We start from the raw sequence: 56,606 nt of genomic DNA, 5'->3' as shown, positions 1-56,606 counted from the left end.
GGCTTTATTTGCCGATCATCTTCATGCTCGTGTGCCTGATCTTTCGCGGCGTTTCATTCGAGCTGCGTGGCAAGGCGAACCGGACGAAAAACCTCTGGAGTCTCGCCTTCATATGCGGGTCCGCCGGCGCCGCATTTTTCCAGGGGGTAATCCTCGGCTCCTACCTGCAGGGCATTCCCGTGAAAGACGGCGTTTTCTCTGGGGACCCGTTCTTCTGGGTGTCCCCCTTCAGCTTCCTCACCGGCATGGGCCTCATGGTCACCTATGCGCTGCAGGGCGCCACCTACCTCGTCATGAAGACGGAGGGCGATCTGCAGGACAGCCTGTTCGGCATCGTTTGGCCCATGACGCTCGCGTTGCTGGCGTTCATCGTCGCCGTGAGCATCTGGACGCCGCTCACGGACGCCGAAGTCGCCGCGCGATGGTTCAGTTCCTCATTCCGCTATAGCCTTTACCCGGTCCCGATTCTCGTTGCGGTGACGGCGGTCGCCATGTATCGCGCGGTCAAGAGACGCTCCGATTTCGCGCCGTTCGTGCTCTGCAACGTTCTGATTCTTCTCGGCTACCTTGGCCTGCTGATCAGCATTTGGCCGTATGCCATTCCCCGTTCCGTGACGCTGTGGCAAGCCGCTTCACCGCGGTCGAGCCAGGTATTTGCGCTCGTCGGCGCCGTGATCATCATCCCGATCATTGTCGTGTATACGACGGCGGGCTACTGGGTATTTCGCGGCAAAGTCCAGCAAGGCAGCCAGTAACATTGACGGAGGAGAGAACCATGTCGGATACCCCGCACGAAGAGCAGCCCACCCTCGGCAAGCGTATGACGTGGTTCGCCATACTCTGGCTGCTCGGCTTCGTCTTTACCGTTCTGCTCGCCATGCCCTTTCATTTTCTTGTCGTGGCGCTGCAGCGTTGATGGCGGCTGAACGTTCGATCACTTCAGATGCTGTGACTTGATCACCGACCGGAACCACCGCGGGTGGTGCTTTCTCGCCCACCCCGGCGTGACATAGCCGTGAAGCATCGCACCCAGCGTGCCGTCGATCCAGATTCCGGCGTAGACGTGCACCATGATCGCAAGGATCAGGACGAACGCAACGATCGAATGCACCAGCGCGGCGAAGCGAAGAACGTCAATGGCGAAGTATGCAGAGAAATAGCGACGCCAGATGACGATGCCAGATAGCAGTAGCGCGATCATGCAAGGCAACAGCGTCCAGAACAGCATTTTCTGGCCGCCGTTGTACCGAGCCACCTCGGGAAGACCTTCGTCGCGATTCTGGAGAATCTGCAAGATGCGAAGAAGCCATTGAATGTCACTGAGTTCGATGAGGTTGTGGCGCCAGTAGCGAATCGCAAGGCAAGAGAACGCCGAGAACATCACGAGGCCGATGAACGGATGCAGGATTCTCATCCACTGGCCGCCGCCGAACAGCGCCGAAAGCCAGAACATGGCCGGATGAAACAGCGCAAGCCCCGACAACGCGAGCAAGATGAAACTCAGTGCCGTGATCCAGTGAATGGTCCGTTCGTTGGCGTTATAACGCTCGATCAGGAGATCGGGCCTGCGATTAGTGCTGTTCATCTTTTGCCTCCTGGCTGGCCTCTATATCAGCGCGCGCCGCTTCCTCATCGGACTCGTGCACCCGGTTCGGCCCGATCCGGACGTAGTGAAAAAAGGTCGTCAGAAGCGTGAGAAACAGCACCGCCAGCGCCAGCGGCTTGGCAATGCTCTTCCACACCATGACGAGCGGATTGATTCGCGGCCGGTCGGGCAGACCGTGATAGAGAGAGGGCTGATCCGCGTGATGGAGGACATACATGACGTGCGTGCCGCCAACACCGGCCGGATCATAGAGCCCTGCATTCTCGAAACCGCGCCGCTTCAAATCGACGATTCGATCGGCGGCTTGCGCCTTCATGTCTTCCTTGGTGCCGAACATGATCGCCCCGGTCGGGCAGGTCTTCGAGCAGGCGGGCTCCTGACCCACGGCAACACGATCCGAGCAGAGCGTGCACTTGTACATGCGGTGGTCGGTCTTCGAAAGCCTCGGAATATTGAACGGACATCCGGCTATGCAGTAGCCACAACCAATGCAATTCTCTTCATGAAAGTCGACGATGCCATTCGTGTACTGCACGATGGCGCCCGGCGACGGGCAGGCCTTGAGACAGCCGGGATCCTCGCAATGCATGCAGCCATCCTTGCGGATGAGCCACTCCAGATCGCCCTTGGGATTCACGTATTCCGTGAATCGCATGACGGTCCACGAGTGCTCCGATAGATCACGCGGGTTGTCATACACCCCGACGTTCTCGCCAATCTCGTCTCTCAGGTCGTTCCACTCCATGCAGGCGGTCTGACATGCCTTGCACCCGATGCATTTCGAAACGTCGATCAGCTTGGCCACCGTGCCGGTAACAGGAACCCGGTCGCCCGGCGGTGGCACGGTCGTGGCGGACAGCCGCCTGATATCCAGTGATTGCAGGGACACGTTTGCACCTCACACCTTTTCGACCTTGACGAGGAAAGACTTGAATTCCGGCGTCTGCGTATTGGCGTCGCCGACCGATGGGGTCAGCGTATTGGCGAGATAGCCGGGTTTGGCGAGCCCCTTATAGCCCCAATGCAGCGGCACGCCTACCGTGTGAACCTTTTTGCCATCCACCATGAGCGGCCGGATGCGCTTCGTCACGAGGGCGACCGCAACGATGTAACCGCGCTTCGACGACACCTTCACGCTGTCGCCCGAAACGATCCGCAGCTCATCGGCGAGTTCATCGCCGATCTCGACGAATTGCGCCGGCTGGATGATGGCGTTCAGGCGCGCATGCTTGGTCCAGAAGTGGAAATGCTCGGTCAATCGATACGTCGTGGCCGTATACGGAAATTCGGCGGCTGTGCCGAAATCCCTTCTGTCACGCGCGAATACGCGCGCAACCGGATTGTTCGTCACGTCGGGATGATCCGGATGAAGCGGATTGAAACCAATGGGCGTTTCGAACGGCTCGTAGTGCTCGGGGAACGGCCCTTCGTTCATCTGCCGCCGTGCGAAAAAGCGCGCCACGCCTTCCGGGTTCATGATGAAAGGCCCCATGCCAAGCGAGGGCGCTTCGTCTTCCTTGTAGTCGGCAATATCCGCGCCGGTCCATTGGCGCCCATTCCATTTGAGGATCGTGCGGCTCGGATCGAAGGGTTGTCCATTCAGGTCGCAGGAAGCCCGGTTATAGAGGATTCGTCGATTCTCGGGCCACGCCCACGCCCAGCCAAGCGACTGCCCGATACCGGTGGGATCGCTATTGTCGCGGCGGGCCATCATGTTTCCCGCCTCCGTCCACGCGCCGCAAAAGATCCAGCATCCGCTCGCGGTACTGCCATCGTCGCGAAGCTGCGAAAAGCCCGAGAGTTGCTGGCCGGCTTTCACGGCCATCGCGCCGGCGTTGTGCGGATCGCCGAGGTCCGCCAGCGCCGAGCCGTTGTACTCTTTGGCCAGTTCCTCGGGCGTGGGGCTTTGCGGGTCCGCGTAGGGCCAGTTGAGCTTCAGTATCGGGTCGGCGTACGCCCCGCCTTGCTTGCGATACAGCTCCCGCATCCGGATGAAGAGGTTCGACATGATCTCGGCATCGCCGAGGGCGTCGCCGGGCGGCTCGGCGCCCTTCCAATGCCATTGAAGGACGCGCGAAGAACTGACCACCGAGCCGTTCTCTTCCGCGAAGCAGGTGGTAGGCAGCCGAAACACCTCCGTCTGGATCTTCGCCGGATCGGCCTTGTGAAAGTCGCCAAAGTCCTTCCAGTATTCGGACGTTTCCGTGGCGAGCGGGTCCATGATGACGAGCCACTTGAGCTTGCACAGCCCCTCGAAGACCTTGGCCTTGTTCGGCGCCGAAGCAATCATGTTGAAACCCTGGCAGACATACCCCGTCATCTTTCCCTGGCTCATCGACTCGACGTTTTGAATCAGGTCATAGGTTTTATCCGGCTTCGGCAGATAGTCGTAGGCCCAGTTGTTCTCTTTCGTCGCCGCATCGCCCCACCAGGACTTCATCATGCTCACGAAAAAGGCCCGGTAATTCTGGTAGTAGCTCAATTGATTGGGACGCAGAGGCTTCAGTGCATGGCGCTCGATATACGCCTCGTAGTCCTGTTCGTCTTCCCACGGCAACACCATGTAACCGGGCAACATCTCGCTCAATAGCCCGAGGTCGGTCAAACCCTGGATATTGGAGTGGCCGCGCAAGGCGTTCACGCCGCCGCCCGAGATGCCTATGTTGCCCAGCAGCAGCTGAACCATGGCGCCTGTGCGAATGATCTGTGAGCCGATCGAGTGATGTGTCCAGCCGAGCGCGTAGAGAAGCGTCCCTGCACGATTGGGCGCCGCGGTACTGGCGAGAATTTCGCATACGTGCAAGAACTTCTCCTGCGGGGTGCCGCAGATTTTTTCCACCATTTGCGGCGTGTACCGCGAGAAGTGTCCTTTCATCAATTGATAGACGCACCGTGGATGCGACAACGTCGCGTCGGTCTTCACGAATCCGGTTTCATCGAGTTCATATTCCCAAGTGCTCTTGTCATACGATCGCTTGCCGGCGTCGTAGCCCGAATAGAGCCCGTTATCGAAAGCGAAGTCCTCCCTGACGATGAAGCCGAAGTCGGTGTAGTGCTTCACATACTCGTGCTGGATCTTGTCGTTCGTCAGCAGGTAGTTGATGACGCCGCCCAGAAAAGCGATATCGGTTCCGGTGCGGATCGGCGCATAGTAGTCCGCCACCGAAGCGGTGCGTGTAAAGCGTGGATCGACCACCACGAGCTGTGCGCCGCGATGCGCCTTCGCTTCGACCACCCATTTGAATCCGCATGGATGCGCCTCGGCCGCATTGCCGCCCATGACCAGAATGACATCGGCATTGCGGATATCCACCCAGTGATTCGTCATCGAACCGCGGCCGAACGTCGGGGCAAGACCTGCCACCGTCGGGCCGTGTCAGACACGCGCCTGATTGTCGAATGCGAGCATTCCCAGGCTGCGCACGACCTTATGGGTGAGATAGCCGGCCTCGTTGCTCGCGGCCGAGGCGGCGAGAAATCCTGTGGTGGTCCAACGGTTGACGACTCTTCCCTCGTCCGTTCGATGAATGAAATTCGCGTCGCGGTCGGCTTTCATCAGCGCGGCGATACGATCGAACGCTTCGTTCCAGGAGATGGGCACCCACTTGTCCGATCCCGCCGCGCGGTATTCGGGCAGTTTGAGCCGCGCTTCGCTGTGCACGATGTCGAGCAGACTGGCGCCCTTCGGACATAGCGTGCCGCGATTCACAGGGTGGTCGGGGTCGCCTTCGATATGAATGATGCTGCCCTTGGCGTTTTTGGCGTCGTCGCCGAGCGCGTACATCAGGATCCCGCAGCCTACCGAACAGTACGTGCAGGTGTTTCTCACCTCCGTGGTGCGCATGAGCTTGTATTGGCGCACCTCCGCCAGCGCGGTGGCGGGCGAAAACCCGGTGAGTGCGAGACTCGAACTCGCCAATGTGGTTGCAGTGAGCTTGAGGAACTGGCGCCGGGTCAGGTTATCCATGGACTCCCCCGAGGATCTGCTCGTGCCCGCACGAAGGCACGACACAAGTCATTGTTCCCGATACCCGTCCCCGCGTATTTTCTGAACGCACGCTTTTTTTATTTCGGTGCTTTCCTATACCTTCGTTTAATACTGCGGGGGTTCCTCGGGGCGCCGGCCCATACCCCCGTAGACTACCCGCGCCGGCCGCCACGCGATATCGTGCTGACAGGTTCCCGCACGGACACGGAGGAGAGATCCATGAACGCGCCACTTCTCATCGGCCAGTATGCGAGGTCATCGGAAACCATATCGTGTGAACCGGATCGCAGCCTCGTGCTTCCCGAAGTGCTGCGCTGGACGAGTGCAACGCCCAAGGCATGGGGCACGCGCATCGACAGCCAGTGCATTCTCGTCGCGCTTTGCCTGAACCAGTCGCTCCTGACGCTGGCGATAGACGGCGTGTCATTTCATGACGGCGTCGTCGATCGAGGCGCGGTGCTCGTGATACCCGCCGGTTCCCAGATCGATGCGCGTTTCGCGACGCCGAGCGACTTCCTGCATCTTCATGTTCCGCCATACTGGCTCACCGAGTGGCTGGACAACGACGAGGTGCCGGAAATCGATTCCGTTTTGTCCGAGCCGCAGCATCTTCGCGATCCGGTGGTCTTCAAGCTGACCGGCACGCTGTTGCGCGCGATTCACGGCAAAACCTCCACGAGCACGTTTTACGCGGACGGCATCATGTTGTCCATTCTCGCGCGCCTGCTCGAAATCATGGTCCTGCGCGCCACGATCAAACCCGCTCGCGCGCCCTCCGTCTCGCCGCTCGAGGCGTGGCGCGTGAAGATGGCAATCGATTTCATCGACCAGCGTATCGACCAGAGCATGACGTCGGCCGAACTGGGCGCGGCGGTCGGTCTGTCGCCCATGCACTTTGCGGCGCGCTTTCGCGCCGCGACGGGCACCTCGCCGCATACGTTCATCCTTCGCAGACGCATCGAACACGCCCAAACGCTGCTCGCCACCACGAAGTCGACGGTCGCCGATATTGCCTTTAGCGTGGGATTCCGTACGCAGGCGCACTTCACCACCGTGTTTCGACGCCACGTCGACGATACGCCGCATCGCTGGCGCGGCAAGCACGGGGCGACGGTGCGCCTGGGAGCGCGTGACCTTGCCAACGTGGCATGTCGCGCCACGCCCGACACGCTGACGCGCTGACGCGCTACACGTGGCTTCTGTGCGGACCGTCCAGCTTCGCTTGCGCTGCCTGGAGGTCCACCGTCTCGAACCCCTCGGTGAATTGCTCATAGACGGAAACCAGCACAGTTTGGGCGTGATGCGTCTTGCCAAACCTGTGGCTCAGTCGAGCGAGGCTGGTTGCCGCGCGCAGCGCCCAGGACAGTGCGCCTTGCTGACAGGAAAGCTCGATTGCCTGCTGATACAGGCTCTCAGACAGGCCCAGCATATCGAGCGCGTCGTTCTCTTCGAGTATTTCTCCCTTGATGCGCAACAGTTCCGGCATGCACCACAACTCGTCGTGCGCGTTCGCCCATTCCAGTGCTTCCTCGACGACCGCGCGCGCTTCCACGTTGCGCCCAAACGCGCGCAGCCCGCGCGCGTAGACCCCCGCGTACATCGCATAGCGCAGACCGATATGCTCGCGCCTGTACTGCTCCAGCCCGGCACGCAGTATCGGCAGACCGGACGGCTCGCCGCACTCGATCAGCACGGCGCCGTGCAGGCAACATGGCATCGCTTCGAAAATGACGAGCCCATGCTTTGCGAGGTGGTCCTGCAAACGCTTGAGATGGGCTCGCGCCGCGACCAGATCCCCCACCTGCAGGGCGATCGGCACCGATGCAAGCGCGAGCACATAGCCGAGCGTCAACGGATGGCCGCTGGCCTGCGCGTCGCTTCTTGCTTCGTGTTCCAGCCGCAGCGCCTGATCGGCCAGCCCCTGAATCCACAACACGTTGGACAGGATGGTTCTGGAGCCGTTGCGCCAGTCGACGTGGACCGGCGAGAGTTGCGGCCGCTGGAGCGGCGCGAGATGGCGGCTCAGCACGCGCTCGAGATGTTCGCGCGTTTCCGCCTGCTTGCCCATGTGATGCCAGGTGAACGCAGTGAGCCTGTCGCCATCCGAAAGCGCGACGGCGTTGCCCGATGCCTGTGCCACGAAGCGGAAATTTTCGAGCAGTGCGTCGGCTGCGCAGTTCTTGCCGGCATAAACCAGCGCGCAACAGCCCGCAAACAATGCGCGCAACTGATATTCCTTGTCATCGAGCGCTCGCGCAATCGTCAATGCCGTTCTCCACGCGGCGTCGACCTCGGGAATCACGCCGCACGTGTACATGGCCGCTGCAGCCAGCGCCGTATGAAGCTTCATGCGATAGCGCTCGAATGCGGGCGAGCCGCCATCGATGCCCAACAACGCCTGCTGCACGCGCTTGCGGCATTCCTCGAGCGACGACAGGCGCAGCCACGCCGGGATGGCCGCTACCGTGAGCGCCGCGCCAAGCTCGGCCTCCGCCCGTGCCGCAAACGCCCAGTCGAGCGCCGCGCGCCCGTCGTCGATCGCGCGCAAATGCCCCTCCACCCAGCGGCGTTCCGGCTGCGTGCTCCATTGATCCTCGGCGCGTGCGTACATGTCGAGAAAATGTCCGGCGTGACGGCGCGCGACGGTGTCCAGTTCGCCCGCGTCGGCAAGCTTGCGGCGCGCATAGTCGCGCGTCGAATCGAGCAGCCGGTAGTGCACGGTTTCGCCGCGTACGTCCGCGGTGACCATCGACTTCGCCACGAGGCTCGCGATCGCATCGATCGCATCGCGGCTGGAAATGCCGTCTCCGGCCGCCACCGCTTCGGCCGAACGCAGCACGAAGCTGCCCGCGAATATCCCGACGCGGCGCAAGACGACACGCTCGACCGCGGGCAGCAATTGATGACTCCAGTCCAGCATCGCGGCCAGCGTCCGGTGCCGCTCGGGGGCCGTGCGCCGCCCCTGCCCGAGCGCGAAAAAGCGGTCGTCGAGCAGGCCCAGCAATTCGCGCACGCCGAATGCATCGAGACGCGTGGCCGCGAGTTCGATCGCGAGCGCGATGCCGTCGAGCCGCCGGCAAATTTCGCCGACCACGGGCGCGTCGTCGTCGTCGAGTTCGAAGTCGCCGCGCCTCGCGCTCGCACGCTCCATGAACAGTTGCACCGCCGGATAGCGCAGCGCGACGTCTGCGGTCAGCCCCTCAGTGGCAAGCGGGCTGGCTAGCGGCTCGAGGCGGCACACGTGCTCGCCGGCCGCCGCCAGCGGCTCGCGGCTGGTGGCGAGCACCAGCACCCGCGGCGAGGCGCAAACGATACGCTCGACGATGGCGCAGGCGGCTTCGATGACGTGCTCGCAACTGTCGAGCACGACGAGCTGTGGGCGCTCGCGCAGCGCGAAATAGCTCGCCAGCGCCGAGGCGACGTCGTTCGAATGCACGGCCAAGCCCAACGCCGCCGCGACGACATTGGGCACGAGATGCGCGTCGGCAATCGTCGAGAGGTCGACGAACCAGACCTCGTGCTCGCCCGCTTCGGCCATTTGCCGCGCGAGCGCCAACGCCACCGTCGTCTTGCCGATTCCGCCCGGACCCGCAACGGTCACGAGCCGCGCGTCGAGCAAGGATTTAAGCAGCGCCTGAATGTCGGACGCGCGCCCGAGCGGGCGCACCAGTGCCAGCGGAACAGGGTTGCCGAGGCGAGGCTCTGCGCCGCCATGCGCCTCATCCGGCGCGGGCAATACCCGTTCCACCGGTGCGACGAAGCGATAGCCGCGGCCCACCACCGTGGTTAGATAACGCTGATCGTGCGGGCCTTCGCCTAGCGCCTTTCGCAACGCGGCGATTTGCACCTTGAGGTTGCCTTCCTCGACCACGGTGTTCGGCCAGGCCCGCGCCATCAATTCCTGCTTCGTGACCAGTTCGCCGCCACGCTCCACGAGCGCAACGAGAATCTCCAGCGCGCGGTTGCCCACCCGCACCGCATTGCCGCCATTGAACAGCATCCGCTGCGCGGGTATGAGCTGGAAAGCGCCGAACAGAAAGGCTTCGCCCGCGGCATCTGGATGATTGGCCACCACGCTTCACCTGATATCTGGCTGACACCGGCCAATATACCAGCATGGTCACACGACCCGCCGGATCGCCTCCCGCGCGCGCGATTGCCGCTCGGGCAGGACGCCGTGGATTTGCGGCACCACGCCCGCGCCCTCGCCGACCGCGGCCGACACGCGCTTGGTCGATCCCGAGCGCACGTCGCCGATCGCGAACACGCCGCTTACGCTCGTTTCCAGGGTGTGGCCGCCTTCGTCGCGCGCGCCATGCACCTCTGTGCCCGTCAGCACGAAGCCTTTGGCATCGGTCTCGATGCGGCACCCGTCGAGCCATTGGGTGTTCGGCTGTGCGCCGGTGAAGAGAAAGAGATGCCGTACGCTGAATGAAAGTTCACCTTGCGCGCCTTCGCACCTGACACCGGCGAGCCCACCATCGTCCTCGGCGAGGGAGGTCACTTGCGTGTCGGTATGGAGCGTCACGTTGGGTAGCCGGGCGATCCGGTCGATCAGGTACTGCGACATATGCTCCGCAAGACTGTGATCGCGCACGATGAGGTGCACATGCCGGGCATGAGACGCCAGATACACCACACCCTGTCCGGAAGAGTTGCCGCCGCCCACGACCACGACTTCCAGCCCCTGACACAGTTTCGCCTCGACCGGCGACGATCCGAAGAACACGCCCCGGCCCGTCAAGCGCTCGAGGCCTTCGATGTCCGGTTTCGCGTAGACGGCGCCACAGGCAATCACTATGGTATGCGAGGCAATGCGCTTGCCGCCGTCGAGCCCCACCGCGAGCGGGACGCCATCGCAACAAAGCGAAGTGACGCGCGTCGGAATCGAAATATGGACGCCGAACTTCTGTACCTGCATGAAGGCCCGTCCGGTCAACGCCTCTCCGGAAATGCCGGCCGGAAAGCCCAGATAGTTCTCGATCCGGGCACTCGTGCCGGCCTGCCCGCCGGGGCCCCAGCTGTCGAACATCGCCACCGACAAACCCTCGGAAGCCGCGTACACGGCCGCCGCCAGCCCGGCGGGCCCGGCACCGACGATGAGCACGTCGTAGACATGCCCGGGGTCGAAATCGGGCAGCCAGCCAAGACGCGTCGCAAGCTCGCTCTCATCCGGTGCGCGCAGCACCGTGCCGTCCGGACAGACGACGACCGGGAAATCGGCCTCGGTTGCCGAGAGGCGTTGCAGCAGCGACACGGTTTCGGGATCTTCGCGCGCGTCGATCAGCGAATACGGATACGAGTTTCGTCTGAGCAGATCCTGCAGCGCGATCAGGCGGGCGTCGGTCGATTCGCCGATCAGCACGGGGCCGCTGCCGCGCTCGATCAAGCTGACGCGCCGTAGAATCAGCGCGCGCATGATCTTCTCGCCCAGTTCGGCCTCCATGACAAGCAGCCTGCGTAGATCCTCCGACTGAATCACGATGGCGGTCGTGTTTTCGATGACGACGCCGTCGCCAAGGCACGGATGATCGAACAGCTGCGCGATCTCCCCCATGAACTGACGCGGACGATACTCGAAGGTGCGATGGACACGGCCCAGCGCATCGCGCCGGATCACACGCACATGCCCTTCGAGCATGACGACGAGGCCGGGAGCCGGGTGTCCCATCGAGAACATCAGTTCGCCGGCCCGCCACTGCATCACCGTGCCGAACGCGCGCGCCCTTTCGATTTCGCGCTCCGGCAGCAGCGGAAACATCTGCTCCTGCGGGCTCGACAGCACCGAGATCGGCGCATCGGTATCCGTCGAGCGGGTCATTTCCGGTTGGTCGTTTTCCATCGATGCCTCAATTCGCCATGAGCGTTCAGAAGGCGAGCGCGGCGAGCGCCGCCTCGGCAACCTCGATGTCCTGCTCGACGGTTCCCGCACTCGTGCCCACTGCGCCAATGACGTTCCCTTTGAAAACGATCGGAATGCCTCCGCCGAAGATCACCACCTTGCCGGCGTTGGATTCCTGTATGCCGTAGAGCGGCTTTCCCGACTGGGCGAGCGTCGCCAGATCGGCGGTCGCCGTGTCGAAGATCCGGGCGGTCGCTGCCTTGTCGATCGCAAGATCGATGCTGCCGATCAGCGCGCCGTCCTGACGAAGAAACGCGATCAGATGTCCGCCCGCGTCGACCACCGCGATGTTGTACGCGATGCCAAGGCTCGTGGCTCGCGCCTCGGCGGCGCCAACCATCTTCTTCGCATCGTCCAGCGTGAGGCTATCGTAGGATCGTGGCATGTCGCCCCTCGAATATCCGTACCGTGTCGTGTGACGCACTGCTAACGATAATCAAACAGGCTGATTCGCGCCGGATCCCCTGCGAGTGCGCAAAAGACCTTGCAAGGGGACAACGCCGATGCCGTGTTGCGCGACTCAAAACGTCAGGTCATGCAGCTCGCGGACCCTGTCGATCAGCCACTGAAAGAACGACTCTTCCGACTGGGCGGCGGGCTTTGACGTGCCCATCCGGTCGAGGGTCTGTTGACGGCGTGAAAGCAGTCCGCACATCGACTGGACGATGTGCGGGTAGTTCTTGAAGAGGGGCGTCAGCGCGTCTTTCTTGGCGCGATAGATCACGCCATTCGTGAGAGCCGTGACCGTCACGCGTGCCGCGAGGCCTGCAAGCAAGCCGTCTTCGCCACACGTTTCGCCCGGGCCGAACCGCGCCACCTCGATCTGTTCCGCGCCTTTGCTGGTCACCGCAGAGAGCACGCCGGAATCGACGATCATGAGCGCGTCGGACACGCTGCCCGATGTGATCAGCACCTCGCCCGCTTCGTAGGCGTGGCAGGACAGCGCCTGTGCGAGTCGCGCGAGTTCTTCGAGCGGCAAGGCGGCGAACAGTTGAACGCGGCGCAGCACGTCGATGCGCCCATCGCCCGAGCCCGCCGTCGGGTCGCGCGGGCGGGAATCGCCGGGGGCTCTGAGGTCGACCCCGGCCGCAGCGAGATGCCGATAGCAAAGATCGTAAAGCTCGTTGGACACCGCGGCTTTCTTGCCCATGTCGTCGACAAAGGCGGTCACTTCGTACGAGAGCGACTGGACGCTCGCCCCCTTCACGAGCACCGACGGCGCGGGGTCGGCGAGCACCGCGCGCACGCCCTCGAGCGCGAGACGTAGCGCATCGAGTACGACACCGGGCCGCGCCTCGGGCGTGATTTCGAGCGTGATGGTCAGGCCGTGCAGCGCCGCGGGGCGGCTGCTGTTGGTGATCTTCGCCTTCGCGGCCACGGCGTTCGGCACGATGATGACGTCGCCCTGCCCGGTCAGCAAATGCGTTGCGCGCCAGTTCATCTCCAGCACCTTGCCTTCCACGCCGTCGATGGAAACCCAGTTGCCGACTTCATATGGCTCGGTGGTATTGATCACGATGCCCGCAAAGACGTCGCTGAGCGTACTCTGGATCGCGAGGCCCAGAACGATCGCGAGCGCGCCAGACGTGGCAACGAGACCACGCACCGGCAGTTCGAGAACGAAGGCCAGCGAGGCGACCACGGCGGCAAGAAACGCGACCGCGCCGAATACGTCTTCGAAGAGCCGTTGACGGCGCCACGTCTCCGGCAGGAACAGGGTATCGAGCACGATGCTCAAAAGGCGCGCGCCGGTCAGCCACCAGATGATCTCGAGCACCGCGCCCGCCACATGCAGCGCGCGAGAGCCTTCGAACGGCGGCTGGGAGAAAGGACTCAGCCCCGAACTGAACAGCAGCGCACTCAGCGCCCCATAGATGCACAGTCGCGTGAGGAGTCTCGCCACTTCGTTGCGCGGCACGGCGCTGCGCCACACCGCGACGTCGATGGCCACCAGCGCGAAGCCGAAGATCAGCGGATTGTCCACACCGGCTCCCAGGGTCAGTCGAGCGCAATGAGCGTGTTTTTCAGGCGTGACTGAATGAAGTCGAGAAAGCACTGAATGCGGATGGAGAGCGTCAAGTTGCGGTAGAACACCGCGTGCACTGGTTGCAGCTCGTTGTTCAAGGCCTCGAACGTCAGTTTCACGAGGCGGCCGGCGGCGATGTCCTGCGCGGTCGTGAAGTTGGCAAGACAGGCGATACCCTGCCCCGCCAGCGCCAGTTGACGGATCGTCTCGCCGCTCGAGGCGCTCAAGGCAGGACGCACCTGAAGACACTTTCCGTCGGCGCTGCGCATGGGCCAGACGTTGCGCCACTCGCGCTCCGTGAAGCCAATCAGCAAGTGGCCGGCCAGGCCCTGAACACTCGCAGGTTCGCCGTGGCGAACGATGTATTCGGGGCTGGCCACCACCTGCATTTGCACCGCGCCCAACGGCCGCGCGCGCAGCGTCGAATCGCTCAACGCGCCCGTGCGAATTGCAATATCGGTGCTCTCGGCCAACAGGTCGATGTTGAATTCGCTCGTGTTGAGCTGGAGTTCGATGTCGGGATAAATACGGCGGAATTCCCCGATGTGCGGCACGATCGCATGCAGCATGAAAGCGGACGCGGCATTGATGCGCAACCTTCCCACCGGCGCTTGCAGGCGCCATGTGAGACGCTCTTCGAGGTCTTCCATGCGGTGCAGAATTTCCCTGGCATGGCCGAGGTAGAACGCGCCTTCCTCCGTGAGATGCATGCGGCGCGTCGTGCGGTTGAGCAGAGTCGCACCGACCTTCTCTTCCAGCTTCGACAGCGTACGGCTGACCGCCGAGGGGGCAAGGCCAAGGCTTTGCGACGCCGCTGTAATCGAACCCGATTCGACAACGCTGACGAAGATGGTGAGATCCTCAGAGGTGGCTTTCATTGGAATGACACGCAGGCTGCGCCATGACCTGTCCAACCTATTTCACGCGGGGAATACGTCGGCTATTGCATGCAGACGTCCCGATAGTCGACAGTGCGCCGATAGACATTTCGGCCGAGCCACGGGACGAAGGTAAATTCCATATACGCATCGCTGCAAACGATGATCCAGTTGTGTAACGTCACTTTCTCAGACTGATACATGTTTACTGACTCCAGAAGACCCGCCGCGTGAGCCACATGCCGGCACTCCTCACGACGATTTCAGAGTAGTCGTCCGCTGAAGGCAAGTCCACGCTACCATGGCATACGTCAATCGCCGCCCGCCGTGCAGGCACTATACGTTCGTATGGGAAGCATCGTCGCGCGACGCGAACGAATCGACCATCGGCGCACCCGCCTCGCAAAACTCGAATCGGCGGGACCCTAAACCTTGGTATAAGCCTTATACGGATTGCGCGAGCGCTTCGAACCCATCGTAGGGCTATGCGTCTGCCACGCGCCGCATTATCCTGGTCCCTGCCTGTTTCACGTCTACGCGTACGGAGGCCATCTTGGCGAACCCTGCCTTGTTTATGCCGATGAGAGTTGGCAATCTCGAACTGGCAAACCGCATCATCATCGCGCCGATGTGCCAGTACTCCGCGAAGCACGGCTGCATGAACGACTGGCATGTCGTGCATCTGGGCCACCTGGCCATCTCCGGCGCGGCGCTGCTCACCATCGAAGCGACGGCCGTGGTGCCCGAAGGCCGTATCACCTATGCGGACGTGGGGCTCTATGACGACCAGACGGAAGCCGCGATGCGGCGCACGCTGGAGGCGATCCGTCACTGCTCGGACGTCCCCGTCGGCATTCAACTGAGTCATGCCGGGCGTAAAGCCTCAACGGAGGTGCCGTGGAAAAAGCCCGCTCAATTCCCGCCTGACCACGCGCTCGGCTGGCAAACCGAAGCGCCCTCGCCGGTGGCGTATGCAGAAAACTACGTTCCACCTGTCGAACTCGATCACGAAGGGCTTCGCCGTGTGCGTCACGCGTTTGTCGCCGCGACGCATCGCGCACATCGCATCGGCATCGACCTGATTCAGCTGCATATCGGCCACGGCTATCTTCTGCACCAGTTTCTTTCGCCGCTCTCGAACCGGCGCACCGACGAATACGGCGGCACGCTCGAAAACCGCATGCGTTTTCCGCTCGAAGTATTCGACGAGGTTCGCGAAGCCTTTCCCCGCAACAAGCCGATCACCGTGCGCGTATCGGGCACCGACTGGGTCGAAGGCGGCTGGGATATCGAGCAGACCATCGCATTTTCCGCGGCGCTCGAAGCGCGCGGGTGTGACGCCATCCACGTCACCAGCGGCGGCCTGCACCCCGACCAAAAGATTCCAGTGGGACCCAACTACCAGGTGCCGCTCGCGCGTGCGGTCAAGGAAACCGTTTCGATGCCGGTGGTCGCAGTTGGATTGATCACGGGCTTCGAGCAAGCCGACGCCATCGTGTCGACCGGAGACGCCGATTTTATTGCGCTGGCCCGGGCGATACTCTACGACCCGCGCTGGCCCTGGCATGCCGCGGCGGACCTTGGCGCGCATGTTCGCGCGCCGAAGCCCTATTTGCGCTCGCAGCCTCGCCGCTTCAGAGACCTCTTTGAAAGCGAGTGAGCACAGACAATATGGTTAACTGGCGGCTTCGAGCGCGGTCAGCACCTTGACGTCCGGTGCAGAAAGCAGCCAGTTCACGACCTTGGCCCGATAGTTCTGATAGTGCGCGCTCGCCCTGTGCGCATCCATTGCGGCAGGACCGTCGTAGGTCTCGAACAAATGGAAGCTCGTTGGCCCTTCCGAAATGCGATAGAGGTCGTAACGCAAGTTGCCGGGCTCCTTGCGCGACGCGCTCACCATCCTGAGCAATTCTTCCTCCACGTCCTCAACATGCTCCGGCCTGGGGACGATGCTCGCGAAAACGCTGATATTCATAAGCTGGACCTCGAGAATCATTGAGCACATGCTGCAACCGGCCATCACTTCTCGCCGGACGCTTCCATTCTTTCCCGATACTCGCCGGGAACATGCAGCCTGCCGTTGAGATGGCCATACAATGCGATCCCCATCGATAGCGACGTGTCGTCGATGGCGTTCAGAAGGCGCTTCGCCGCGCGCTGCGCCGACGGCGAGAGCGCGAGCAATTCGGACACCATCTCGTCGGTGGCGCTCTCCAGATCGCTATCTGGCACGAACTCCGTCGCAATGCCCCAGTCATAAGCCTGCGGCCCGGGAATCTGGCGCGAACGCATCACGATATCCTTGGTGCGGCACGTTCCCACCATTTTCTTGAGCCGGGCCGCGCCTCCCGATCCCGGCAACTCGCCGAGTCTGCGTTCGGACAACGCATATAACGTCGTCTCAGTTGCAAGACGAAAATCGCAGGCCAGCGACAGCTCGAATCCCACCCCAAAGCAGTAGCCGCGATTCGCGGCGATCACGGGCTTGCCGCAGCGCGCAGGCGCAGATACGCTCCACGCCAGCCGCGAAATGCGCTCAGCAGAGGCTTCGGCCAGTCCGCTGAGATCACCGCCCCCGGAAAAATGCTCACCCGCCGAGCGAAGGACGATCACGCGAACACGGGGGTCTTCGTCCAGTGCCTCGAACACCACGCGCAATTGTTCACGCTCTTCGAGGCTCACGATATTGAGTGGCGGCCGCTGCAACACAATATCGGCGCGAGCATTCGAGTCCGCGAATTCCAGACGAAATCCATCGAGCTTGCTGAGCAAGATCTGCCCCGGGTGAACGATCTCGACCATGAATCTGCCTCTCGCGTCTGCGTGTCGAATAATTTGAATAGACCGCATCCATCATGAATGAATGGGCAAGCCGAATGATCAACTGAACGCCGGGTGTTGAGTCCAATATGCCACCCGTGCACCGGGACAGGAAGTTAAAAGTGGTAAAGCGTCGTAGTATCGCGGTCGGCTGGCGCCAGGGTGATCGAAAGTGATGCGCCGCTTAAAATGCGGTGCGATTGGGAAAGACTTCGGCAAACGAAACAGCTGAAAATGCTCCTGGAGGGCGATGTTCAGACGCCATTCTCACGGGGCGTAACCCCTCCTTCTTCCAAGGAGCACAGCGATGTTCTTACGCAAGCTTTTGCCCATCGTGGCTTTGACGGTCACTTCCGCTCTTGCTGTCGGCCCGTCATTGGCTCAAACCGACGCGTCGGCGCCCACATCGACAACGGTCAGCAAAGAGACCATCCGGGCCCAGAATCGCCAACTCGAAAACCAGGTGAGGCGCACGCTCACGAAGACCAAGGATCTTGACGCGGGCGGCATCATCGTCGTCGCGCGCAGCGGCAAAATCACGCTCGACGGGACGGTACCGGATGAGGATCAGATCCAGCTCGCCGGCACGGCTGCCGCCGGCGTACCGGGCGTGTCGAACGTGACCAACAACGTGCGTATGCGCGAAGCCGGCCACTGATGTGCGTGGTTCGGGGTTCGGGCGGCGGCTGCATGCGCCGCCCCAGGTTCGTCAATTAGCGCGGAGCAGATCGTGCGACGTCCCGTCGATGATTCCGAGCATCTCCGCCTTGGAGAGGAACTCGCTGAGGGTCTTTGTTCCGAGGCGTCGCATGCCCTCGCCGCGATAGATCTTCACCGTGATTTCCGTGATGCCCAACTCGTCGGCGATCTCGCGATTCGATGCGCCACAAGCAACGCAATGCATGACCTGCCTCTGGCGCGGCGTCAATTCGAGCCAGCGGCTTTTGACGTCCTGCGCCGCCGCGACATCCTCGATCCGTCGCCGATCGAGGTCGACCGCTTCCGCTATCGCCTCGAGCAGATCCTGGTCGCGCACGGGCTTGGTGAGGAAATTGACCGCACCGGCCTTCATCGCTTTCACTGTCATCACGATGTCGCCATGACCCGTGATGAAAATGACGGGATGCGCAATGCCGCGCTGCGAAAGTGCCTGCTGCACCATCAGCCCGCTCGCGCCGCGAAGGCGAACGTCCAGCACGATACACGCGGGACTGCGAATAGTGCCGCTTTCGAACGCGTCGATCAACGCCTCGCCGCGTGAGAACGCACTTGCCTTTATTCCCACCGACCTCAGCAATTGCTCGAGCGACTCCCTGACGTCGTCGTCGTCGTCGACCAGGAAGACCGTTGGCGCCTCACCGCCGTGGGTGACCGCATGCTTATCGCTCACTGAAGTGCCCCAAAGGGATTCGACAAAGCTAATATATACCGGCGTTATCGCCACCGCCATGCGAACCCGTTAGCGCAATCAAATCAGTGAGGCGCCACACAACCTCGTATACGGCGCATCGGTATGAGGATAGTTATTTAGGCCGTATGTGCCGGAATCATGTGTGCTTTGCCAATTGCGCCTTGAGCGCGTCAAGTCCGCCTTCATAGATTTGCGCGAAAAGGCGCGACGCTTCCTGCTCCGTCACGCCAACCGGCACAAACTTGCCCGACCACTCCACGCGACAGGTCATTGCACCCTTCTCCACCACGCTCAATGTCGAAACATAATCGCTCACTGGAAAGGGCGCTTTCAGGATCGCATAGCTGTAGCTGCGCGAAGCTTCGCTAAACGAAAGCATGCGCTCGACAATCGGATCGCCAGCTGGATTGGCGAGATGACGCACACGGCCGCCATCAGTCAATTCGCTCTTCGGTATATAGGGCAACCAGTCAGGTAACGAACCGAACCCACCGATCAATTGCCAGACCTTTGCGGCCGGCAACGCGACTTCGAGCGCTGCGAAAGCTTCCGCCATGATGTCCCCCTACTTGCTGTCGATGGGTAACGGCGCCAGCGGCGATACCAGGCCCTGCTCCCGCATCTCGCGCCAGAAGTCATGAGGAATCGGCACCTTCAGCGCGGCGACGTCTTCCGCGATACGCTCGGGCCGGCTCGCGCCCGGTATGACCGCGGCCGTGGCTGGATGCGCGAGCACGAACTGCAGGGCCGCTGCCTTGACGGGAATCGCGTAGCGTTCCGCGAGCGCCCGAATTCGCGCGACCTTTGCAAGGATTTCCGGTGAAGCCTTCTGATATTCGAAATGCGTGCCGCCGGCCAGCACGCCCGAGCTATACGGGCCACCCACGACAATGTCGACCCCTTTCTCGAGCGCGGCGGGCATCAACCGCTGCAGCGCGACTTCATGATCCAGAAGCGTATAGCGCCCCGCCACCAGCATGCCATTGGGCTTCGCATCAGCCAGCCCGAGCGTCAACTCGATCGGTTCGACGCGATTCACACCGAGGCCCCAACCTTTGATGACGCCCTCGTCGAGCAGCTTCGACAACGCGCGAAATGCGCCGGTGTGCGCCACTTCGAATTCCTTGAGCCACGCGTCGCCATGGAAGTCCTGCGCGATATCGTGGACCCAGACGAAATCGATGCGATCGACCTGAAGACGTTTCATGCTGTCTTCGAGCGATTGCATGGTGCCGCGCTCTGAGTAGTCGTAGAGAATCTTGTTCGGCAGTGCAAATTCGAACAGTCCGCCCTTTTCGCCAAAATCCCGCTCGCCGGTTTCGACTTCATCGAGAATCAGGCGGCCGACTTTGGTGCTGAGAATATAGTCGTCGCGTTTGTGCTTCGACAGCGCTTTGCCGATACGCAACTCGGAAAGCCCTGCGCCGTAAAACGGTGCGGTATCGAAATAACGTACACCCTGCTGCCACGCCGACTCGACCGTTTCCAGCGCTTCTTCCTCGGGAATATTGCGGAACATGTTCCCGAGTGGGGCGGCGCCAAATCCCAGCGGACCGTTCAACAAACTGCTTCGAATACTCATCTCTGACTCCCACTCTGGTATGAGTCTCCCTGGTAGTTGTCCGAACGATACCGCCGCGTCGCACGCAATACCAGCCATACGAGCGGCTGTGGCGTGACGTGGAAAGCGCTTCTGTCTAATACTTTCGTTTAACTCAAGAAAAATTATTTCTGGCGCGTGCGTGAATCGGCGCAATGGATCAGACGATGGTGTGCTATGAGCGGCGGCGTGTCGGCGTGCGAGGCACTACGCCCAGCATTTGCGCCTGGCGGACAAGATCGACCACCGAATGAATGCCCATCTTGCGCATGACCTGTCCGCGATGCAATTTCACCGTGATCTCGCTGACATGCATTTCCTCGGCGATCTGCTTGTTCAGCAGACCGGCTAGCACGAACTCCAGCACCTCGTGCTCTTTCGGCGTGAGCGCTTCGAAACGTTGGCGCAGTTCGGCCAGTGCGGAGTCCGAAGAGAGGCGTGCCGCGTCGCGCATGAGCGCCTGCGCCACCGCATCGAGCATGTCCTGCTCACGAAACGGCTTCGTGAAGAAGTCCACCGCTCCTGCTTTCATCGCTTTGACCGACATCTCGACGTCGGCATAACCGGAGATGAAAAGGATCGGAATATGCGGCGCGATTTTCGCTATCGACCGCTGGAACGCGAGCCCGTTTTCTCCCTTCAGCCGCACGTCGAGAATGAGGCAGCTCGGCACATCGTCGCGCGCAAAATTGACGAACGCGTGCGGCGAATCGAAAAGCTCCACACGATGTCCAACCGAGCGAAGCAGGCCGCCTAGCGCGAGTCTCATTTCCTCGTCGTCGTCGATCACATAGACAACCGACGGCCCTGGCGTGCCGCTGTTGTCCGCTGTAGTCGACCTGGCCATGATAGTCATCCGACTTTCCTCGGGCGTCACGACGCTCGCGTGTCGCGGCAGGCGATTGCACCGCTCAGCGTACGCTGCATACGTAAGAAAACGATTAAGGACCGACGACTCTACCCCGATTCCATTGTAGCAGCGCGCTAAAACTCCAAACCGGCCAGATGACAGCCGATATTATACGAACGTATGGTTATCGAAAGTTGTTTGTCGGACTAGTCTACGAGGCAGATCTTCTGTTCCCCATTAGGTGCACATCGTGACGCCTGTCGCCCTTGTTTCCATAGTCGAAGACGACGAATCCATGCGCATTGCAACGGCGAGCGCCATACGGTCGATGGGTTGGGAAGTCCTGACATTCGAATCCGCGGCCGCGTTTCTGGATTCGGGCGCCGTTAGCCAAACAAACTGTCTGATCAGCGACGTCAGTATGCCGGGCATGTCGGGCATCGAAATGCATGCCTGCCTGCTGGCCAACGGCTACGCGCCTCCCACCATCTTCCTCACGGGCTATCCCACCGCACGCGACGAAGCCGCTGTCCTCGCCAACGGCGCGCTGGCCTACCTGCCCAAACCTACGGACTTCGATATCGTCGCAAGGAGCGTCAAATGTGCGCTTGATAAAGCGAGGTCTCCACGCGCGGATTGAAGCCCCGCGCCTTCTTTAGTTCACTTCCATTCAGACCAGGCGGCGCGCGCCAAACGTGAAGGCGAAAACCAGCAGCCCCGCGAGCGTCAACGCAAAACCCGCCCAAACCGCGGACAGCAGGCCCCACCCGGCTCCGATCGCCAGCGCCCCGGCCCAGGCGCCAAGCGCATTCGCGACGTTCAGCGAAGCGAGATTCATGGCCCCCATCAGCGTCGCGGCTTCAGGCGCGAGTGCCGTGAGACGAACCTGGATGGTCGGAATGGCGCCCATCATGGTCGCACCGATACCAAGCAGCGAAAGCATCAGCACCCACACCGAGTCGCCGAACAGCGCCAGCAGCGCTAATACGACGAGCGCAGAACCGAAGCCCAATAACAGTCCCATCGCGTTGTGCTTGTCGGCAATGTGCCCTCCCGCGGCATTGCCGAGCGTCATGCCGATACCGAAGAGCGCCAGTGCAACGGGAATCGCCGATGCGTGCAACCTGGCGACGTCGGTAACGAAGGGTCCAATGAACGTGTAGACCGCAAAGATACTGCCGACACCCAGCGCGGCGACGCTCATCATGACCCAGACCGACGGCTTGCGCAGCGCGCCGAGTTCCTGCTTCAACGGGCCGCCATTCAACGCATCGTTCACCGGCACCCAGGCCCACAACGCGGCAAGCGCGAGCAGCGCCAGCACGCCGACGGCAATATACGTTTCCCGCCAGCCGAGTGTCTGCCCGAGGAATGTCGCGAGCGGCGAACCGAATATCGTCGCTATCGTCAGCCCGGTCATCACGAATGCAAACGCCTTGCCCGACGCGCCGGGCCCAACGATATACGACGCCACAAAAGCGCCGGCGCCGAAATACGCGCCTTGTGGCAAACCGCTGATGAACCGGGCGACTGCGAGCATGCCGATATGGGTCGCCGCGGCGGAAAGCAGGTTGCCCGCGGCGAACACCGCCATCAGGATCAGCAAGAGCGTTCGCCGGTTCAGCCTTGCCGCCGCCAACGTCAACACCGGCGCGCCAATGACGACGCCAAACGCATAGGCCGTGACCGCATGGGTCGCGCGCGGAATACTGATATCGAGGTCCGACGCGAAGAGCTGCAGAATGCCCATGCTCGCGAACTCCGAGGTGCCGATGCAAAAGCTCCCGAGCGCAAGGGCAAACAACGTGCGGCCACGCTTGTCTGCCTCCGACTCCTTCGTGCAATGGATTTCAACGGCTTCGCACTCCGCCGCGTACGCTTTTTCATGCATGGCAAATCCCACGGTCGATCACAGGCCTCTATCGCCGCGCCGCAGTTCCTCAAAGCTTAGAAACGGCGCCGGTGAAATGACAGTAAATTTCGGTTAAAAAAGGTAGCTACGCTACGTCGGGCTTCGCGCCTCTCTTCCGGGCCGCGCGGGCCCGTTTTTCTGCGCAATTTGCGCGTCCATCGAGAAAGAACACTTGCTACACCGCCTCCATACTGGCTTCGCGTAGTCGATCGTGTTCTACCCGAAGTCGTTGAGGTTGTCATGAAAGCCGAAGACAGTTACTTTGCACACGCAGAATTCCCGCACTCCTTTGTCGACATCGATACGAGTGAAACCACCCTGCCCCAACGCATTGCGCTGGGAACGATGTCGAAGGCGTCGATCGTCATGGTCTGGCTGTGGGCGCTCTTCGAAACCCGCTGGGAACTCGCAGGCGAGACGGAGGTGCTTCCTGTCGCGGCGTTGCTCGTCGCCAAAGTGATCCTCACCGTCATCGTGATCTGGACACTGCGCCGCGCCCATCTTGCGCTCGCCGTGTTTTCGTTTTGCTGTGCCGTGAGCATCATCGTCATCGCCATGGCGCTGCCGCGTATGTACTCGCTTTCGCCGTGGTTCTTTTGCCTCTCGCTGGTTGAAACCGTCCTCAAGACGGCGGCACTGGCCTCGCTCGCGTTCGACTACTTGCGCCCGGACAGAAGGGTCGAGGAAGCCGAGCCGCCCTGGCGGACGAGGTAGGCCCGGCTATGCCTGCTCGCGTGTGCGTCAGCCGATCGTATCGACGATCCCGCCTTCCACTTTCAGTGCAGCGCCCGTCGTGGCCGAAGCCTGCTGCGAGCAGACGTAGATCACCATATTGGCCACTTCTTCGGTCGTCGCGGCGCGCCGGATAATCGACGAACCACGCGTATTGATGACAAATTCGTTGAGCACCTGATCCGGCGTCTTGCCTTGCGCTTTCGCGGTTGCGGCGACCATATCGAGCGCGCCTTCGGAGAGCGTCGGCCCGGGCAATACCGCGTTCACGGTCACGCCGCTATTTGCGGCGAACTTTGCGACGCCCCGTGAAATGCTCAATTGGGCCGTTTTCGTGAAGCCGTATGCGAGCATATCGGGCGGTATCGCCAGTCCCGATTCCGACGAAATGAACACGATTCTGCCCCAGCGCCGGCGCATCATGCCGTCGAGATAGGCGCGCGTCATGCGCACGCCCGACATCACGTTGACCTGGAAGTAGCGCTCCCATTCCGAGTCCACCGTGCTCAGGATATCGCCGGGCCCGAAGAAGCCAAGGTTGTTCACGAGGATGTCCGCTTCGGGCACCTGCTCGACAAACGCAGTGACGCCTTCGAGCGTGCCGAGGTCACACGCCACGCCGCTGACGTTCGCGCCCGGCACGCTGGCTTTGATACGCGCGATGGCGCTGTCCACTGCGTGCTGTTTGCGTCCATTAACGATCGTCAGTGCGCCGCTTGCAGCGAGCCCCGTTGCGATTGCAAGCCCGATACCGGAACTGGACCCGCTGACCACCGCACTCTTGCCACTCAAATCGATATTCATCTCGACCTCCATGAAAACATTGGCGCGAAACTCGCGTTGACTGCCTACGCGAACCGTTCGCTAAATATTAAGACATGCCAATCGATTTGTCAGAGAGGGGGGGCTATGCGCCGATTCGGGCAAAGCCGCAACTTGCAGCGCTTTCTGGAAAGCCGCGACGGGCAGGCAATGCGAATATGGCTTTGCCGTGATTCAGGCCACTCGAGGAGTATGAACATGAAGCTCATGAAAGCAACCATTCTTTTTGTCTTTCTGGTGCCCGTGCTTTCTCAGGCGCAATCCGCCATGCCGGCAAACGACTCCCAGAGCGGGTCTCCGGGTATGCAACAAATGCAGAACGGGAATACACCAGGCAATGGCGAATGTGTGGGTCCGCACAGTTACTGCAACTTGTTCACCGGAAGTTAGCGGCATAAGACAGTGCAGCTTGACGGCTTCGTCTACACGGCGGGATCAGCGAAATGGATTTGCGTATTCTCACGATAGTCGTCGTCCAGCTCGGACTATCGCCCGCCGCTTCTCTCGCCCAACAGGCGTCAGGTCCATGCACGCGAGCCGAGGTGCTGCAGCATCTCTATGACCTGGAAAGCGAAGGCTTTTGGCCCACCCAGGCGTCCGAACTTCGCTTCCCTCTCAACATCGAGGCGGCCGAAGCCCGCCTCGCTGCCCGGCAAGCGGCACAGACGCAAGGCAGCGGCGATCCGCCAGCGCAATCTCCCACGAACCAGACTCATTGCTTTCGCTGATCATTCGCGCGCGACTTCCTGCGTGGCTCCATGGCGGTTTTTGCCTCGGTCGGCGCGAACAAACCGGGAAGCCGTTCGGCGTAGCGCCGTGTGATCTGCTCTAGCTCACCGCCATCGGCAAGTTTTTGCAGCGCATAAGCGCGCGTGGTATTGAGCAAGCGATATCGAGTGGTCGAACCGCTCACGTCGGCTGACAGGAGCGATTTTTCGACGAGCTGGGCCACGCTGCCAATCACATCGCTCGTGGTGATCTCTCCATCTTCTGCGAGCGCGCTCGCAGCTTCGAGCGTAAACGGACTCGCGAACAAGGAAAGGCGTCGCAGTATCGTACGCTCCACTCTCGGCAACAGCTCGTAGCTCCATTCGAGCGCGGCTGCGAGCGTCCGATGACGCAACAGCGTCGTACGCCGGCTCTGATTCAACAACCGTCTGTTGTCGTCGAGCAGCAAGGACAGCCCGCGCAGACCGAATGCATCGAAGCGTGTCGCGACCAGTTCGATCGCGAGAGGCAGGCCGTCCAGATTGCGACAGATTTCTCCGACGATCGGCGCATTCTCGTCGCTCAATGCGAATCCCTGCTGGCCCGCAGCGGCGCGATCGACGAACAGCTGGACAGCGGAGAACGTCAACGCCTCCGACGCCGTGAGCCCGACAGCGTCGGGTGGACTCGGCAACGGCAGCAACCGGTGCAAATACTCGCCACTGGCTCGCAGCGATTGACGGCTCGTCGCCATAATGGCGACATTCGGTGCGCCTCGCATCACCTGTTCCACGAACAGCGCCGCCTCGTCTATCACGTGTTCACAGGTGTCGAGCACGATCAGCATCTGCCGCTCGCGTAGATGCGCCATGATTGCCGACTGTTTATCTGCACTGCGAATGATTAGACCGAGCGCACCGGCAACGGTGGCAATGAATGCGCCCGGTTCCGCTACCGACCCTAGATCGACGAAGCTCACGCCGTGCGCATAGTTCTCGCACGCTCCTTGCGCCGTACACAGCGCCACGGCCGTCTTGCCGATGCCGCCGGGGCCGACCACCGTCACGAGGCGTTGGCGCGACAAGGCATCGCCGAGCCTCTCGATGGCGTCTGCGCGACCGATCGTGTGGGTCGGTATCGCCGGAAGGCGGCAGGCGGCCAGAGCCGCGCCGTTGCGCCGCGCCGTCACCTTTTGCTCGATGTACTCGACCGGGGCGACGAAGGTGTAGCCTCGTCCGCTGATCGTGGCGAGATACCGGTTTCCGCGCAGGCCGTCTCCAAGCGCCCTGCGAAGCGCTGCGATATGGACTTTGAGATTGCCCTCGTCGACCACGGCGTCTGGCCACGCGCGCGCAATCAGGTCGCTCTTGCTGACCAGTTCGCCCGCATTCTCGACGAGCGCCGTGAGAAGAAGCAGCGCGCGGCTGCCGATATGCACAGGCGCGCCATCCTCGAGCAGCAATTGCTGCCCGGGAATCAAACGGAACGGGCCGAACGAGAAGGAGCCCGCAGCGCCCGGCGACCGGGCTGAAGCGGTCGGGCGCGGTTTCATGGCAGCCAACCGCCAAAGACTGACCAGCATCGCATGGTGCCCTCCTGAGTCGCGAAGCATGCGCCGGCAAAGCGGATCAACGATGTCTCGCCGCCTGCCCGGCTTGCCTTCATTGAAGGCAAGGGTTGCGGGCTCGTACAGCGCGCCGGCTTGCATTTGCAGGAATTCACGCGAATCTCGCAGGATTCGACGCCATGGCGGCCGGATGCCGCTCAAGGCGTATCAGTACAACGCGGGATTCGAGGCACGGCTAACGCGTGACGCGCGGCCGCCGCATCGTTAGGGCAATTGAACTGAAGAATCTACGACTGGCTCGATGCGACCAGGATGCGCCCGTTCACGATCCGCACCCGGTACGGCTTCAATTGCGGGCCGCTGGGGTTGATTCCGTGGCCGCTATGTGCACAGAACTCCCACCGGTGATTCGGGCACACAACGACGCCATTGGCGAATTCGCCGTCGCTGAGGCGGCCGCCCATGTGCGGGCAACGGTTCTCATACGCGAGAACCGCACCGTCGATATTGATCATCAGCAGCGGACCAAGCACGGACTCTACAGCGACCATTTCGCCGATCCAGAGGTCGTCGGCGTCCATGACGTCGATCCAGGAGGGGTCCTGCACCATTACGTCCCCGGTTCGGTCGTCTCCATCACATTGAGCGTCGGCTTGCCGCGAAACTGGTTCGCGTATTGGCTCGGGGCCTCGCCAAAATAGCTGGTAAATGCCTTCACGAAATGCGACGGACTCGCATAGCCCGTGCGAGCAGCGGCTTCGCTCACGCCCCAGCCCTCTCGAATCATCAAGACGCGTGCGCGCTCTAGCCTCAACTGCTTGAGGAAGTGATACGGCGAGACACCGATAATCTCCTTGAACGAATGGGCGAGCGTCGACGTGCTCGCCCCCACCGCACGGGCGATGTCGTCGATGGTGATCGATTTGTTGAACTCGGACTGCATATAGCGAATCGCCGCGAACACCTTGCGCGACGTTTTTCCGTACAGTGCTGCCGTCACGAGGCGCGGCGCCTGGTCCTGACGTAGCAGCCGGAAAACGATCTCCCGCAGAAAAAGCGGTCCGAGCAGGCGGCGCTCACTATCGTCGTCGAGCGTCTTCAGAAAGCGTATGACCGCGTCGCGCAGGTCGCCGTCGAATTTCGACACGTAGGCTTCTTCCTCCTCATCCGTGCCTGCCTGGGCTTCCAGCCCGGGCAGGCTTTCGATCAACACTTCGGCGACCGCCGCCGCCGGAATCTGCAAGATCATCGAAAGAAACGGTTGCGCAGGAGAGCCTTCGAGAATCTCAGCCTGCAACCGCGTCGCTCGATTGATCAGAAAATAGTTTGCGGGGTCGAAGAAGTATCTGCGTCCATTGATCGTCACGCGTTTGCGTCCCTGCACGACAATGCAGAACGCCAGCGAGGCCGTCTGATCCCAGTGCGGCGCCACCGCGCTTTCGAAGCGGTAGAACGTGAGTCCGGTCCATCGGCACGGATTGGCGCCCGGGGCCATAGCGTATTTTTCGAACAGTGCGATCAGCGGGTCGCTGAGCAGGGGCGCCATGTATTGCGGCGACGCCGATGGTTGCGCGGGGTTTTTCGCGGCAACAACGGTCTTCTCCAGGTCTTCGGTAATGCCGGCCGCCTCCAGGGACGCCGCAATGGCATTGCGGGCCGCCTCGAGCGTCTTCAGTTCTTCCTGCCCCGGCGACGACACGCTGGTGAGCAACGTCGCGAGGCCGCCGGCGGCATCCTCGGCGCGGCCGCGCCACTTTTTGACCCAACGCGCGAAACTTCCGACGTTATCCGGGTTGCGCGCGATCGCAAAACGAGCAAGCGCGCAACTCCAGCGCGCGGCGCGAGCCGAATCCCTGGCCAGGTTCGTGAGGAGCAGCCAGGTCAGGTCGTCGCGATTCTTGCGCGCAACGTTCCCGAGTTGCGCCAGCAGAACTTCGTCGAGCGCCGGGCGCAACACGAGATTCACCGCGGTCAGGCACTCGGCCCAATCGTAAGTGATCAGCGCGGTCTCCAACGCCTTCCTGGCGGGCTGCCAGCCCAGATCTGCCTCCCAGATGCGCCGCGCGTCGACCAGCACATGAACGTCGGGACGCGCGAGTTGCAGCTGGCGCGTGCGGTACGCAATCAGCGAGCCGCGCCGCAACAGGTCGCCGGCCGCGAATGCAGCGCAATTCGTGATGTACGACGAAGGGGCGATCGTGCCCAGGTAGGCTTGCGTCATCTGCAGCCCGTGAACCGGATAACGGGTTGGTATGAGCACATGTGCCAGCGTGTCCAGCCAACGCGCCGAGACGTCGCTGTCATGCGCCGTGCGCTCGTATTGGTCGAGCACACCTTTCATGACGCTTTCCTGTTCGTCCTGGGTCGTTACGTACTTGCGATACGTCATCTCGTCCGGGTCGCGGAATTCGTTCCACTCCGCAACCTGCACCGGCGACTTGTCGCGATACGTCAAGTACCACATGTTGGCCGGCGTGGTCGGATTCAACTCGAAGGCAGCCGTTCGGCGCTTGCGCAGCGTGTAATTCACTTCGTGCGTGACGATTTCATATTCGCTCGGCACGCGGCGCATCTCGCCGAACACACTCCATGTGCGCAACGGTTTCGCTTTCGCATTCGAGGCGGAGTCATCCATTATCAGCATCCTTATGTTCAGCGCCTATGCGTTGCACGTTCGACATCAGACCGGTACTGCCATGTCACTTCGTCCGACGTCGTCTCGATGCGGCCGGCAAACGAAGCGAGCATCTGCTCCAGTTCGCGCATCTGGTACGGCCTTCCGACCTGCCGTTCGATCGAATCCCGGCTCACGCGAAGAAACCCTTCCGCCTGTACCCTTATGTATGCGCCGCGATCGACAAGCTCGATCTCCCGATCCGGGTTGTCCTCCACGATGGCGCGCACCACCGCATCGACGTCGTCGACCATGCGCAGCACGGGTCCCACCAGGTTCGTTGAGCGCGTCATTTCCGCTCACTCCGCGTAACGCACAGTCAGGCATTGAAGCGCATCGATACCGGCGCCTGTGACCGTCTCGCTCATCGGCAACGCGACGCCGTTGAAATAGACGACCATCGGCGCCTCTCTGCGCGGCACCCGGATACCGACCGACTGTGCGGCGACCTTCTCTGCGACCTCCGCGATGGTGTCGGTATCACGCACAAAAACGAGCTGGGTAACGATGTCGCCAATGAATAGCGCGTTGATCGCCAGGGTGGTGGGCTGCGTATTGCTGGTTGCCCCGGTTGTGCTCGTTGTGCTGGTTGCATTCATATCAAGCCTGCGCCGCGGTTTTATCGTCACGGTACGAGTACGCCCACGCGTAATTCTTTGCATCCTTCCCCATTACCTCGGGCGTGAGCCCCATGTAATCGAGAACGCCTGCGAGCGTTTGCGGGTGCACCTCTCCACCCAGAAGCCGTTCGACCACCGTCTTCTGGTGAATTGTGTCCTTGTCTTCCCACCAGATCTGCCGGCACGGTTTCGAGCAGAAATGGTAGGTGTAGCCATTGTGTTCGAGCGGATAGCTGCGCACCGGATACCGGTCGTTGTTCGGCGCACCCGCCGTACCGATAGGCAGATGGCAACAGTTGCATAGCCAGGGAAGCGTTTTTGGCAGCGTTTTCTCTTCCTGCCCGCTATTGATGTTCGCAATAATCGTGTCCCAGCCCGGGCCGAATTCCTTTTCCCAGCGCGGGTACTTTTCGCGCAGCCATGCCCGTTCGTCTTCGCTCACACCGCCCTGCGGCTTCCACCAGACTGTGGGACGCCAGAACCAGATTCCCATCTGGAGCGAGTGATGCCACACGTCGAGCCCATCGATGAATTCCTGCCAAAACCAGGGCCGCTTCAAACCATATTCCTGCAAGGTGCGCTGATACTGATTGACGACCCACTCTTCCATGAACTCCTTGTACGAAAGTTTCCGGTGCTCCAGCGGTGTGTAGTAATCCATACAAATCCCGCTGATCACCGCGAAAAGCCGTGCGCTTATCCAGAACGTCTTGTCGATCAGCCACTGCGCCCGTTTCGGATCGTGCCGCATCAGTATTTCGATCGTAGGATGCCCCTGCTGCGCGTGGCGCGCCTCGTCCGTCTGCACGGACGAAATCATGTTTGCAAAATTGATGTCGGCGGAGCTGAGCGCATCTGCCGCCAAGCCGATGAACTGAACGTTGGTAAATGCCGTCTCGAACGTAAACGGCAATTGAATGGCAATATCGACCGCGCTCGGATTCACCATCATGCCGTCGAATGCCGCCCGTCCGGCTACGGCCACCCATTCGTCGGTGTGATAGGTCTTGAGCGCCCAATCGTATTGCTGGTCCCGGCTGATGAATTCGTGGGCGAACAGCAAGTCGAGCTGAGCGTGACGGATTTCATCGAGCGCACCGAACATCGCCATTTGCCGCCACGCCGGCGCCAAACCAAAGCGCGCCATGCGCAATTCCGCGAGCACCGCCAGGTATTCGATCAGCGAGACCGCGCCGTAGTGAATTTTCGACACCGACTTCCAGCCCTCGTCGAGCTGCTCGAAGATCGACGAGCGTCGCAATGCCGACTTCACGGCATAGGCCGAAGCTTCCTTCTCTCGCTGCGTCGCAACGTACTCCGGATAGGTGATCTTGTACGGCTCGTCCCACTGCTTCCATGCGTCGATGGGCACCTTACCGGTGCCGGACAACCATTCGGGAAAAACCGCGTCCTGGTCGACGTACGAGAGCGTCCATTCGACGTCGCGATACACGTCGTACCAATCTTCACGCCTGAGTGAAGTCATCAATATCTCCTTCGCGCTTTCCCGGAAGATCTGGTTGCCGGGGGCATCAGTCACATTCAAGCCGTCCGAGTTGCCGATACCAGTCCGCGGTGTCCCAATAGGCGACGATGTCGTCGATCAGCCCTTCGCGATTGACATGGAAGAGAAAAAGATGCGCCAGATCGTAATGCTCGCCGCTGTTCGCGAGTGTGCCGAACGCCTTGGCCTGGGTGCCGGAGATCGTGACCTCGGCCGCCACGTTGCCCTCCTCGTCGTTGCCGATCCACTGCACGTCGTTGGTCAGGTCGGGAAAAGCGTCGATCAACGAGGACCACCAGGTTTTCCCGACTCCGCGCACCTTGCCGTCGCCGCGCACCACTCGCTGCCTGCGCATGACCTCGGCCGGTACATAGCGAAAGTTCGCGTTGTCCACGCACGCATCGACCATGCCCTCGACGTCCTGGCGTCGATATGCGTCGAAGAACCGGAGCACCGCGCGGCTGGCGCGTTGCCCGGCGGTGATCGCACGGCCCTCCGGGACTTCAGGCATCGGTGTCTCCTTGTCCGATTCGGCAAAGCGCCGCGAATCAGAATGACGCGGTGATCGTTACGCGATCCAGACGCCGTACGGCGAGTCGCCGGTATAGCTGATTCTGGCACCAGAACAGCTTGACCGCCTCGATGCGATCGCTACGCGTATGCAGCAGCCACGCTTCGTCGAGATCGATATGCTTTTCCTGATTGATTACGCCGAGAAATTCGCCCGCCTGCGTGCCATCGAATGTCGTCTCCACGGCCACGACATCTTCATGCGTTGCGAACATGCGCCGCGTGCTCAACGTCAAGTCCGGAAACGCGGAAAACCAGTTCTCGAAGAATCGGCGCCCTTCAGCATGAATGGGGCCGTCGAGCGCAAGAGGAACAATATGAATGGAGCAGTGCGGGGAGCAGGAGGTGAGGGCGCCGTCGACATCATGCCGAGCGAGACAGCCAATGAATGCATGGGCGACTTCGAGGGCGATGCTCATGCCGCACTCCCTTGCAGGACACCGAGTTTGCGCAACACCGCTTCCGCACAGGCCTCATCGGACATCTGATTCTGTGCCGTAAGCAAATGACGGTCAACAACCACATGGGACACCCACGGGGGCGCTTCGTCATAGACGACGCCCCGGTTCTTCAACTCGCTTTCGAGAAACCACGGGGGCCGCCGCAGTCCGACGATCGCCTGGTCTTCTTCCTCATTGCTGAATGCCGCCACCCGATAGCCGTCGAATAGCCACCCACCATCGGGACCGTTGCCTACCGATAGCAGCGCGGCGGGTCCATGGCAGAGCAGCGCGATCAGGCTCCGCCGGGAATGCGCGAGGCGCAGCACGCGCTCGACATCGCGGTTGTCCGGCAGATCGACGATTGCGCCGTGTCCGCCAGGAATGAACACCGCGTCGAACGAAAGAATTTCCTCGTCTGACAGACTGCCGAGATCGTATGGCGCGTTCAGCGCGCGATCATTCGCCAGCGAATGAGCACAGGTTTGCGCCAGACGTTCACTATCGTGCTTCACCGAATCGGCCAAGACTTGCGCCCGCGCGGGCGGCACGATCGTGCTGATTTTCGGCCGCGCGGCGAGCGCTTCGAGAAAGCCGATGTCGTGTTTCCAGCTTTCCTTTGCCGCCGCTTCTACGTTGGTGCGCGCCAACCCGTGTTCGATATTCGCAAACGTCAAGGCTTCGTACACGCGGCGCGATGCGATCAAGTCGAGTTCCGTGAAGTGATGCAGCGTAAAGCGAACCCCTTCCGGATCGTCGGCGAAGGATCTCACGATGGCGGCGAGGAAGTCCCTGTCCGTGTCGGGATAATGAAATCGGGGCTCCAGGCTGAAGGGATCCGCAATGCCAGGTCGCCCGTCCACTGTGTGGATTCGCACGTCCACGCCGGCAGCGCGAAAACGCCTGAGCGGTGTGTAGACTTCATCGGCCCAGTAGCCGGTGGGCAACGTTTCGCCGCCTTCGAGCGGAAGCTCGCGTGCGCTGGAAACGATCATCAGGATGCGCCGCATATGGGGCCCCTCCTCGACTGATTTATAGTCTGCGAGGAAATATCCTGCAATTCGGCCGCCCCAAATGCCCATTCCTGCAACGCCGGGCGCTCGGTGCCACGTGGGGCGGCTGCGCGAAACGTATGAAAAATCGAAACTTGCGAGCGCAGCCATCGCCGGTCGATAGAATGACGCTCGCAAAGCCATTTGATCGCAGAAATGCAAACACGGGCATCTGCGCGGCGGTTTCCCCATGACGATGCTGACGCCAATTCGGGGCTCAATCATGCAAAGGTTGCCAATCAACGAAGGGCTGAGCGATGAGGCACGCCCGACCGCCGAAAGCGGAGTGGCTTACCGGTTTGGTTCGTTCCACCTGATTCCCTCACAGAACACCTTGCTCGACGGCGCCACGCGCGTACTGATTGGTGGTCGAGCGCTCGACTTGCTGACCGCGCTCGTCGAGCGTCGCGGGGAACTCATCACCAAGCAAGAGCTCATGGCTCGCGCGTGGCCGAAGAATGTCGTGGAGGAAGGCAATCTCAAGGTGAATATCGCAGCCTTGCGCAAAGCATTGGGAGACGCGCCTCAGGGCCAGCGCTTTATCGCGACGGTGGTCGGCCGCGGCTATCAATTCGTCGCGCCGGTCGAGCGCGAAACGCTGTCCGGCGCCGTGACACCAACTCAAACGCGTCCCCAGGTTTCGCACAACATTCCCGCCGCATTGATTCGACCGATCGGACGGGCGAAGACGATTCACGATCTGCTGAAGCGGCTCTCGCGCGTACGGCTTCTGACGGTGGCAGGGCCCGGAGGAATAGGCAAGACGACGGTCGCGCTGGCGGTTGCCCGCGAATTGGTCGCACTGGGCGAGCACGACGTCTGGTTCGTCAACCTTTCCCGGCTATCCGACGCGCGCTTCGTGCCTCATGCCGTCGCCAGCACGATCGGCCTCGTCGTTCACTCGGATGACATCGTGCGCGCGCTGGCGAATTACCTCCGGCTTCGGAATCGTCCACAGCTCATCGTGCTCGACAGCTGCGAACAGATCGTCGAGGCAGCAGCAATCATCGCCGAGCAGATGATCGCGGCGGCCCCGCAAATCCATGTTCTCGCGACCAGCCGTGAGCCGCTGCGCGCCGTTGGCGAATACGTGTACCGGCTCGAAGCGCTCGAAAGCCCTCCTGACACGGCACACGTGACGATCGACGCCGCGCGTCGGTACCCCGCTGTCGAGCTGTTTATCGAGCGAGCCATTGCCGCACGCGGCGACTTCGAGCCGTCCGACGAAGATGCGCCCGTCGTCGCGCAAATCTGCCGGCGGCTGGACGGCATTGCGCTGGCGATCGAGCTTGCGGCAACGCGTCTGGATGCCTTCGGCATTCGGGAATTGCACGATTTGCTCGACGACCGCTTTTCCGCGCTCGCGCAGGGGCGACGCACGGCTCCGGAGCGGCAGAGAACGCTGCTGGCCACACTCGACTGGAGTCATCAGTTGTTGCCCGCGGTCGAACGCGTCGTGCTGCGCCGCTTGGGCATATTTCCGGGCATCTTTTCGCTCGCCTCTGCGGCTGCTGTCGTGGGCGACGAAAACCTGCCCTACCCGAGTGTGATCGATGCGGTTGCAAGCCTCGTGTCGAAGTCGATGCTGTCGGCAAACGTCGCCAACGATCCCTTGCGATATCGACTTCTCGACACGACTCGTGATTACGCGAGACGCAAGCTTGCAGATGCGAATGAACTGGACCTGGTCTCCCGTCGCCACGCCGGGCATTTTCATGACTTGTACGCGCGTGTCACGGACTGCTGGAACCGGCCGCCCGATACACGATGGCTGGCAAATCACATCCCTACGATCGACGACGTCAGAGCCGCACTGAACTGGGCATTCTCCGCGCAAGGAGATTCATCGCTGGGCATCGCGCTCACCGTTGCCGCTATTCCTGCGTGGATCCGGCTCTCCTCGCTAGACGAATGCCGCAGTCGCATCGAGCATGCACTTTATCGCGCAGATGCCCGCTCGCCCACGCTCGACAGGCATCGGATGAAACTCTACACGGCGCTTGCCGCCGCCGCACTCTATACACGCGGCATGGTCTCTCAAGTCGACGCTGCATGCACCGCCGCACTGGCCATTGCGGAGCGGCTTGACGATAAGGAATATCAATTACGTTCGTTGTTCGCCGCCTGTTGTGGCCTGGTGTATTCAGGAAGACACCGTGCCGCAGACGATCGACTGCTGAAGTTCCGCTCCATTGCGAATGGAACACAGAATGAGACCGCGATATCGGAAGGAAACCGGCTTACCGCGTTTGCATGGCATCACATGGGCAAGCAAACCGAAGCTCGGCGATTGCTCGAGCGTGTGCTCGAATGGTACGACTCGCCTCACCATCAGTCGCAACTCTCCGCCAACCATGTAAGCGGAAGCGAGGGGACCCGTTCGTTGATGGCCAGCGTCCTGTGGACGCTGGGATGTCCGGAACGAGCGCTCAAGGAGGCGCGCCAGGCGCTCTTCGACGCACAAGAAAGCGGCCATACGCTGACGATTGGCTACGTACTCGTGTTTGCCTTCGTTCCGCTCGCGCTCTACGCAGGAGATCTCGCCTCGGCTGAAGGCGCCCTGATCACTTTGCAGGACACCGTGGCGAAGCACGGGCTGGCCCTCTTCGAGGCGATGGCGCGCGGTCTTCATGGTGCGTTTCTGGTCGAGAAAGAGAACCCTGCCGGGCTCCCGATCCTCCTCGAAGCGTTGGCGCAACTCGAGCGCGAGCACATCGGAATGCGTTATCCGATGTTTGCGGGGATGTATGCCCGGGGCTTGCTGCGCTTCGGCGATCACGCACGAGCGCTGGCGGCGATCGAGGATGCACTGGCGTGGTCAAAGGCGCACGAAGAACTGTGGTGCATTTCGGAGTTAGTCAGGATCAAGGGCGACATACTCGCTACGCACGACGAACTCGATCCGCGCGGTGCATCCGAAGCGCTTTACCTGCATGCCATCGAAGTCGCGCAGCAGCAAGGCGCGCTGTTCCTGGCACTACGCGCCGCGAAGAGCCTCGCCCGCCTCAAGCTGAGGCAAGGTAAGACCGCAGAAGTGGAGTCCGTGCTTGCGCCGATCTACGGCAAATTCACCGACGGGTTCGAAATCATTGATGTAAAGGAATCGCGGGAGTTGCTTGCCAGTGTTCACCTGGCGTCCCGAAAATTCGAATGACAAGGTCTCCCGCGTGTCACGTCGGCATGTTCTGGAATTGCGGAACGTCGAGATGGTTGAGCCATTTGTACCGGCGCTTCGTGTACATCTCCAGAACGGGCTGAATACCATCGGGACGGTCGAGGCTGCCGATCATGACGAACACCGTATCCGGAAACGCGCCTGAATTGTTTGAAAAGAGGCGAGATCCACACTCAGGACAAAAATTGCGATCTATCCTCTTGCCGGAGTCCGCTATGTAGGAGAACGAGCGCGGATTTCCACTCAGCAGCGTGAAAGCACTTTCAGGAACACCGAAAAAAGTCGCCATGACCCCGCCACTCGCCTTCTGGCAATCCAGGCAGTAGCAATCGGCAATAAACGTGGGATCGGCATCGAACTGGAACTTGACGGCGCCGCACGCGCAACGACCTGAGTATGTCTTTGGCATGGCCTGTTGCCTCATCAGTCAGGGAAAACCCGGATTACATGCTGTACCCGAACTTCGTCCGCGGAGTCGCGAAACCATCAAGTCTCGAGCTTCGCGTCCATCGTGATGGTGGCGTTCAAGACCTTCGACACTGGGCAACCGGCTTTCGCATCTGCCGCTGCCTTGTCGAACACCTGCTTGTCTGCGCCGGGGATGTTCACCACCACGTCGAGGTGCGAAGCGGTCACCGCGAAGCCGCCATTGATCATCTCGAGCGTGACCGTCGCTGTCGTGGAGATGCGTTCGGGCTTGACGTTCGCTTTACCCAGCTCCGCAGACAGCGCCATCGAAAAGCATCCGGCATGCGCTGCCGCGATCAGCTCTTCAGGATTCGTGCCGATACCATTTTCAAAGCGTGTCGAGAACGAATACTGTGTGTCCTTGAGGACGCCGCTATCTGTAGATATCGAGCCGTTTCCGTCTCTCAGCCCTCCCTCCCAGATCGCCGATGCTTTGCGCTTCATGCTGTCCTCCTGTCATGTCGGACTCGAAACGATTTCCTCAGTCAACGTTAATTCAATTCGGCTGATCCGTGCCGCGACTCGTGCGTGTACGCAAGCCGTTCAATTGCGATATCGACGGATCCGCACCGCTTCGACCACGTGCGGACACGTTCCGGATAATTACGCTAGACTGGGATGTCCGTCGCGCCTGAACCTTCGCCATCATGTCGTCGGTTGCCCGTCTTGTTTCATGGTCCATCCGTCACCGGATCAGCGTGATTGCGCTATCGCTCGTCCTCGCGCTGCTGAGCGGTCATTACGTCTCCCATCACTTCAAGATCAACACGGCTACGGACCGGCTACTGACTGTCGACAAGCGGTGGGACAGCTTGTCCAGGTCGCTGGATCGCGCCTTTCCGCAACGAGGGGGCTCCATTCTCGTCGTGGTGGAATCGAGTGCGCCGGAATTCGCCGACACCGCCGCCAGTGAGCTTGCCACTGCATTGCGCAAGGACACGCACCGGTTCGTTGCGGTGACGCAGCCGGGTGCCGGTCCCTTCTTCGAACACAATGGGTTGCTTTTTCTGTCGTTGCGCGACGTGCAGTCGACGACATCGCAGTTGACGCAAGCGCGCCCGTTGCTCAACGCGCTCTCGCATGACCCCAGTCTGACCGGTCTCGCCAACTTGCTGACGACGACCCTGCTTTTGCCGCTGCAAATCGGGCGGGTCAAGCTGGAGCAGATGGCTCCGCTTCTCGATCAAAGCGCGGACGTCATGGACCGCGTGCTAGCGAACCAGGCCGCCGCTTTTTCGTGGCGGTCGCTGATGGATTCCCACGCGACGTCACCTGCGCGCGCATTCGTACTCGTGCAGCCCGTGCTCGATTACGCATCGCTGAGGGCTGGCGGCAACGCATCGGCATTGATACGCGACACGGCGGCCTCGCTGCATCTCGATGCGAGATTTGGCGCACGCGTGCGCCTTACCGGCGAGCAACCGCTCGCCGATGACGAATTCGCATCGGTGCAGGACGGTGCGGCATTGAACGGCGCCGTGACGCTTCTCGTCGTACTCGGCATTCTCTGGGTGGCGCTTCGGTCCGCCAAACTGGTACTGGCCGTTTTTATCTGCCTCGTCGTCGGGTTGCTCATCACTGCAGCTTTGGGACTGGTGATGGTGAACGCCTTCAACATGATCTCGGTCGCGTTCATGGTGCTATTCGTCGGCCTGGGCGTCGACTTCGGTGTGCAATTCACCGTGAGATATCGGGAAGAGCACTACAAGGACAGTCGTATCCCCGTCTCATTGATGAGTACGGCAAATACACTAGGCGGTCGCCTGTCCCTCGCCGCGATTGCCGTCGCCGTTAGCTTCTTTTCGTTTATTCCGACTGCTTATCGCGGCGTGTCGGAACTGGGCAAGATCGCCGGAGTGGGAATGATCGTCGCCTATTTCACCAGTGTGGCGCTCTTGCCCGCGCTCATCAGCGTGCTGCGGCCAGGAGACGAAAAAGTGTCGCCGGGCTTCAGGCGGCTTGCCGGAACCGACGACTTCCTCGACAGGCATCGCAAAGCCATGTTGGCCGTGGCGGCGGTTGCCATTCTCGGCGCGTCGCCCTTGCTGCTGCACCTGCGCTTCGATTTCAATCCACTGCATCTCAAGGATCCACGCACGGAATCGATGGCAACCCTGCTCGCACTGAAAGACTCGCCCGAAATTGGCATCAACAATGTGCGCGTCATGGCGAATTCCTTGAGCGAAGCCGATGCGATCGCCGCCCGCATGTCAACGCTGCCGCAGGTGGGCAGAACGGTCACGCTCACCACTTTCATTCCGACTGACCAGGCAGAGAAACTCGCCGCAATTGCAGACGCTGCCCGTGTATTGAACCCCGTCCTGGCGCAGACGCCCGCGCCGCCGGCAAGCGACGCCGTTCGCGTCGACGCCTTGCGTCGTGCGGCGAACCAGCTCTCGCTTGCCGCAGAGGATCACCCCGGGCCCGGCGCCGACGAGGCGACGCGACTGTCACACGTGCTGACCCGTATGGCCGACGCGCCGAGCACGACACGCGATCGCGCCGACCATGCGATGACGGCACCGTTGAAGATCGCGCTCGCGCGATTGGTTGCGCTTCTCGATCCTGCCGAGATCACCCGCACCAATTTACCGCCCGGGATCGTAAGAGACTGGGTCGCCGCCGACGGCAAGGCAATCGTGGAAATCTCTCCCCGCGTCCCGAGCGGTATCGACCCCAATGATGACGCGATGTTGAGAAGCTTCGCCAACGCAGTGAGTTCTGCGGAACCGAATGCGATCGGCGGTCCGATCTCGATCCTGTACTCGGCTAACCTCGTCATCAAGGCATTCCTTCAGGCGAGCGGATACGCCCTGGTAGCGATCGTCGTCATCTTGTGGATCGCGCTGCGCCGGGTCGACGACATCCTTCGAACCGTTGTGCCGTTGCTCGTTTCCGCGCTTTTGACACTCGAATTGTCTGTAGCGCTCGATCTGCAGTTGAACTTCGCGAACATCATCGCGTTGCCCCTCATGCTTGGCGTAGGCGTCGCATTCAAGATCTACTATGTGATCGCCTGGCGAGGTGGCGCAACACGGCTGCTGGAATCCAGCCTGACTTATGCGGTTGTGTTCAGCGCAGCGACAACGGGCGCAGCGTTCGGTAGCTTGTGGTTCTCACATCATCCCGGGACATCGAGTCTGGGTGCTCTGCTCGCGTTGTCGCTGGTGTCTACGCTGATTGGCGCGGTGGTATTTCAGCCCGTGCTGATGGGACGGCCTCGCGCCGCACAGTTCAAAACGCTGGCGTCAGCAGACTGATACCGCGCCTGTGCGGAACTTGAAACCTGGCATCGTTACGATCGCTAGCGTTTCCCTGCACCCTGCAACGCTTCGAGCAAGCTTCGGGCGTCGTGCTCTCCGCCGTAGAGATGACCGTTGATAAACAGCGTGGGTGTGCCACGCACCCCACTCCGTATGCCACTCACGAAGTCGCTCTGAATGCGCTCGTCGTTACGGCCGCTGAACGCAGCAGTCAAGCTGTCAGGAGGAAGACTCCGTTCGTCAGCGTACTGCGCGATGTTTGATCTCCAGGGACCGCTGATTCTCGTACAAGATAGGGTCACAGAATGTTTCGGCCGGACGTCGAACCCTGTCGCCTCCGGAAAGCGCCCACCATCCGCTGTTGCCGATCTGGCACGAAGTCCATCGATCGCCCGCCGCACAAGGCATTGGGCCTTTTGTTACGTTTTCGCGACAGTCTTTTTTTTTCGTTTCGTGAGTTTGCAGGACGTGCCGTATCCTCCGGCGCGCAGTAACGAATAAACCAATCCAAAAGATACTCAGGGACACTGAATTACAGATGAAGAACATCACCATCAAGGCAACGGTTACCGCTGTTGCCGCTTTCGCCGCATCCTCGGCAGCAATGGCACAGTCGTCGGTCACCCTGTACGGCATGCTGGACGCAGGTATCAGCTACACCTCGAACGTCGGTGGCCACTCGCTGGTCGGCCTCGTTGGCGGCGCCTCGGGTTCGAACAAGTGGGGCCTCCAGGGTCAGGAAGACCTCGGCGGCGGCCTCAAGGCGGTCTTCAAGCTCGAAAACGGTTTCAACATTGCCAGCGGTGGCATCGGCGGCCAGGGCCCCATCGGTTCCTCGCGTTCGCTGTTCAACCGCCAGGCCTATGTAGGCCTCACGTCGGACCAGTACGGTACCCTGCGTATGGGTCGCCAGATCGACGCCGTAACGGAAATGGTTCAGGGCCTGACCGGCGACGCCGTTTCGGCGTCGACATTCTCGACCCCGGGCGACGTGGACAACAACGACAATACGACGAACCAGAACAACGCCGTCAAGTACATTTCGCCGATTTTCCACGGCTTCCAGGCTGAAGGCGCGTACTCGTTCGGCGGCGTTGCCGGTGCGATGGGTTCGGGTCAATCGTGGTCGGTGGCTGCGGACTACGCTCAAGGTGGTCTGACGGTCGCTGGCGGCTACTTCCATGCTGCAAACCAGGGTGAGAACGGCTGGCAGAACGCAACGGCACAACCGTCGTTCGGTGGTGCGCTGGGCTATCCGAGCTCGGGCTACTACGGTGGCAATGCGTTCAAGAGCGCGGGCATCGCTCAAATCGCTGGCCAATACGAGTTTGGCCGGTACACGGCTGGCCTTCGGTACTCGAACGCTCAATACGAGGGCAACGACGGCCAGGCGTCGATCCACTTCAACGTAGTGGGCGCCCTTCTGCAGTACCAGGCAACCCCGGCGCTGTCGCTGGCTGCTGGGTACACGTACGTCTACGGTTCGGCAGCCACGCCTGCGCAAGCCGCTGAGGGCCGCACGATGGCTTCGATCAACCAGGCCTCGCTCGGTGCTACGTACGCGCTGTCGAAGCTCACGTCGGTATACGTCATGGGTGCCTACGTTCATGCTCAGGGCGCTCAGGCTTCGGCTGCTGACTTCGGCAACACGGCGTCGGGCGGCAACCAGGTTCAAGCCAACATTGGCATGTACCACCGGTTCTAATAGCAGGTTCAGAAGCTCGGGGGCGTGTACGCATTGCCCCGACAAAGAAATCCTGGCTAGTGAATTGCACCCCAAGAGTTGGACGTCGATCCAATCTTTGGGGTGTTTTTTCATTCATGATCGGCCCTGCCAGACGCATTTCGTCATCCCGCGCGCCGTTCAATAGCCGCCGTCGCCAGTCCATGCTGCGCGCCGCTCACCCACAGCGTGGTATCGGCGCTGGCTTCCAGGCCCCGGCGGCCCAGGTATCGCGCCGCGGTCGCCCTTTCGTGTTGGCCTGCTGCAAGGCGTTCCCGCATGCACGGACCTCACCACCACGCCGTGGGTCCAAGAGGCGGGTGTACCCGTGCTCAATCAGCCGTTCGTGGCCAGTGGGATTGTCGCGACGGCCGCAAGCCATTGAACGTCTTCGCGCCCTTTCGAAAGGGTCGATCACCGCATGATATAATTCGCACGCGAACTAAATCGCACAATGTTATCTGCGCGGAAATGAAACATCGCCTCGTCTATCTATTGAACGTCGGACAGCGCCGGCTGCAACGGTGGTCGCAAACACGCGCGGCCGGAGGCGGCGTCACAGCAGCCCAGGCCGGGCTGCTGTTTTTTTTGGGTGATCGCAACGGCGCACTCATGAGCGAAGCCGCTGCTGCGCTGGATCTGGGCGCACCAGGCATGAGCGGTCTCGCTGACCGGACAGAAAAGGCAGGGTTGATCGAACGTCGGGCTGACGAGACCGATGGCCGGGTGTCGCGCCTGTGGTTGACGCAAGCAGGACGTACCGCGCGCCAAAAGTCGAAGCTTCGCATGAAAGACTTGAACGCCCGATTGACCGAAGGATTTACGGAAGCGGAGATCGACGTCGTAGCGCGGTGGCTGACCAGCCTGCAGACCAGGTTTCCGCTCGCCGAAGACGGCGACGCGTAACCTCGACCGTGGCCGGCCAGCAAGGCACTGGCTAGTGCCGGGCAACCTTCGCGAAGTCCGGCTTGCGCTTCTCGGCAAAGGCCGCGAATGCCTCTCTTGCCTCGGCGCTCGTCAGCCGCTCCTGAAACTTCGCGCTCTCGCTGTCCATTTGCGCAACCAGGGTTTCGGCTTCGCGCATCAGCTTTTTCATGGCGCTCAGTGAACCGGCCGGCTTGGCGGCGATTCTTTCCGCCATCCTGCGTGCGTCGTCGCGTAGTTGATCCTTTGCGCAGACCTTGTTGGCGAGACCCCACGCGACAGCGGTTTGCGCGTCGAGCGGCTCGCCCAGCGCAAACATCTCGAAGGCCCGCACGTGGCCGACGCGCAGCGGAAGCAGGTAGCTGGACGCCGCCTCGGGGACGAGCGCGAGATTGACGAACGGCGTGATCAGTTCTGCGTCTGGCGCGAGCAGGACGTAGTCGCAGTGCAGTAGAAGCGTCGTGCCAATACCGACCGCCTTGCCCTGAACCGCCGCGATGATGGACACGCTCGACTTCGCCAGGGCGTGCAAAAAGCGATGCACGTGTCGCTCACTGGGCCCCTTCCCCGATGCAATGGTTGCAAACTCGCCCACGTCGTTGCCCGCGGTGAACATGTCTCCGTCCCCTTGCAGCAGCAATACGCGGACATCGCTGTCGTGCTCCGCATTCTCGATGATGTCTGCCAGCGTGCCATACATCTCGTTCGTCAATGCATTCTTCTTGTCCGGTCGGGCCAGCGTAATCGTCAGAATGCCGTCGGCTTGTTCGACGTGAATCTCCGCGCTCATGTGCTCTCCTGAAATTTAGTTTGCATGCGAAGTATATAGGTAGTTCGCATGCAAAGTAAACCGGACGGTCGATGCCATGTAATTCGGGGCCTGCTCGCGAACCCTCGCTCCTGATGACGTTTGAAGGCGGAATCCGTAGCGGACCAGAATTCGACCAGGTATTCCATTCGCGACGTCGCGCCACTCCTCGCGCACACCCAAGCTCCATAGCATTGAAGCATTACGAAACAGACAAGCAACCGGAGGACTGAACATGCTTATTCTCACCGCTGTCGTCGTGATCGCCGCCGTGGCGATCTGGAGCGTCTACCGGCGTTTGCACCCGCGCCAGGACTGAAACATGACAGGCTGCTCCACCAGCCTGTTCGCAACAGCCCGCCGCATTGGCGGGCTTTTTCCTGGATTCCACAGTCAGAGCGGCGGCGTCCGCGGAAGAGCCGTTTGCGAACATCTCCGCACTCAAAAAAATATCTTCGAATCAGCTCCAGTATCCTGACAAAGTGACTGTATAAATGTACAGTTCCATTCAATTTTCCACAGGACGCACGGTGCCGTCGTCCCGCTGCTCCTGCCGCCATACCCGATGATGAGTAGCGTGCCGGTCGCGCGGAGCCATCGAGAGCTATTTTTGAGTACCAAGGCATGCCAGATGATCGGCGCATAGCCCACATCGACATGGACGCATTCTTTGCGTCGTGTGAACTTTCGCAGTATCCGGAGCTACGAGGCCAAGCCATGGTGGTTGCTGGCCGTCGCTCGGATACGCCCCGAACGAAGCCGGACGGCACTCGCGAATTCTCGCGCCTGCGCGACTATGTGGGCAGAGGTGTCCTGACGACCGCGACCTACGAGGCTCGCGCGCTCGGCGTTCATTCCGGAATGCCCGCCATGAAAGCTGCCCGGTTAGCGCCAGATGCGATTCTCCTTCCAGTGAATTTCGACCTCTATCGAACGTACTCGCGACTGTTCAAGGATGCCGTCCGGTCAATCAGTTCGAACATGGAAGACGTTGGAATCGACGAGGTCTACGCAGACGTTTCACTCACGAATGGCGATTCGGAGGCAATCGCGCGCAAGTTGAAATCCGCCGTCTTCGAAGCAACCAATCTCACATGCTCCGTCGGTATCGCGCCAAACAAACTGCTCGCCAAGCTGTGCTCCGATATGCAAAAGCCGGACGGAATCACAATCCTGACGCCGGAGGACGTGCAATCCAGGATTTGGCCAATGGCCGCAAACAAGATCAACGGCGTTGGCCCCAAGGCGGCCGCCAAGCTTGCGTCTTTTGGAATCACGACCATCGGTGAGATCGCTGCGCGCGACGAGCACTGGCTCATCGAAAACTTCGGACGAAGCTACGGGGCGTGGCTTCGCAGAGTTTCACACGGACTAGATGACAGGCCGGTGGTGACGTATAGCGAGCCCGTCTCGATGAGTCGCGAAACCACATTCGAGCGCGATCTGCACGCGGTGCGGCATCGACAGGAACTGGGCGCAGCGTTTACCCGCCTATGCGAACAGGTGGCGCTCGACCTCCAGCGAAAAGGCTATCTGGCCAGGAAGATCGGCATCAAGCTGCGCTTTAATGACTTCAAGACTGTCACGCGTGACGTCACGCTTCCTGAGCCTATTGATGACGCGAAAGCATTGCGGCGCGCGGCGACTGAGTGCCTGAAAAGAGTCGAACTCGTTAAATCCATCAGGCTGCTAGGGGTGAAGGCCGGCAACCTCCAACACACCGGAGAAGCTTCCAGTAACGAGTCGCCTCAGTTCACGCTGGATTTTTAGCCGGCAACGCGCAGCGCCCCCGTCGTGCGAGGCGTGCACGGTGACTTCGCAAACACAGAAGCGAATGCATCAACTGGCCGGCTCCGATGCCAACGCAATCCGCGCCTTCTCCTCCGGACTATTCGCCTTGTAATACTTGTCGGCCCACTTGCGGTCGGGCTGTAGCAACAGCCGTTGCACGGTTCTATGCTGCTGCTCCTCGATGCCAACGGCGCGCGCACGATAGTGCTCGTACAACCGCATGAATTCCGCGAGGTAAATGGCGGCGATTCGCTTGTCTTGTATTTCGAGCAGATTCTCGTCGTTGAAATGCTCGGAGTTGTTGCTCATGTTGGCCGAGCCCGTGTAGACAATCGGATTGTCTCCTTCGGCGTCGATGACGATGAACTTATGGTGGATAATGACCGGCGCGTAACTGGGCGCGACTTCGCCGGGAAAGAGGCGGAGCTCGGGTTCGAAACCTTCAGGCACGGTCGCCGGGGAAAAGTACGATGCATCGATGACGTCGCGGTTTTCCCTGCTTCGATGATAGAGCGCGAGGTTTGCCAGCGCAGTCGTACTCACTGCCTCTCCCGCTTTTTGCGCCTCTTGCGCATTCTCAGCGGACTTTCCGCTGATATTGTTGACGAGGCCGAACATCATGAGCCCCTTGTCGCCGGCGGCAAAGCAGGCGTCGCGAAGCGGTTCGTCTGTCGGCATGAAGAGGCAGAACAAAACGGAGTGCTGCGCCTTTCCTATCGCTTCGACGATGGTATCGATCTGGGTACGTCTGGTTTTCGTTTCCGGAGAGAAGCAAACGCGCACGGCTGCGCTTCCCACCGTCACGGAATCGGACCAGCCATTCGTGAGTTCGGCGGTCTGGTTGATCGGCGGATTGCCGGCGATGGCTTTCGTTCTGTCGTCGTACAGTTTCGCGAGGTCTGCCGAATCGAACAGATGAAGTACGTTGGCCTGCTCCGTAATGCCTTCTGTCGTGAAATTCGCAGAACCCGCAACCACGAATGCCGGGTTGCCTTGCCGATCGCCCCTATCCGTCACGATGAGCTTGTCGTGCATGATGTGCGTCTTGTCACGCGGGCAGAACGTCACGACGTTGTCCAGTTCATCGACCGTGGGTTGATTGGGCGATGCAGCGGGCGCTTTGCCTTTTTCGCGAACTCGATGCGAGTCGTATACGACGGCGACATTGGCTTTGCCGTGAGCGGTTCCGAACTCCTTGAACGCCGGGATCGCCCAAAGCGGGTCGGTCAGGTGATAGACGGCTGCTGCAGCGCGCGACGCGTCCTGGAATATTTCCTTGAACACGAGCTGCATATCGTTGGCGAGCCACGTACGAAGTTCAAACGCCTGTGCGGCCGGCGGCGCGGTATGCGGATCGATTCCCATCGCCTTCACTTGTCGTGCGAAAGCCTGCGAGCTCACCACCGCGCGGTTGAACCAGGTACCCACGCCGTCTTCGATATGCGCCGGTAACGTGACCTCACACGAACTCGCCTCTGTGTTCAGCAGATTCAGATTGTCCGGCGTACCGACTACCGGGTAGATGGTGTACCTGAATTGCTTGCCTCTGTCGGCTTCCTCGATGCGCGCGTCCCACCACATGAATTTTTGAATCGGCGCGATATTCGAAGGCGCATCGGGTTTACCGTCCGGCACGGGCCCCTTGAACGTGATTCGATTAGGGAGCCAGCTGCTCGTCTCATGGGATTTACCGTCCGGGCTAGTGAAGCCCGGGGCGCGTTCAATAGCGAAACCGAGGAAGTCGGCACGTGTCGCACCGTCCGGCCAGTCGAGCGCGAGTAAAACCAGCGTCGGGGAGAGATAGCTGCGGACCTTCGTCGACATCGTTCACCTCTGCTGTATTAGCCAAAGGCCCCAGTTTCAACCATCAGTTTGTTGAAACGGTGAACGAAGCATGTTGCCTGGATGTCGTTTCGATGACGCTGCCGGGAGCCGCAATAAAGTCACTTACTGCAGCGTGATATCTCTTTGCACCCGATGAATATGCCGCTCGACATAGAACGCCGCCGCATCGGCGTCTCCACAGACAATGGCTTCGTAAATCAGACGATGCTCGGCAACGTACAGCCGAATGCGAGCCGGGTCGTCAATCCCATCGTCCTTGAGTCGCTTGCACAGCGACTGGCCCATGGTCGATGCAATTTCTTCCGCGAGCGGTCATCGTGAGTTCTCGGTGCGCCTTGAGTTGTTCTCAAACATACCACTTTCGCGACCACTCCCTGCTGGCCTTGGCGGCATGTTCATGCGAAGAAACCAATTTTCCGGACCTGACGAGACTTTTTGGTCTAGTTTAAGTCCACATTGACACATTTCGTGCTATTCACCACAAGTGGTATAGATTGGTTCCACATTGCGCCCGAGAAATGGACGGCCTGCCGGTTCCGTACGGCCAGTGAGTCAATAGCGTAAAAACATCATGAAGACTACTCGCACGATAACGACCGTCGAAGTGCATACCGGCGGCGAAGCGTTCCGTATCGTCACCAGCGGATTGCCTCGCCTGCCCGGCGACACGATCGTGAAGCGTCGTGCGTGGCTCAAGGAAAACGCCGACGAAATCCGCACCGCGTTGATGTTCGAGCCGCGCGGTCACGCCGATATGTACGGCGGCTATCTGACCGAACCGGTCAGTCCGAGCGCCGACTTCGGCATCATCTTCCTTCACAACGAGGGCTATAGCGACCACTGCGGACACGGCGTGATCGCGCTGTCCACCGCAGCGGTCGAGCTTGGCTGGGTGCAGCGCAGTGTTCCGGAAACGCGTGTCGGCATCGACGCTCCCTGTGGCTTTATCGAAGCCTTCGTTCAATGGGATGGCGAACACGCGGGCAACGTGCGATTCGTGAACGTCCCCTCGTTCATCTGGAAGCGCGATGTGACTGTCGAGACGCCGTCCTTCGGTACGGTGAAGGGCGACATTGCTTTCGGCGGCGCGTTTTATTTCTATACTGACGGCCAGCCACATGAGCTCGCCGTGCGCGAGTCGTCGGTCGAGGAACTCATCCGCTTCGGCGCAGAGGTGAAGGAAGCCGCGAACAAGGCCTACCCTGTCGAGCATCCCGAGATTCCCGAAATCAACCACATTTACGGGACCATCATCGCCAATGCACCGCGGCACGAAGGCTCGACGCAAGCCAACTGCTGCGTGTTCGCGGACCGCGAAGTGGACCGCTCACCGACCGGTTCCGGCACGGGTGGACGCGTCGCCCAGTTGTACCTGCGTGGCGAACTCGGCAAAGACGAGACCCTCGTGAACGAGTCCATTATCGGCACGGTTTTCAAGGGACGCGTGCTCAGCGAAACGACCGTCGGCGACTTCGAGGCAGTGATTCCCGAAGTCGAAGGCAACGCGTTCGTGTGCGGCTTCGCGACCTGGATCGTAGACGAGCGCGATCCGCTGACTTACGGATTCCTTGTCCGCTAGCCCTCTTCCTCTTGGTACCTGGCAGCCCGGAACGCTGTGAATGAGCGTCCGCGCTTTTTTTACATATCGGAACATGCGAAATAACGCGCCGTTACGAAAATCGCACGGCCGTTGCACCTGTGTCCGGGCTCGCCGCATACACTCCGAACCGTGCTCACCAGAAACGCACGACAGGTGCGAAGGAGTAGTGAAATGAAAAGGACGATTCTCGGCGTGGTACTGGGCGCGGCCGCACTGGCTGCTTCGAGCGCAGCGTTTGCGCACGTCGATCTGGCCGTGGGCGTCGCACTGCCTGGCGCCGCCTACGCTCCGGCTCAGCCCGTGTACGTTGCTCCGCCGCCTGCCGCCTATGCGCCTCCTCCGGTCGCGGTGGCCTGGCGCGGCGACGACGACTGGCGCGCGCGTCAGTGGCGGGAACACGAATGGCGGGAGCACGAGCGTCGCGAACACCAATGGCGTGAGCGCGAGTGGCACGATAATGGCCGCTGGGGCTATTGAGCCGGTTCCAAAGCTAATATTTCACACAAGTGTTTATCATGAACGTCAATAATCGAATCAGGGTGCTTGCCGCGGCGGCAACTTTAGGCCTCGCGGCAGCCAGCAGCGCACATGCCGCCGGCTGCCTCAAAGGCGCTGTCGTGGGTGGTGTAGCCGGACATTATGCGGGCCACCACGCTGTTGCTGGCGCCGTTGGCGGCTGCATCGTGGGGCATCACGTTGCGAAAAAGCATGCGGAGGAACGGGCCGCAGAACATCAAGCCGAGCGCGCCCAGAAGCTCAACACCTGATTCCCGCCGGACCTTTCGCGACAGCCGCCGGGGACGCCTATTCAAGCTGTGATATCGTGGCGGCACGCGACTTGCGCTATATTCTGCTCAAGAGTTGCATTCAGAGCGAAGCACAACTAGAAATGGACGAACGAAAACGCGAAAGCATCGTGGCCTATCTGCGGCGTCGGATGGCCGAATATGGTATTGAACCCGAAGATGTTGCTGCGTCAATGGCAGCAGACGCCGCGCAAATGCGCGCCGCCCGTTACCGGGATGCGGCTGGCCACACGTGGGACGGCAAGGGCGACGCCCCGCGGTGGGTGGTGCAGGCGACAAGCGCGGGGCAGTCGCTCGAGCATTTTGCAGTCGGCGAGGCGGCTGAACCTGAACAGCAATCAGTGAAAGCCCCAAGCGTGGACTGGCGACAGGACCCATTTGCCGGCAGCCGCCTGGCAAAAGTCAGAACAGAGCACTCCGGCGCCGCCTGAAAGCATGACGGGTTAAACGCCGCCCCGGCGTTAAAGCAAAACTTCAGTCGAATTCGACGTCACTGTTATTGCGCAGTGCATCCAGTCGTCGAATTTGTTCCGGCAGAATCCGGCCTTGGGACAAGGCTGGCAGGTTATCGATATCAAAGAACTGAGCGGCGTCGGTTTCGGCTCCGGCTATTTTCCCCGCGCGCACGATTTCCCCAAGGAAAACCAGTTTCCAGATGTGAAACACAGAAGGCGGATGCCCGTGCTTGAGCATGTCCCACACGGCCAATAGGCGAACGACGTTCACCGTGTAGCCGCTTTCTTCACGCGCCTCTTTTGCCGCGTTCTCGGCGGGCGAAACGCCCACGTCGGCCCAACCGCCCGGCAGAGACCACAAGCCGTCCACGGACTCTCGCACGAGAAGGATTTGACCGGACTGGTTGAATACGGCGCATCTGACATCGAGTTTAGGATTCGCGTATCCCGTTTCGAGAGCAAACAGCGCGGCGAGATCGCTCGTTTGCATGGACGCCATTTCCGCGAGTTGCTGATGCGCGATGCTGGCGATTTCCGTGTACCGTTCCGTGTCGAATGGGCTCGTGGCGTAGTGCAACCCCGTTTGCGCAAGTGCCAGTAGCCGGCGCGCCCGCGCGAGGCGTGCTCTCAGCGATTCGTGTTCGGCGGGCGTGGGCATCAATCGCGCCTCACTTTTGCGCCGCGGCTTCCTGATGCGCCTTCGCAAAGTCCGCCATGCTGTTGAAGCGGAAAGCGACGTTCGGCAGCCATCCGGAATTCATGGTCGCGCCAAAGCCCGGCTGCGAATGACGGCGGTAAATCCAGCACGACGCCAGACCAAATTCACTGGCTGGCTTGTGGTCGTGGAAAAGACTTTCGGCTGTGTGAAGGATCTTTTCCTTCTTGATGCCACGCTCACCCAGCTTCTCGAGCATGTATTCGAAGTTTCGCGGCGATGGCTTGTACGAACCGATATCTTCCGCCGTGAAAATGGCGTCGAACGCTACTTGCAACCTTGCATTGCTGTAGCTGAAAGTTTCGTTGTCGACGTTGGAGAGTATGACCAGCTTGTAGTGCTGTTTCAGGTACTGCAGCGCGGCTACGGTGTCCTCGAATGCCGGCCAGTTCCGCACCGACTGCCCGTACGCCATGCACTCCTCGTGCGTGAAGGGCAGTCCCCATTCCTCGGCCAGCCGCTTGTAGACGATGGGCAGCAGCTCCTGGTATCGCTTGGCCGGCGTGTACTTCTGCTGCGACGACTCGTGTCGCGCATGGGCCTCCAGAACCTGGTCTCTCGACAGCGGCACCCTGGCCCGTTCGATCAGGGGCTTAAGGCCAGCGTAGATGCCGCTTTCCCAATCGATCAACGTGCCGTAGCAGTCGAAAGTCAGTGTGTCGAAGTCGGTCAATTCCACGGTTACTCCTTTCGGAAGTGCATGGCGGCGATTGCCTCGAGGAAGCGTTTCCGGAAAGCATCGACTGTTCGCGCGTAAGCTTCTCGGCCAGATCGGTGTCCTTACGCGCAACCGCGACGATGATCTCCCTTGTTCCGCTGGTCAATAACTCGGCACCTCACTGTCGGCCGCTTCCTTTGGGCTGTCAACCAGGCGGTTGCCCTTACGTGGAGCGCTTCGTCGAGCTTGCACAGGCGCTCGCGTAACGGGACACGCGCGGCGCCTCATGAACCGCGCGAAATTCAGACAGGTGCCGACGTGACGTCCGCCGTTCGCGTGGCGTGCGTGGCCCGCTTCAAACGCGTCACGCCTTCGCGAATCTCATCGACGTTCGGCGCCGCAAACGAAAGGCGCAGCGACGCGGTGTCGGGCTCGTCAGCGAAGAACGCCTTGCCGGGAACGAAAATCACCTTGTTGGCAATCGCATTCGGCAAGAGCGCATCGATCGCCACACCCGGAATGCGCGCCCACACGAACATGCCGCCTTCGGGCTGATGAAACGCGATCTCGTCGCCGAATTGCGCGCGCAAGCCATCGCAAAGCGCTTCGCACTTGCGTTGATACGCCTGCGTGATGTGCGGAAGGTGCCGTTCGAGCGAGCCCGCCGCCAGGTAGTGCGCGGCGATAGCCTGAGTCCACGGCGTACTGCACAGGTCGACGGTCTGCTTGGCGATCACGCAGCGCCGCGCGATTTCAGCGGGCGCAATAGTCCAACCTACGCGCAAGCCAGGCGCGACGACTTTCGAAAGACTCGAGAAGTGCACGAGCCAATCGCGTGCTCCCTGCACCTCGCTTGCCAGCGCCAGCATCGACGGCACCGCGTTGCCAGCGAAACGCAGATCGCCGTACGGATCGTCTTCGACGATCACAAAGCGGTACTGAACGGCGAGACGCAGGAGCGCAACGCGCCGCTCGCGTGTGAGCGTGGCCCCGGTGGGATTCGCGAAGGTCGGCACCGTGTACAGCAACTTGGGCCGGACGATCGCGCCCGAAGCAAGCTGCGCGGCGAGTACGTCCACGTCGAGACCGTCGCCGTCGACAGGCACCGTCACGACATGCGCCTGCTGGAGCCTGAGCGCCTGCAGCGTGGCCGGATAGGCGGGCTGCTCGGTCAAGGCCGTGTCGCCCGGATTGAGCAGCACGCGCAACAAGAGGTCGAGGCCTTGCTGTGACCCCGTGGTGACGAGCATCTCCTCAGGAGCGCAGGTCACACCGCGGCGCGCCATCAGCGCGAGCAGTTGCGTCTTCAATTCGGGCAAACCGTCGGTCGGGCCATATTGCAGACAGCGCGTGGAAGCCTGCCATGCCTGGGCCGCTGCCGCCTGCAGTCCATCGGCATCGAACAGGTCGCTGGCCGGGTAGCCCCCAGCGAAGGAAATCATGCCTGGTTCTCCCAGGTACTTGAAAAGCTCGCGGATGGGCGAACCAGCGGGATGCTGAAAGGGTGCGGTGAAATCGTACATGGCGGACATGGAGTCGATGGCGGTTAAGCGCGGCAACGGACAAGCTTCGATTGTGGTCAGCCCTCACGGGCACATCAAACGAAATCTAATCACCACGTCATGCGGTTTGCTCATCAAGCCGGCGCGCAATAAAAAAGCCCGCTGAAATCGCGGGCGCTACTTTGTGCGTTGTGCGGCCTGCCTACGCCACCGTCACACGACGTTCTTTTCGACGATCGGCCGGTTTTCCAGCACGCGCGACCAGTCGAGCGAAGACAGATCCAGCGTCGTATACCGGCCGTTGAGGATCAGCTCGCTCACGCCGCGCCCGGTTGCCGGTCCCTGCTGCAGACCGTGCCCGCTGAAACCATTGGCAAACACGCAATTGTCGATGGCCGGGTGGTAACCAATGATGGCGTTCTGGTCGAGCACGTTGTATTCGTAATAACCGGACCAGCAGTTCTCCACACGCAGCGCCTCGAAGCCCGGCACGCGGTGCGCAAGCGTGGGCCAGATCACGTCGTCGAAGATGGCGTGATCGACTTCGTCGAGCGGCAGATCGTTGGGGTCGTTCTCCGCGCTCGGCGACGTTCCCGTGATGTACGTGTTGCCCTCGGGGCGGAAATACACGCCGGACGGATCGATCAGCAACGGGCAGGTGGTAAGCCGCGCCGGCGACGACACGTTGAAAATGCTGCGGCGGCGCGCATAAACCGGAATGTCGATGTCCATCATTTCCGCGAGCTTGCGCGCCCACGCGCCGGCTGCGTTCACGAGCGTGTCGCAGGCATGGCGTTCGCCGTCGCTCGCGATCACGTGCGTGACCTTGCGGCCACTGCGCACGACGCCGGTCACATCCGCCGGCACATAGCGCGCGCCGAGCGACTGCGCCTTCTTGCGCAGCGCCTGCACGAGGCCGTAGCCGTCGAACCATCCCTCGCCGCTGCGGCCATACGCGCCGCTCGCGAGATCCTCGACGTTGAGCCAGGGAAACTTTGCGTGCAGCGCGTCGCGCGACATGAGTTCGATGTCGGCACCAAGACGCGTTTGCAGCGCGTGATTCTCGCGCAGCGTCGCATCGCCCGCTTCCGTGGCGAGGAAGAGATAACCGCCCTCGTGCAGATCGATCGACGGGCGGCTGCCGTTCACTTCGAGCCGCTCGCCAATGCCGCGCAGAAACTCGATGCCGAACAGCGACATCTGGATCGACAACGGCGTGGAAAACTGCTGCCGGATCGACGCGGCCGAAAGCGCCGACGACGAGCGCGCATAACTGGGGTCGCGCTCGAACACGGTCACGGAAACCGTTGGGTCGGCTGCGCGCAGAAAATAAGCAATAGAACTACCGATTACCCCGCCGCCAACGATAACGACTTGAGAACTCACGACTTGCTCCAGATAGCGGAAAACCGCAGCGCGCATGGGATTGGGTTTGCGCGAATCGATCCATCGACCGGGCGCACGATGCACCCGGTCACGTACCTCAAACGCGCTTATTCGACGTTGAAATCGATGCCCTGTGCGAGCGGCAGCGCCGACGAATAGTTGACCGTGTTGGTCGCACGACGCATGTAAGCCTTCCACGAGTCGGATCCCGATTCGCGCCCGCCGCCCGTTTCCTTTTCGCCGCCGAACGCGCCGCCGATCTCCGCGCCGCTCGGGCCGATATTCACGTTCGCGATGCCGCAATCGCTGCCCGCGGCCGACGTGAAGCGCTCGCTCTCGCGCAGGTCCGTCGTGAATACGCACGACGACAGGCCATGGTGGGCGGCGTTGTTAGCATCGATGGCGTCGCCGAAGTCGCTGTACTTGAGGACGTAAAGAATCGGTGCGAAGGTTTCCTTCAGGACAACTTCCGTTTGCGACGGCATCTCGACAATAGCCGGGCGAACGTAGAAGCCCTTCTCGTTGCCCGCTACCGTGTGACGCTCGCCGCCGAACACCTTGCCGCCTTCGCGCTTCGCCTGCTCGAGTGCCGACTGCATGCGGGCGAACGACTGCTCGTCGATGAGCGGCCCCATCAGCGTGCCCTGCTCCAGCGGATTGCCGATCACCACCTTGCCGTAGAGCGCTTTCAGGCGCTCGATTGCCTTGTCGTACACGCTCTCGTGCACGAAGAGGCGGCGCAGCGACGTGCAGCGCTGGCCGGCCGTGCCGACCGCCGAGAACAGGATGCCGCGCAGCGCGAGTTCGAGATCGGCTGTCGGGGAGACGATGCCTGCGTTGTTCCCGCCCAGTTCGAGCAGCGAGCGGCCGAAGCGGCGCGCGACCTCGACGCCGACGGTGCGGCCCATTTCGGTGCTGCCCGTTGCGCTGACGATGTTCGAGCGCGGGTCCGCCACGAGCTTCGCGCCCACTTCACGGCCGCCGACCACGAGGCTCGTGAGGCCTTCGGGCGCATCGCCGAATTCCTTCAACACGTCCTGCATGATCTTGTTGACGGCAACCGCGGTGAGCGGCGTTTTTTCCGAAGGCTTCCAGACCACAGCGTTGCCGCACACGAGCGCGAGCGCGGCGTTCCACGACCACACGGCGACCGGGAAATTGAACGCGGAAATCACGGTACACACGCCCATCGGATGCCACGATTCGGCCATGCGGTGGCCGGGACGCTCCGAAGCAATGGTCAGACCGTAAAGCTGACGCGAGAGGCCGACCGCAAAGTCGCAGATGTCGATCATTTCCTGCACTTCGCCCAAGCCTTCCTGGAAGATCTTGCCGGTTTCCAGCGAGACGAGGCTGCCGAGCGCGCGCTTCTGTTCGCGCAGCTTGTTGCCCAGCAGGCGCACGAGTTCGCCGCGGCGCGGCGCGGGCACATTGCGCCAGGTCTTGAACGCCTCCTGCGCCTTCGCGAGCACAGCGTCGACGTCGGCCGCCGACTGGCTCGCGACGCGGCCGATCAGTTCGCCGTTGATCGGCGAATGCACGGCGATGTCGCCCGCTTCCGCGAGCTGGGAGATACCGAGATCCGAGAGGATGGAGGAGGCTTTCATAGGTAGAATCCCTTAAAAATTTCCGATACGAAACATTGCTACTTTAGGAAACTATACACGCGCAATTTTGCGGCGACAATACGAAAATCGACGGGAATTTCGCTATGCCGCGTGTACCGCTTCCGCCCGGCTTTGCGCCATGAAAATGGCATGTGCCCGCACTGCGGGCACACCTTTGTTTTCCTATTGGAAACAATG

52 protein-coding genes and 2 pseudogenes (1 of these 54 only partly in view) are annotated in these 56,606 nt (G+C 61.2%); 19 read left to right on the top strand and 35 right to left on the bottom strand.

The genetic code is table 11. The features are described 5' to 3' along the window. Together cydB and AB4Y36_RS22810 are read left to right on the top strand one after the other, a co-directional pair. Window positions 1-755, top strand: partial view of a cytochrome d ubiquinol oxidase subunit II gene (gene cydB / locus AB4Y36_RS22815; RefSeq protein ID WP_368684147.1) — the 3' portion only. 238 nt of this gene lie to the left of the window's left edge; the window shows 755 of its 993 coding nt (coding positions 239-993); its start codon lies beyond the left edge, outside the window; its stop codon occupies window positions 753-755. A 20-nt stretch (window positions 756-775) separates the two neighbouring features. Next, window positions 776-916 carry a hypothetical protein gene (locus tag AB4Y36_RS22810; protein ID WP_368617892.1) on the top strand — a complete coding sequence of 47 codons (141 nt, stop codon included), beginning with the start codon at window positions 776-778 and terminating at the stop codon, window positions 914-916. An 18-nt stretch (window positions 917-934) separates the two neighbouring features. On the opposite strand, the gene AB4Y36_RS22805 is transcribed toward AB4Y36_RS22810, so the two are convergent. Genes AB4Y36_RS22805 through fdnG form a run of 3 tightly spaced genes read right to left on the bottom strand, consistent with a single transcriptional unit; the run spans window position 935 to window position 5,573 of the window. Beyond that, a complete protein-coding gene (locus AB4Y36_RS22805; protein ID WP_368684146.1) occupies window positions 935-1,585 on the bottom strand; it encodes a formate dehydrogenase subunit gamma in 651 nt (216 codons plus the stop codon). After that, window positions 1,572-2,495 carry a formate dehydrogenase subunit beta gene (fdxH, locus tag AB4Y36_RS22800; RefSeq protein WP_368684145.1) on the bottom strand — a complete coding sequence of 308 codons (924 nt, stop codon included), beginning with the start codon at window positions 2,493-2,495 and terminating at the stop codon, window positions 1,572-1,574. Before fdxH ends, AB4Y36_RS22805 begins: the two co-directional genes overlap by 14 nt. Before the next feature lie 9 nt (window positions 2,496-2,504). Next, window positions 2,505-5,573 carry a formate dehydrogenase-N subunit alpha gene (gene fdnG / locus AB4Y36_RS22795; protein WP_368684144.1) on the bottom strand — a complete coding sequence of 1,023 codons (3,069 nt, stop codon included), beginning with the start codon at window positions 5,571-5,573 and terminating at the stop codon, window positions 2,505-2,507. A 240-nt stretch (window positions 5,574-5,813) separates the two neighbouring features. On the opposite strand from fdnG, the gene AB4Y36_RS22790 reads away from it, so the two are divergent. Then, a complete protein-coding gene (locus tag AB4Y36_RS22790) occupies window positions 5,814-6,776 on the top strand; it encodes a helix-turn-helix domain-containing protein (protein WP_368617888.1) in 963 nt (320 codons plus the stop codon). A gap of 4 nt (window positions 6,777-6,780) precedes the next feature. Here the strand turns inward: AB4Y36_RS22790 and AB4Y36_RS22785 are convergent, their stop codons facing one another. From AB4Y36_RS22785 to AB4Y36_RS22765, 5 genes are all read right to left on the bottom strand, one after another. Further along, window positions 6,781-9,666, bottom strand: a complete 2,886-nt coding sequence (locus AB4Y36_RS22785; RefSeq protein ID WP_368684143.1) for a winged helix-turn-helix domain-containing protein — start codon at window positions 9,664-9,666, stop codon at window positions 6,781-6,783. A 48-nt stretch (window positions 9,667-9,714) separates the two neighbouring features. Further along, a complete protein-coding gene (locus AB4Y36_RS22780) occupies window positions 9,715-11,436 on the bottom strand; it encodes an FAD-dependent oxidoreductase (protein WP_368684142.1) in 1,722 nt (573 codons plus the stop codon). 25 nt (window positions 11,437-11,461) lie between these two features. After that, a complete protein-coding gene (locus AB4Y36_RS22775; RefSeq protein WP_368684141.1) occupies window positions 11,462-11,881 on the bottom strand; it encodes a heme-binding protein in 420 nt (139 codons plus the stop codon). A 135-nt stretch (window positions 11,882-12,016) separates the two neighbouring features. Continuing rightward, window positions 12,017-13,480: a mechanosensitive ion channel domain-containing protein gene (locus tag AB4Y36_RS22770; protein WP_368684140.1), complete on the bottom strand. Its 1,464-nt coding sequence runs from the start codon at window positions 13,478-13,480 to the stop codon at window positions 12,017-12,019. A 14-nt stretch (window positions 13,481-13,494) separates the two neighbouring features. Next, window positions 13,495-14,400, bottom strand: coding sequence for a LysR family transcriptional regulator (locus AB4Y36_RS22765; RefSeq protein WP_368684139.1), 906 nt, complete (start codon window positions 14,398-14,400; stop codon window positions 13,495-13,497). 580 nt (window positions 14,401-14,980) lie between these two features. Between AB4Y36_RS22765 and AB4Y36_RS22760 the strand changes: the two genes are divergently transcribed. Further along, complete coding sequence (locus AB4Y36_RS22760) at window positions 14,981-16,060, top strand: NADH:flavin oxidoreductase/NADH oxidase (RefSeq protein ID WP_368684138.1); 1,080 nt, start codon at window positions 14,981-14,983, stop codon at window positions 16,058-16,060. 15 nt (window positions 16,061-16,075) lie between these two features. Here the strand turns inward: AB4Y36_RS22760 and AB4Y36_RS22755 are convergent, their stop codons facing one another. Together AB4Y36_RS22755 and AB4Y36_RS22750 are read right to left on the bottom strand one after the other, a co-directional pair. Beyond that, a complete protein-coding gene (locus AB4Y36_RS22755) occupies window positions 16,076-16,375 on the bottom strand; it encodes a putative quinol monooxygenase (protein WP_368617881.1) in 300 nt (99 codons plus the stop codon). 44 nt (window positions 16,376-16,419) lie between these two features. After that, the gene (locus AB4Y36_RS22750; RefSeq protein ID WP_368684137.1) at window positions 16,420-17,202 is read right to left on the bottom strand and encodes an enoyl-CoA hydratase/isomerase family protein; all 783 of its coding nucleotides are present in this window, start codon (window positions 17,200-17,202) and stop codon (window positions 16,420-16,422) included. A gap of 325 nt (window positions 17,203-17,527) precedes the next feature. Here AB4Y36_RS22750 and AB4Y36_RS22745 point away from each other — a divergent pair, with 325 nt between their 5' ends. Continuing rightward, on the top strand, window positions 17,528-17,878 hold the full coding sequence (locus AB4Y36_RS22745; RefSeq protein ID WP_368684136.1) for a BON domain-containing protein: 351 nt from the start codon (window positions 17,528-17,530) through the stop codon (window positions 17,876-17,878). 51 nt (window positions 17,879-17,929) lie between these two features. On the opposite strand, the gene AB4Y36_RS22740 is transcribed toward AB4Y36_RS22745, so the two are convergent. The 4 genes from AB4Y36_RS22740 to AB4Y36_RS22725 form a co-directional block, all read right to left on the bottom strand. Beyond that, window positions 17,930-18,670: a response regulator transcription factor gene (locus tag AB4Y36_RS22740; RefSeq protein WP_368684135.1), complete on the bottom strand. Its 741-nt coding sequence runs from the start codon at window positions 18,668-18,670 to the stop codon at window positions 17,930-17,932. Window positions 18,671-18,767: 97 nt separating this feature from the next. Next, window positions 18,768-19,187 carry an SRPBCC family protein gene (locus tag AB4Y36_RS22735; RefSeq protein WP_368684134.1) on the bottom strand — a complete coding sequence of 140 codons (420 nt, stop codon included), beginning with the start codon at window positions 19,185-19,187 and terminating at the stop codon, window positions 18,768-18,770. A 9-nt stretch (window positions 19,188-19,196) separates the two neighbouring features. Continuing rightward, window positions 19,197-20,213, bottom strand: coding sequence for an aldo/keto reductase (locus AB4Y36_RS22730; RefSeq protein ID WP_368684246.1), 1,017 nt, complete (start codon window positions 20,211-20,213; stop codon window positions 19,197-19,199). A 193-nt stretch (window positions 20,214-20,406) separates the two neighbouring features. Continuing rightward, window positions 20,407-21,078 (bottom strand): response regulator transcription factor, encoded by a 672-nt coding sequence (locus AB4Y36_RS22725; protein WP_368684133.1) that lies wholly within the window; start codon window positions 21,076-21,078, stop codon window positions 20,407-20,409. A 253-nt stretch (window positions 21,079-21,331) separates the two neighbouring features. Here AB4Y36_RS22725 and AB4Y36_RS22720 point away from each other — a divergent pair, with 253 nt between their 5' ends. Continuing rightward, window positions 21,332-21,721: a response regulator transcription factor gene (locus AB4Y36_RS22720; RefSeq protein WP_368617876.1), complete on the top strand. Its 390-nt coding sequence runs from the start codon at window positions 21,332-21,334 to the stop codon at window positions 21,719-21,721. A gap of 30 nt (window positions 21,722-21,751) precedes the next feature. On the opposite strand, the gene AB4Y36_RS22715 is transcribed toward AB4Y36_RS22720, so the two are convergent. Then, the gene (locus AB4Y36_RS22715) at window positions 21,752-22,972 is read right to left on the bottom strand and encodes an MFS transporter (RefSeq protein ID WP_368684132.1); all 1,221 of its coding nucleotides are present in this window, start codon (window positions 22,970-22,972) and stop codon (window positions 21,752-21,754) included. A 261-nt stretch (window positions 22,973-23,233) separates the two neighbouring features. Between AB4Y36_RS22715 and AB4Y36_RS22710 the strand changes: the two genes are divergently transcribed. Beyond that, window positions 23,234-23,707 carry a hypothetical protein gene (locus AB4Y36_RS22710; RefSeq protein WP_368684131.1) on the top strand — a complete coding sequence of 158 codons (474 nt, stop codon included), beginning with the start codon at window positions 23,234-23,236 and terminating at the stop codon, window positions 23,705-23,707. A 27-nt stretch (window positions 23,708-23,734) separates the two neighbouring features. Here the strand turns inward: AB4Y36_RS22710 and AB4Y36_RS22705 are convergent, their stop codons facing one another. Then, window positions 23,735-24,529: an SDR family NAD(P)-dependent oxidoreductase gene (locus AB4Y36_RS22705; protein WP_368684130.1), complete on the bottom strand. Its 795-nt coding sequence runs from the start codon at window positions 24,527-24,529 to the stop codon at window positions 23,735-23,737. A gap of 216 nt (window positions 24,530-24,745) precedes the next feature. Here AB4Y36_RS22705 and AB4Y36_RS22700 point away from each other — a divergent pair, with 216 nt between their 5' ends. Together AB4Y36_RS22700 and AB4Y36_RS22695 are read left to right on the top strand one after the other, a co-directional pair. Next, window positions 24,746-24,937, top strand: coding sequence for a hypothetical protein (locus AB4Y36_RS22700; protein ID WP_368617872.1), 192 nt, complete (start codon window positions 24,746-24,748; stop codon window positions 24,935-24,937). A gap of 53 nt (window positions 24,938-24,990) precedes the next feature. Further along, the gene (locus tag AB4Y36_RS22695) at window positions 24,991-25,275 is read left to right on the top strand and encodes a DUF4148 domain-containing protein (protein ID WP_368617871.1); all 285 of its coding nucleotides are present in this window, start codon (window positions 24,991-24,993) and stop codon (window positions 25,273-25,275) included. Here the strand turns inward: AB4Y36_RS22695 and AB4Y36_RS22690 are convergent. The 9 genes from AB4Y36_RS22690 to AB4Y36_RS22650 all read right to left on the bottom strand — a co-directional run bounded on the left by AB4Y36_RS22690 (window position 25,260) and on the right by AB4Y36_RS22650 (window position 33,712). After that, window positions 25,260-26,807 (bottom strand): winged helix-turn-helix domain-containing protein, encoded by a 1,548-nt coding sequence (locus AB4Y36_RS22690; RefSeq protein ID WP_368684129.1) that lies wholly within the window; start codon window positions 26,805-26,807, stop codon window positions 25,260-25,262. The genes AB4Y36_RS22695 and AB4Y36_RS22690 overlap by 16 nt on opposite strands. A gap of 302 nt (window positions 26,808-27,109) precedes the next feature. Beyond that, entirely contained in the window at window positions 27,110-27,433 is a 324-nt protein-coding gene (locus AB4Y36_RS22685; protein ID WP_368684128.1) for a Rieske (2Fe-2S) protein, read from the bottom strand. Further along, window positions 27,433-29,457 carry an AraC family transcriptional regulator N-terminal domain-containing protein gene (locus AB4Y36_RS22680; RefSeq protein WP_368684127.1) on the bottom strand — a complete coding sequence of 675 codons (2,025 nt, stop codon included), beginning with the start codon at window positions 29,455-29,457 and terminating at the stop codon, window positions 27,433-27,435. Before AB4Y36_RS22680 ends, AB4Y36_RS22685 begins: the two co-directional genes overlap by 1 nt. A 17-nt stretch (window positions 29,458-29,474) precedes the next feature. After that, window positions 29,475-29,789, bottom strand: coding sequence for an MmoB/DmpM family protein (locus AB4Y36_RS22675; RefSeq protein WP_368617867.1), 315 nt, complete (start codon window positions 29,787-29,789; stop codon window positions 29,475-29,477). 6 nt (window positions 29,790-29,795) lie between these two features. Then, window positions 29,796-30,095 (bottom strand): toluene-4-monooxygenase system B family protein, encoded by a 300-nt coding sequence (locus tag AB4Y36_RS22670; protein ID WP_368684126.1) that lies wholly within the window; start codon window positions 30,093-30,095, stop codon window positions 29,796-29,798. Between the two features lies 1 nt (window position 30,096). Continuing rightward, window positions 30,097-31,602, bottom strand: a complete 1,506-nt coding sequence (locus AB4Y36_RS22665; protein ID WP_368684125.1) for a toluene monooxygenase — start codon at window positions 31,600-31,602, stop codon at window positions 30,097-30,099. A gap of 46 nt (window positions 31,603-31,648) precedes the next feature. Beyond that, complete coding sequence (locus AB4Y36_RS22660; protein ID WP_368617864.1) at window positions 31,649-32,131, bottom strand: nuclear transport factor 2 family protein; 483 nt, start codon at window positions 32,129-32,131, stop codon at window positions 31,649-31,651. A gap of 37 nt (window positions 32,132-32,168) precedes the next feature. Then, window positions 32,169-32,609 carry a nuclear transport factor 2 family protein gene (locus tag AB4Y36_RS22655; RefSeq protein ID WP_368617863.1) on the bottom strand — a complete coding sequence of 147 codons (441 nt, stop codon included), beginning with the start codon at window positions 32,607-32,609 and terminating at the stop codon, window positions 32,169-32,171. Next, window positions 32,606-33,712, bottom strand: a complete 1,107-nt coding sequence (locus AB4Y36_RS22650; RefSeq protein WP_368684124.1) for a type 1 glutamine amidotransferase domain-containing protein — start codon at window positions 33,710-33,712, stop codon at window positions 32,606-32,608. Before AB4Y36_RS22650 ends, AB4Y36_RS22655 begins: the two co-directional genes overlap by 4 nt. Window positions 33,713-33,872: 160 nt before the next feature. Between AB4Y36_RS22650 and AB4Y36_RS22645 the strand changes: the two genes are divergently transcribed. After that, on the top strand, window positions 33,873-36,836 hold the full coding sequence (locus tag AB4Y36_RS22645; protein WP_368684123.1) for a winged helix-turn-helix domain-containing protein: 2,964 nt from the start codon (window positions 33,873-33,875) through the stop codon (window positions 36,834-36,836). A gap of 16 nt (window positions 36,837-36,852) precedes the next feature. Here the strand turns inward: AB4Y36_RS22645 and AB4Y36_RS22640 are convergent, their stop codons facing one another. Continuing rightward, window positions 36,853-37,266, bottom strand: coding sequence for a GFA family protein (locus tag AB4Y36_RS22640; RefSeq protein ID WP_368617860.1), 414 nt, complete (start codon window positions 37,264-37,266; stop codon window positions 36,853-36,855). 77 nt (window positions 37,267-37,343) lie between these two features. Further along, a complete protein-coding gene (locus AB4Y36_RS22635; RefSeq protein WP_368617859.1) occupies window positions 37,344-37,769 on the bottom strand; it encodes an OsmC family protein in 426 nt (141 codons plus the stop codon). 203 nt (window positions 37,770-37,972) lie between these two features. Here AB4Y36_RS22635 and AB4Y36_RS22630 point away from each other — a divergent pair, with 203 nt between their 5' ends. From AB4Y36_RS22630 to AB4Y36_RS22615, 4 genes and pseudogenes are all read left to right on the top strand, one after another. Next, on the top strand, window positions 37,973-40,585 hold the full coding sequence (locus AB4Y36_RS22630) for an MMPL family transporter (RefSeq protein WP_368684122.1): 2,613 nt from the start codon (window positions 37,973-37,975) through the stop codon (window positions 40,583-40,585). Between the two features lie 541 nt (window positions 40,586-41,126). Continuing rightward, window positions 41,127-42,293: a porin gene (locus AB4Y36_RS22625; RefSeq protein WP_069261984.1), complete on the top strand. Its 1,167-nt coding sequence runs from the start codon at window positions 41,127-41,129 to the stop codon at window positions 42,291-42,293. A 268-nt stretch (window positions 42,294-42,561) separates the two neighbouring features. Beyond that, a pseudogene (locus AB4Y36_RS22620) lies at window positions 42,562-42,684 on the top strand (AraC family transcriptional regulator); the annotation flags it as partial. 98 nt (window positions 42,685-42,782) lie between these two features. Further along, entirely contained in the window at window positions 42,783-43,217 is a 435-nt protein-coding gene (locus AB4Y36_RS22615) for a MarR family winged helix-turn-helix transcriptional regulator (RefSeq protein ID WP_069261985.1), read from the top strand. Window positions 43,218-43,248: 31 nt separating this feature from the next. Here the strand turns inward: AB4Y36_RS22615 and AB4Y36_RS22610 are convergent, their stop codons facing one another. Continuing rightward, entirely contained in the window at window positions 43,249-44,025 is a 777-nt protein-coding gene (locus AB4Y36_RS22610) for an enoyl-CoA hydratase-related protein (RefSeq protein WP_368684121.1), read from the bottom strand. Between the two features lie 642 nt (window positions 44,026-44,667). Here AB4Y36_RS22610 and dinB point away from each other — a divergent pair. Beyond that, window positions 44,668-45,813 carry a DNA polymerase IV gene (gene dinB, locus AB4Y36_RS22605; RefSeq protein ID WP_069261987.1) on the top strand — a complete coding sequence of 382 codons (1,146 nt, stop codon included), beginning with the start codon at window positions 44,668-44,670 and terminating at the stop codon, window positions 45,811-45,813. Between the two features lie 69 nt (window positions 45,814-45,882). Here dinB and AB4Y36_RS22600 read toward each other — a convergent pair whose 3' ends face one another. Next, window positions 45,883-47,658, bottom strand: coding sequence for a phospholipase D-like domain-containing protein (locus AB4Y36_RS22600; protein WP_368684120.1), 1,776 nt, complete (start codon window positions 47,656-47,658; stop codon window positions 45,883-45,885). A 123-nt stretch (window positions 47,659-47,781) separates the two neighbouring features. Then, window positions 47,782-47,988 (bottom strand): annotated as a pseudogene (locus AB4Y36_RS22595) (FCD domain-containing protein); the annotation flags it as partial. A 262-nt stretch (window positions 47,989-48,250) separates the two neighbouring features. Between AB4Y36_RS22595 and lhpH the strand changes: the two are divergent. The 4 genes from lhpH to AB4Y36_RS22575 all read left to right on the top strand — a co-directional run bounded on the left by lhpH (window position 48,251) and on the right by AB4Y36_RS22575 (window position 50,516). Beyond that, complete coding sequence (gene lhpH / locus AB4Y36_RS22590; RefSeq protein ID WP_368684119.1) at window positions 48,251-49,258, top strand: trans-3-hydroxy-L-proline dehydratase; 1,008 nt, start codon at window positions 48,251-48,253, stop codon at window positions 49,256-49,258. 192 nt (window positions 49,259-49,450) lie between these two features. Further along, complete coding sequence (locus tag AB4Y36_RS22585; RefSeq protein WP_069261991.1) at window positions 49,451-49,756, top strand: hypothetical protein; 306 nt, start codon at window positions 49,451-49,453, stop codon at window positions 49,754-49,756. A gap of 38 nt (window positions 49,757-49,794) precedes the next feature. Further along, window positions 49,795-50,046: a hypothetical protein gene (locus AB4Y36_RS22580; protein ID WP_342946052.1), complete on the top strand. Its 252-nt coding sequence runs from the start codon at window positions 49,795-49,797 to the stop codon at window positions 50,044-50,046. A 71-nt stretch (window positions 50,047-50,117) separates the two neighbouring features. After that, entirely contained in the window at window positions 50,118-50,516 is a 399-nt protein-coding gene (locus tag AB4Y36_RS22575; protein ID WP_342946051.1) for an H-NS family nucleoid-associated regulatory protein, read from the top strand. Between the two features lie 43 nt (window positions 50,517-50,559). Here AB4Y36_RS22575 and AB4Y36_RS22570 read toward each other — a convergent pair whose 3' ends face one another. The 5 genes from AB4Y36_RS22570 to AB4Y36_RS22550 form a co-directional block, all read right to left on the bottom strand. Next, window positions 50,560-51,198, bottom strand: a complete 639-nt coding sequence (locus AB4Y36_RS22570) for an NUDIX hydrolase N-terminal domain-containing protein (RefSeq protein ID WP_368604804.1) — start codon at window positions 51,196-51,198, stop codon at window positions 50,560-50,562. 10 nt (window positions 51,199-51,208) lie between these two features. After that, complete coding sequence (locus tag AB4Y36_RS22565) at window positions 51,209-51,934, bottom strand: haloacid dehalogenase type II (RefSeq protein ID WP_368684118.1); 726 nt, start codon at window positions 51,932-51,934, stop codon at window positions 51,209-51,211. Between the two features lie 281 nt (window positions 51,935-52,215). Beyond that, entirely contained in the window at window positions 52,216-53,436 is a 1,221-nt protein-coding gene (locus AB4Y36_RS22560) for a PLP-dependent aminotransferase family protein (RefSeq protein ID WP_368684117.1), read from the bottom strand. A 192-nt stretch (window positions 53,437-53,628) separates the two neighbouring features. After that, complete coding sequence (locus tag AB4Y36_RS22555) at window positions 53,629-54,801, bottom strand: NAD(P)/FAD-dependent oxidoreductase (RefSeq protein WP_368684116.1); 1,173 nt, start codon at window positions 54,799-54,801, stop codon at window positions 53,629-53,631. Window positions 54,802-54,908: 107 nt separating this feature from the next. After that, complete coding sequence (locus AB4Y36_RS22550) at window positions 54,909-56,408, bottom strand: aldehyde dehydrogenase family protein (RefSeq protein WP_368604800.1); 1,500 nt, start codon at window positions 56,406-56,408, stop codon at window positions 54,909-54,911. Window positions 56,409-56,606: the final 198 nt, after the last annotated feature.

It is taken from the genome of Paraburkholderia sp. BR10936 (assembly GCF_040965735.1).
Lineage (GTDB): Bacteria > Pseudomonadota > Gammaproteobacteria > Burkholderiales > Burkholderiaceae > Paraburkholderia > Paraburkholderia nodosa_A.
This window is presented reverse-complemented; position numbering and strand designations above follow the sequence as displayed.

Coding starts and splice junctions, on each gene's coding strand:
- AB4Y36_RS22775 (WP_368684141.1), bottom strand. CDS start 11,881: ATGCCACGATCCTACGATAGCCTCACGCTGGACGATGCGAAGAAGATG.
- AB4Y36_RS22670 (WP_368684126.1), bottom strand. CDS start 30,095: ATGAATGCAACCAGCACAACGAGCACAACCGGGGCAACCAGCAATACG.
- AB4Y36_RS22660 (WP_368617864.1), bottom strand. CDS start 32,131: ATGCCTGAAGTCCCGGAGGGCCGTGCGATCACCGCCGGGCAACGCGCC.
- AB4Y36_RS22600 (WP_368684120.1), bottom strand. CDS start 47,658: ATGTCGACGAAGGTCCGCAGCTATCTCTCCCCGACGCTGGTTTTACTC.
- AB4Y36_RS22650 (WP_368684124.1), bottom strand. CDS start 33,712: ATGGGCATTTGGGGCGGCCGAATTGCAGGATATTTCCTCGCAGACTAT.
- AB4Y36_RS22760 (WP_368684138.1), top strand. CDS start 14,981: ATGAGAGTTGGCAATCTCGAACTGGCAAACCGCATCATCATCGCGCCG.
- AB4Y36_RS22625 (WP_069261984.1), top strand. CDS start 41,127: ATGAAGAACATCACCATCAAGGCAACGGTTACCGCTGTTGCCGCTTTC.
- AB4Y36_RS22645 (WP_368684123.1), top strand. CDS start 33,873: ATGACGATGCTGACGCCAATTCGGGGCTCAATCATGCAAAGGTTGCCA.
- AB4Y36_RS22710 (WP_368684131.1), top strand. CDS start 23,234: ATGAAAGCCGAAGACAGTTACTTTGCACACGCAGAATTCCCGCACTCC.
- AB4Y36_RS22730 (WP_368684246.1), bottom strand. CDS start 20,213: ATGAGTATTCGAAGCAGTTTGTTGAACGGTCCGCTGGGATTTGGCGCC.
- AB4Y36_RS22805 (WP_368684146.1), bottom strand. CDS start 1,585: ATGAACAGCACTAATCGCAGGCCCGATCTCCTGATCGAGCGTTATAAC.
- AB4Y36_RS22715 (WP_368684132.1), bottom strand. CDS start 22,972: ATGCATGAAAAAGCGTACGCGGCGGAGTGCGAAGCCGTTGAAATCCAT.
- AB4Y36_RS22570 (WP_368604804.1), bottom strand. CDS start 51,198: ATGCCCACGCCCGCCGAACACGAATCGCTGAGAGCACGCCTCGCGCGG.
- AB4Y36_RS22585 (WP_069261991.1), top strand. CDS start 49,451: ATGAAAAGGACGATTCTCGGCGTGGTACTGGGCGCGGCCGCACTGGCT.
- AB4Y36_RS22680 (WP_368684127.1), bottom strand. CDS start 29,457: ATGGATGACTCCGCCTCGAATGCGAAAGCGAAACCGTTGCGCACATGG.
- AB4Y36_RS22690 (WP_368684129.1), bottom strand. CDS start 26,807: ATGAAACCGCGCCCGACCGCTTCAGCCCGGTCGCCGGGCGCTGCGGGC.
- AB4Y36_RS22810 (WP_368617892.1), top strand. CDS start 776: ATGTCGGATACCCCGCACGAAGAGCAGCCCACCCTCGGCAAGCGTATG.
- AB4Y36_RS22705 (WP_368684130.1), bottom strand. CDS start 24,529: ATGAATATCGATTTGAGTGGCAAGAGTGCGGTGGTCAGCGGGTCCAGT.
- AB4Y36_RS22685 (WP_368684128.1), bottom strand. CDS start 27,433: ATGGTGCAGGACCCCTCCTGGATCGACGTCATGGACGCCGACGACCTC.
- AB4Y36_RS22560 (WP_368684117.1), bottom strand. CDS start 53,436: ATGTACGATTTCACCGCACCCTTTCAGCATCCCGCTGGTTCGCCCATC.
- AB4Y36_RS22655 (WP_368617863.1), bottom strand. CDS start 32,609: ATGAGCATCGCCCTCGAAGTCGCCCATGCATTCATTGGCTGTCTCGCT.
- AB4Y36_RS22750 (WP_368684137.1), bottom strand. CDS start 17,202: ATGGTCGAGATCGTTCACCCGGGGCAGATCTTGCTCAGCAAGCTCGAT.
- AB4Y36_RS22765 (WP_368684139.1), bottom strand. CDS start 14,400: ATGAAAGCCACCTCTGAGGATCTCACCATCTTCGTCAGCGTTGTCGAA.
- lhpH (WP_368684119.1), top strand. CDS start 48,251: ATGAAGACTACTCGCACGATAACGACCGTCGAAGTGCATACCGGCGGC.
- AB4Y36_RS22740 (WP_368684135.1), bottom strand. CDS start 18,670: ATGGCGGTGGCGATAACGCCGGTATATATTAGCTTTGTCGAATCCCTT.
- AB4Y36_RS22700 (WP_368617872.1), top strand. CDS start 24,746: ATGAAGCTCATGAAAGCAACCATTCTTTTTGTCTTTCTGGTGCCCGTG.
- AB4Y36_RS22725 (WP_368684133.1), bottom strand. CDS start 21,078: ATGGCCAGGTCGACTACAGCGGACAACAGCGGCACGCCAGGGCCGTCG.
- AB4Y36_RS22635 (WP_368617859.1), bottom strand. CDS start 37,769: ATGAAGCGCAAAGCATCGGCGATCTGGGAGGGAGGGCTGAGAGACGGA.
- AB4Y36_RS22735 (WP_368684134.1), bottom strand. CDS start 19,187: ATGGCGGAAGCTTTCGCAGCGCTCGAAGTCGCGTTGCCGGCCGCAAAG.
- AB4Y36_RS22580 (WP_342946052.1), top strand. CDS start 49,795: ATGAACGTCAATAATCGAATCAGGGTGCTTGCCGCGGCGGCAACTTTA.
- AB4Y36_RS22610 (WP_368684121.1), bottom strand. CDS start 44,025: ATGAGCGCGGAGATTCACGTCGAACAAGCCGACGGCATTCTGACGATT.
- AB4Y36_RS22780 (WP_368684142.1), bottom strand. CDS start 11,436: ATGGAAAACGACCAACCGGAAATGACCCGCTCGACGGATACCGATGCG.
- AB4Y36_RS22640 (WP_368617860.1), bottom strand. CDS start 37,266: ATGCCAAAGACATACTCAGGTCGTTGCGCGTGCGGCGCCGTCAAGTTC.
- AB4Y36_RS22755 (WP_368617881.1), bottom strand. CDS start 16,375: ATGAATATCAGCGTTTTCGCGAGCATCGTCCCCAGGCCGGAGCATGTT.
- AB4Y36_RS22615 (WP_069261985.1), top strand. CDS start 42,783: ATGAAACATCGCCTCGTCTATCTATTGAACGTCGGACAGCGCCGGCTG.
- AB4Y36_RS22675 (WP_368617867.1), bottom strand. CDS start 29,789: ATGACGCGCTCAACGAACCTGGTGGGACCCGTGCTGCGCATGGTCGAC.
- AB4Y36_RS22550 (WP_368604800.1), bottom strand. CDS start 56,408: ATGAAAGCCTCCTCCATCCTCTCGGATCTCGGTATCTCCCAGCTCGCG.
- AB4Y36_RS22630 (WP_368684122.1), top strand. CDS start 37,973: ATGTCGTCGGTTGCCCGTCTTGTTTCATGGTCCATCCGTCACCGGATC.
- AB4Y36_RS22665 (WP_368684125.1), bottom strand. CDS start 31,602: ATGACTTCACTCAGGCGTGAAGATTGGTACGACGTGTATCGCGACGTC.
- dinB (WP_069261987.1), top strand. CDS start 44,668: ATGCCAGATGATCGGCGCATAGCCCACATCGACATGGACGCATTCTTT.
- AB4Y36_RS22790 (WP_368617888.1), top strand. CDS start 5,814: ATGAACGCGCCACTTCTCATCGGCCAGTATGCGAGGTCATCGGAAACC.
- AB4Y36_RS22745 (WP_368684136.1), top strand. CDS start 17,528: ATGTTCTTACGCAAGCTTTTGCCCATCGTGGCTTTGACGGTCACTTCC.
- AB4Y36_RS22695 (WP_368617871.1), top strand. CDS start 24,991: ATGGATTTGCGTATTCTCACGATAGTCGTCGTCCAGCTCGGACTATCG.